This is a genomic window from Algoriphagus sp. AGSA1 (genome assembly GCF_021390545.1).
Classification (GTDB): Bacteria; Bacteroidota; Bacteroidia; order Cytophagales; family Cyclobacteriaceae; genus Algoriphagus.
Window position 1 is genome coordinate 1 of the sequence record NZ_JAJUWR010000017.1, and the last position, 57671, is coordinate 57671.

The window sequence follows — 57671 nt, forward strand, 5'->3', positions numbered from 1 at the left end:
TCTCCCCTGATAAAAACTGCTCTAATACTTTTTTCTTGAATGCTGATTCTTGTTCTTTCATACTGCTCTATCTTATAAACTTTAACTAAAATTCAAAGTTTTAGACAGAGTTTAGATTACAGTCTCAGACTATGACCGTATTTTAATTCCTGATCACCTTGCAGACAATTCGCCAACTAGTCAATCTATTCTGCACACCCTTATCTTATATTCAAAAGCAAATGGTACGTATGTGCCCTACATTTTAAAAGTGATTCCGAAGGATTCAAATGTCCAATTCGATACAGAAGACTTCTATCAAGGGGGTTATCAAAACATCCCAAGCGATTTCACGGGATCCTATGAGTTTTATACATGGAATGAAAAATTGATCGGAGGCTGGGGAATCAAAGATGGAAAAAAAGTAACTAGAATAAAGCCAGAAAAGAAAGTCAATGCAAAAAGCTCAGCCAGGATTTCAGATGTTTATTGCTATCAAATTGTCACCAATTGGTATAGCGTAGCATGCTCTGGAGACTACTGCGGCCAACCCACACTAATCGATCAAACTTCTTATACACATTGTACATACTATGCTGCCCCTCCAAGCATGGAAGGAGACGGACATCCCATTGGTGGAAATCCAGGTGGGGGAGATCCAAATGAAGAAGAACCTTGTGAATTTCCCGAAGGAAATCTATTTGATGTACCGATCAGCTGCGAAGAGGATGAGATGACTGCTGAAGATATCATCGATTTCATTACCTCTAGATTTGGGGTTACTTTAAAAAATTGTGAAAAGAAATTAATTAGGTCAGACCCAAGTTATTGGCCGGATGCCATTAATGTATTTCTAAACAAAGAATCAGCAGAAAATAAGACTAGATCAATATTTGGTATTAACGGTCGCAATGACTGTTCTGACGCATTCAGACATGCCTACTGGAATGCGTTAAATACCAAGCGTATTGGAATAGCCAGTGCAGCGCTGTTTGGGACTGCACACGAATGCCAGAGACCAACCGCAAACTTAGAGACAGCTATGGATTATTATAATAATGATGTCGGGAGAACAATAGCGTTAAATAACCCGAACGCAAGTGACAACTTGCTTGCGGACTACGTACTTCAGTCCCTGCATAATGGAGAACTGAAAATCATTAGTCATTTAGATTCAAATGGACTAGCCACATCAAATTCTGATACCATAAATTCCTCATCATGTCAATAAATAAGCTATCAGTCATAATATTAGTATTTGCACTATCATCCTGTGGCATATTCTTCAAACCTGCATGCCAATCAATAGTTATATCAGATGATGAACTTCTTGATTCTATAGCCAGCAATTTTAAAAATCAAGGGGTATCTGCAGTTTCCTTACATATAAAAGGCACAATAGATAAAGACATTACCTTGGATCAGTTCCAGCTTCCTGCGGGGAAAATTGACACGGTAACAGAGCCTTTTGACTATTACCGCCCGATATATCTCTACAAAATAAGCAATCCCAATGGGGCAGTAGGTAAATTGGAGCTTTGCGTGACTTTCTACCATTGATTACCATAACGACTTATTACCTACTAGGAGACTAGAGGTTCTTTATTCTAGTCACCAAGTACACTGAGGTGTTAGCAAGAAAGTGTAGATGGCAAATACTAAACTTCTTTTTGAGAAGATGAGCTTTAGTGTTTCTTTCTGATTTTCGTTCCATGGGAACGACTGGTTGGTAGTCTTGGAGTGTCAATGGCTGGTGTCGTTCCGTAGGAACGTTTGGTGTAAATTTAAGGGAGCAGGGCACAAATGATTTATTTTTTCTTTCTACCAGTTATCCTTCTCCTCCAAAAGCTAGACTCGCACATCCATAAAACAAAAGCCCATCAGCTTACCGACAGGCTTTTGCACTTATGATTGCTGAAAACTGGGACTGAATACTAGTATTATTTCCCCCATTCCGTATGGAAAATCCCCTCACGGTCAGTTCGCTCATAGGTATGTGAGCCGAAGTGATCACGCTGTGCCTGGATCAGATTGAGCGGAAGCTTGCTTGAAGTATAAGCATCAAAGTAACTCAACGCACTGGAGAGTCCCGGAACCGGAATCCCGCTTTTGGCAGCAAATGCCACTACCTCACGTACTGCCTGCAAGGTGCCCTGAACTTTTGGCACAAAAGAAGGGGAAAGCAACAGATTAGGAATGGAATTGTCCGCAGAATAGGCCTCGGCAATATCTGCCAATAACCCTGCCCGAATGATACAGCCAGCTCTCCAGATTTTGGCGATAGTGGACATATCCAGCTCATAACCGTAATCTTTGGAAGCATACATCAGCTGATGCAAGCCCTGGGCATAGGCGATAATGAAAGAGAAGTATAAAGCCTGCTCTGCCTGGGCGATCAGTTCATCTTTGGCAATAGGAGCTACTTCCGGTCTGGAATACAGTCCATCGGCCAAGACACGCTCATCTTTCAGGGCAGAAATCTCACGCATGCTTACTGCCATGTCGATGGTAGGGACGGGAATTCCTAAATCCATCGCATTTTGGGAAGTCCATTTTCCAGTTCCTTTTTGTTTGGCCTTATCCAGGATCATATCCACCAGATCGGCAGAAGTCAACTCATCTTTTTGGGTGAAAATCTCGGCGGTGATCTCCACCAGAAACGACTGCAAGCGGCCTTTGTTCCAAGTGTCATATACTCCATGAAGTTCTTCATTGCTGAGGTCACAGGACTTTTTCATCAAATCATAAATCTCAGAAGTAAGCTGCATCATGGCGTATTCTATGCCATTGTGGACCATCTTCACGTAGTTACCTGCAGATTTTGGCCCCAAGTAGGCAACACAAGGTTCGCCCTTGTACTTTGCAGATACCGCTTCGAAAATTGGCTTCACATGGGCATAGGCCTCCTTATCCCCCCCAGGCATAATGCTAGGTCCTTTTCTGGCACCTTCTGCACCTCCTGATACACCGGAACCAAAAAAGTGGATCCCCTTTTCTTTCAGATATGCCTCCCGGCGATCTGTATCGGTAAAAAATGAATTTCCCCCATCTATAATGATATCACCTTGATCCAACAAAGGCAATAGACTTTCAATCGCCTGATCGACAATTTTACCAGCAGGCACAAGAAGCATGATTTTTCTCGGAGCAGCCAAGGCCTGAACGAAAGTCTTAATATCCGTGGATGCGCTGACTTTTCCCAAGTCTCCTCCTTCTTCCTTCAGTGCGTCCACCTTCTCAGGATCCAGATCGTAGCCAAAAGCCTTAAAATTATTGTCGGCTACATTCAAAATAAAATTCCGCCCCATTACCCCAAGGCCGACTAATCCAAAATCATAATTTTTGTACTCCATATTTTTTTTATTGTTGTTTTTCAAATTCTCTTCTACGCTTAGGTACTTGCAAGTTTAGAAATAAATATGGGTTATTTTTGTGTCTATTGCCTCCAAAATTAAAGGATTGAAGGTTGGCATTCTAGTAAGATTGATAAATTTGTGATCACCCAAAGTGGTGTTTTAATACAAAAACCATAAAAATACGCCTGTACTGATGAAAAAAACACAAAACCAGATGCTGATCATTTTTGGTGCATCGGGTGATCTGACTGCGAGAAAATTGGTCCCTGCACTGTATAACCTGTATAAAGGGAATCATCTTCCTGAAAACTTTGTGGTTTTGGGTGCCAGCAGAAGTTCGATGAGTGATGAAGAATTCCGGCTGAAAATCATCCAAGAAAGTGAATTCTTAAAGGATAAAATCAGAAAGGAGGAAATTGATTACATAACCACATTTGCTGAAAAGATCTTCTACGAGGACCTGGGCGATAATTACGATAGCAACTACGGCGGATTGGCCAGGCGAATCAGGCAACTGAATGATGAGAAAGGCTGTGATGAAAACTTCATCTTTTACCTGTCCACTCCTCCAAGCCTCTATGAGATCATAGCCAAAAACCTCTTCGAGGCAGGCCTCACCACAGAGGAAAATGGATGGAAACGCATAATTGTCGAAAAACCATTTGGCTATAGTCTGGAGACCGCTAGGGAGTTGAACGAAGGATTGCACAAATACTTCAATGAACCCCAGGTTTATAGAATTGATCACTACTTGGGAAAAGAAACCGTTCAAAACCTGTTGGTGACACGTTTTTCCAATTCGATTTTCGAGCCCACCTGGAACCGCCGATACATACATCATGTGGAGATCACCAATGCTGAGACCGTAGGCGTGGAGAAACGCGGAGGATATTATGACAGATCAGGAGCTCTCCGGGACATGTTCCAAAGCCACCTTCTACAGGTAGTCTCCCTGATAGTAATGGAGCCTCCGATCAATTCCAGTGCGGAAGAAATCAGAGATGAAAAAGTAAAAGCTCTGAAATCATTACGCATTATGAAAACTGATGAGGAGCTCGCTACACATACTATGAAAGGCCAATATGTCGCCTCAACCATAGATGGTAAAAAAGTAAAAGGGTATAGACAAGAAGAGGGTGTAGATCCGGATTCCAAAACAGAAACCTTTGCCGCGGTGAAATTTTTTGTGGATAACTGGAGATGGAAGGATGTGCCTTTTTATGTGCGTACTGCCAAGTACATGCCCACTAAAGTCACAGAGGTAGTAATTCACTTTAAGTCGCCAGCCCATGAGGTATTCAAAAGCCAGGATGTCTATAAAAAGGACAACAAACTGATCATCAGAGTACAACCTGACGAAGGGATATTGATGAAATTTGGAGTGAAAGTACCCGGGCTGGGATTTCAGGTGGAGCAGGCGAATATGGAATTTTACTATTCAGACTTGGATTCTGCTGAAATAATGGATGCATACGAACGCTTACTGTTGGATGCCATGCAGGGGGATGCCACTCTTTATGCAAGGGCAGACGAAGTCGAAGCTGCCTGGAAATTTGTGGATCCGATTTTGAAGTATTGGGAAAATGAAGATGTCCCCACGTATGGCTACGCTGCCGGAACTTGGGGACCTAGAAATTCTGACGATATGATAGAAGGGCACTTTGGCTGGAGAAATCCGGGCAACCGACTGACTGACGAAACTGGTTTCTGTATTCTATAAAAATCAACCACGGAGGTCACAGAGGATAACGCAGAGAGCACAGTTTATATGCATCCTTTCGCTAAAAAGGTCAGAAAAAATTTCAGATAACATAGCCATAGGCGATGGCCAGGAAATCATGATAAACTAGCCTAAGAGCTGAATACCAATTCAACTCAAATCCGGAAGTCTTATCCATAATAATAGTTAGATAATTTGACGAAGTATATGGTACTAAAAATATACAACACAAAAGAACAGGTTGCTAAGGAGTTTTCTGAATACTTCAGAGAACTGGCTTCTGGCGAACAAACTATCCACGTAGCACTTTCGGGTGGCAGCACACCAAAAATTGTCTTTGATTATCTGGCAGGTAATTTTGGGAATGAAATCGACTGGTCTAGAATCAAATTCTATTGGGGAGATGAACGCTGTGTGCCGCCTACAGATGATGAAAGCAACTATAAGATGACTGTTGATCATTTGCTGTCGAAGATTGAGATTCCATCTTTTAATATTTTCAGAGTGCTGGGTGAAAATGATCCCGAAGGAGAGGCGGAACGTTACAGCCAGGTATTGGATACTGAGTTGCCCAAGGAAAATGATACGCCCCAATTCGATTTGGTGATGCTGGGTATGGGGGACGATGGTCATACGGTATCTATTTTTCCTGATTCTATCTCACTCTGGGACGCTGAGGAAAACTGTGTGGTCGCTACTCATCCTGATTCTGGCCAAAAGAGAGTGACCATCACAGGAAAGATCGTCAACAATGCCAAGGCTGTGGCATTTTTAGTCACTGGAGCAAACAAAGCTGAAAAAGTACGTGAAATCCTGAAAAAGGAGCACGATTTTGCCAGCTATCCTGCAAGTCTTGTTCAGCCGAGCCAGGGAGAATTGAGCTGGTTTTTAGACCGGGATGCAGCTCGGGATATTGATCCGGTCAGTTGATCAGAAATACACTCAGGCACAACCTTATAGTTTTATAAAACAACAGGAGTTTGATAAAGGAAATTTTACCTTCATCAAACTCCTCTCTCTTTTTGCCTGTGGTTGGGCTCAGTAGCCCCTGGCTCCACCATCTTCACTGGATGAATCCGCCGCTCCAGTGTAGAGTTTGAGCTGGGCATCGTAGGTAATCCCCATCAGCACTCCAATATTGTTTGTAGGCCGAAGGGTATGGCCCATTTTCTCTAAAGCTTCACGGGTATCGGGAGAAAGCAAATTACGCTCGTACAGAATGTAGTCCGGAAGCCATTGATGATGGATTTTCATCGCCTCTATAGCACGGTCAATACGCATATCATAAGCCAGGACATTCAGAACAGTCTGAAATACGGTATTGATAATAGTCCTGCCTCCAGGACTTCCGATCACTAGATAAGGCTTACCATTCTTTGCTACTATAGTTGGGGTCATGCTGGAAAGCATGCGTTTTTCCGGCGCCACCAGATTGGGATCCGATCCAATCTGTCCAGTAGTTGTGGTCACTCCAGGCACAGGGTTGAAATCCCCCATCTCGTTGTTGAAAATAAACCCGAGTTTATCCGAGCCCATTTTCACGCCATAGGAATTTTCCAGCGTATAAGTCATCGAAACTGCATTGCCCTCTTTGTCCACTACGGAGAAATGCGTGGTATTATCTCCTCCATAAGGATGGCCAAATTGAGCTGGATCAGACACCGATGCCTTGTTCATATCTATGTTTTCAAAGCGCTTTTTTGCAAAATCTTTTGAAAGCAACCGCTCCAAGGGCATATCTTCGTTGAAATCCGGATCTCCTAAAAACTCTGCCCGGTCAGCAAAAGCCCGGCGCATCGCCTCAGCAACCAAATGAACATAAGCTGTAGAATTGAATTCTACTTGAGAGATACCTGCCTCTTCCATGAGGTTCATCATCTCTATCAAAGCCACCCCACCCGAACTAGGAGGAGGCATGGAATAGATATCATAGCCATTGAAGGAGCCTTTAAGAGGCTCTCGCTCCACGGCTTCGTATTTTTCCAGATCTTCCTTGGTGATGATCCCTCCATTTGCCTTCATGTAGTCCTCAATCTCCTGAGCGACCCAACCTTTATAAAATCCATCCCGTCCATGTTTTTGGATCTGCTTCAAGGTTTTAGCGAGAGCGGGTTGCTTCCAAGTCTGTCCAGGTTTTACTATTTCCCCGTCCTTTCCCTTGAAGTAATTCCTCATAATATCCTCCGATGGATCCCGGTCTGTCATTCTCACAGCAGCGTGATACAAGCCCCAGGTCATTGTAAAACCTTTTTTTGCCAATTCCACTGAAGGTTTTACCAAATCAGACCAAGGCAATCTCCCATACTTTTGATGGGCTTGGTAAAGACCTGCCACAGTGCCGGGTACACCCACAGCCAATAATCCTTTATGATTTGAATTGTCCTTTATCTCCCCATTCTCATCCAAAAACATCGTAGGACTGGCCGCCAGAGGAGCTTTTTCCCGGAAATCAAACGTCGTCACTTTTCCTTCTGCATTCATAAACACAATAAATCCCCCTCCACCGATATTCCCTGCCTCAGGATGGGTTACTTCAAGTGCAAATGCCGTAGCTATCGTGGCATCTATGGCATTCCCGCCCTTTTTGAGAATATCCACACCTACCTGAGATGCGATCACATGATCTGACACGACCATCCCATTCTCAGCAAAAGTCTGGCAAAACCCTTGGAATTGTATTAAAATTAAAGCAAGCAAGAATAACGGGTAAGATCTGAATACAGAGTTTTTCATAGTTTGAAGATGAAATTAATCTGGAAGATATTTCTCTTTTCCCAAATACTCACCGAAAGTAAAAGAAATTACATCAAAGGTTTTTTCCGCTGAGCATCTGAAAAATAGGGTTGAAAATAAAAGGACTACGCTATCCAAAGATGGTCAATTCGCCATTCATCATACTACCTTTCAAGCAGCTGATAATTTGCTGTCAGTCTTACTACGTTCCTGTTGTAGTAATTACCGCTTTGGCGCTTATCCACCCATTTTTGATAGGTTAATTCCAACTTTAATTTGGCTGACATTTTAAGATCAACACCTAGCATCAGTCGGTTTTGGTCAAATGAATAATTTGGGGTTTTTCCGGCTTGAAACATAACTTCATCTCCTGCTAGAACCTTCATCTCCTGGTCTGCACTGATTTGCCAGATCAGATAATAAGTCAAAACCCTGTAACGAAATCTAAAACTATTAAAATAATCCACTTCATCTAGAACTGGCTCTTCCTGGATTTCTTTAGGGAAGAGTCTTGTTTCCACTCTAAGTCTTTGATCTAGCGTTAATTTTTCAAAATTCTTTTCATAGCCCCCTTCTACATCTATCCTAAATTCACGTTCGACAGAATTTGATCCTGACCTCGGATTATCAGGGCTTTGAAGCAAATATCCGATTCCTGTAGATGCTGACCATCCATTTCCAATTTTTTTTTGGATACGCGATTTCACAGAAAGCTGATGCTGTGCAAAAGGACTGATAAAATGTCTTTCCTGGATTTGAGAAAATACTGTCCAATCTCTTGCTACTGGCACAGTGAAAAATAATCCATACCATACGAGGTGCTGGTAATCAACCTCTGTCTGGGCGATTGATGGCTTTGGAAAAGAAAGAAAAAATAACAGTAAAATGGATGCTCTAAAATACATGAAATAGATTAATGATGGTTTACCAAGGATTACTGAAATTGATTAGCGGAATCCTAATGAGGTAAAGGGATGTGCCTTACGGTCACCAAAATCATTCCTACGCCAAAGACCTCTTTATGCTTTATTGATTCTCCAAAGATGAAAACAAGGCTTCCAGAGGTACTGATGCAAGTGAAGAATCGGCTATCTGACCTTGAAAAATCAATTGTAAGGATATGAAAAAGTTATGGGAAGCCACTTTAGTTTAAAAATAAGATCCAAGCTAGCCGCCATTTATTAGAAAGGTTTGAAATAAGGCAAGCAATCCAAGAGGGGAGAATTTTACCCAAATCGCATCTTCTGAATCCGAATCGCATTCAAAATTGCCAACAAAGCCACTCCCACATCTGCAAATACCGCTGACCACATCGTGGCCAAACCCAGGGCACCAAGTATCAGTACCAGCACTTTGATACCAAACGCGAATCCAATGTTTTGCCAAACGATCTGCTTAGTCTTTTTCCCTATAAGTATTGCAACAGGAATTTTGTCCGGGTTGTCATCCTGGATCACCACATCGGCAGTCTCAATGGTAGCATCGCTTCCCAAGCCACCCATGGCAATTCCCACATCCGAAATAGCTACCACTGGAGCGTCATTTACTCCATCTCCTATAAAAGCCACCTTTCCCTTTACAGCCTTTATTTGTTTGAATTTTTCTACTTTATCTTCTGGCAATAAGTCTCCAAAAAAGTTGGCTATACCTAACTTTTCAGCAACAGCCTTGACTACACTGCTTTTATCTCCGCTCAGCATGGTGACGCCGACATTCATTGATTTCAATTGCGCTATGGCCTTCTGGGCATCTGCCTTGACCTTATCCGCGATAGTCAAATATCCTACAAACTCTCCGTCATACGCAAATGCTACCGTGGTGTAAACAATGCTGCTGGCATCAATATCGTGGGAAACTGCATACTTATCCATCAGCTTGAAGTTGCCCACAAGTAATTCCTTACCCTCCGCAGTTGCTCTCAAGCCTTGACCGGGTATTTCCTCCACCTGTTCCAAAATCACCTCAGGATCCAGCTCTCCTACGTACGCTTTGATCGCAGTGGCTATTGGATGCGTGCTTTTACTTTCCAGCGCATTGACAAAATGTAGGAGCTTGCCGTCTTCATATTTAGGCTTAACATGCACTTCTTGTACCTTAAACACACCCTCGGTCAAGGTGCCGGTTTTGTCCATGACCACCTCGTCGATCGCCGCCAAACTGTCCAGGAAGTTGCTTCCTTTAAACAAAATCCCGTTTTTGCCGGCAGCTCCAATTCCCCCAAAATACCCCAATGGAATGCTAATCACAAGTCCGCATGGGCAGGAAACTACTAAGAAGATCAATGCTCTATATAGCCAATCACTGAAATCATAATTATCTGCAAAAAGAAAGGGAATAAAACATATCCCTATGGCCAAATAGACTACTATCGGAGTATAGATCTTAGCGAATTTTCGGATAAATAATTCTGTAGGTGCCTTTTGTGCTGTAGCATTTTGCACCAGCTCCAGTATTCTGGATAATTTACTGTCCTGAAAGGCAGCAGTCACTTTGACTAGAGCTACCTTATTCAGATTCACCATTCCTGCCAAGACTTGGCTTCCTTTCTCTTTGGTTGCTGGCTTGCTTTCCCCGGTAAGAGCCGAGGTGTTGAAGGAGGATTTTTCAGATAGTAACTCCCCGTCTAGCCCCAGCTTCTCTCCTGGCTTCAGCTGAAGCACATCCCCGATTTTCGCAGCTGATGCCTGAATATCTTTTGTAAGATTACCTTCAACTACCGTCACCACATCGGGTCGTTGGTCAAGTAGAGTTTTGATATTGGTTTTTGCACGTCGCACGGCCATTCCCTGGAAAATCTCCCCTATGGAGTAAAAAAGCATGACAGCTACTCCTTCCGGATATTCTCCGATCGCAAATGCCCCAATTGTGGCTATTCCCATTAAGAAGAATTCAGAGAATACACCCCCTTTTAAAATACTGCCCCAAGCAGCCTTCAAGACGGGTAATCCTACCGGTAAATAAGCAATGGCATACCAGATAACCCTGATCCAACCCTGAAACCATTCCTGCGGAAACACATGATCAAATCCTAAACCTGCCATCAGCATCACAAATGAAACGATGGCGGGCGCAAAAAAACGCAATTTATTATCCTCTGATTTCACTTAGCTTTTGGTCTAGTTTCTTCCATTAGGTTCATAACCTGTTCTAGTGGCAACTTCTCCACGTAATGTCCATCTTTCCCCTCCATACTTTCTGCTGCAAACAATGAGTTGATTATTGCCTCCTCAGTTGCCTCGATTACAGCCATGAAAAGGGAACTCATATCGTCATTCCGAATAAATTCGGCATTATCCAGTGATCCAGACTTTGCTTCATAGGAAATCCGCAGACCTTCTGCAGTACTGAACGCGATCACATAATCCCCGGATCCATTGGACGCTATCCCCCCTGTCTTTGCCAGCCCCATCATCGCCCGCTTTGCCATCCGCTCCAGATTTCTCTCCATCACCGGCGCATCCGTAGCCACTACGATCATGCAACTTCCATCTGACTTTTCCATCGCATCCCGAAAGGGATACCTGCCCATTTTTTCACCCACGGCCACTCCGTCGATCTGCAGATTCCCTCCGAAATTGGTCTGCACAAGAACTCCAACAGTGTATCCACCCAAACTCTCAGGAAGCTTACGTGATGAAGTTCCTATTCCTCCTTTCCAACCGAAACAAACCGTACCGGTACCTGCACCTACATTTCCCTCTGCTACGGTACCGCCTTCAGCAGCTTCTATAGCCTGAATCACTTCCCGCGGAGAGATATGCATGCCACGGATATCATTGAGGTACCCGTCATTGGTCTCACCTACGACTGCGTTGACCGATTGTACTTTTTCATTTCCAGGCTGAGCCAGTGTATAGCGGACCACCCCTTCTATTCCAGCAGCCACGCTTAATGTATTTGTAAGAACAATAGGTGATTCTATATTCCCCAATTCCATTACTTGGGTCGATCCTGCCAACTTCCCAAAGCCATTTCCGGCATATATTGCAGCAGGTACTTTCTCTTGAAAAACATTACCTCCATGTGGCAAAATCGCCGTTACACCTGTACGTATGTTATCTCCTTCGTTTTTAGTAAAATGTCCCACCTTCACCCCGGCCACATCGGTAATGGAATTGTTTTCTCCTGAAGGAAGCACTCCAAAAATCATCCCTCTTTCCCTGGGCCTATTTTGCGCAAATGAATATATAATCGGGAAAAGAAAGAGGAGTGCGAGTAAACTTAGATTTTTCATATCCGGTGATTTCCCGAATTTAATCTATATGTACTCAAGGAAAAATTACTCTCTCTCACAATCCATCAAAAAGCACCTATTTTTCAGCTATTCCATATAAAATCATACCTATATCAAGGTAAAAATGGGATTGCGAAGCACTTCTCTTAAATTCGCAGAGGCACAATATGAAATTACAACATGCTAAAAAAAGAAAGGTATAAAGCCATCATCGATCATTTCAGGGAGAATATGCCCATAGCTGAAACGGAACTCCACTATGAAAACCCCTTTCAGCTACTGGTGGCAGTGGTACTTTCCGCACAGTGTACCGATAAGCGAATCAACCTGGTGACACCGGCACTTTTCGATAAATTCCCCGGTCCAGAGTTTTTGGCCGCTTCGGATTTCGATGAGCTTTTTCCCTATATCAAGACTGTTTCCTATCCCAACAATAAGACAAAACACCTCCTTGGGCTTGGCAAAATGCTCATTGAAGAATTTAATGGAGAAGTCCCCGCTACCGTTCCAGAACTTATCAAACTTCCCGGCGTGGGTAGGAAAACGGCCAATGTGATCACTTCAGTGGTCTGGAACCAACCCAATATGGCAGTGGACACCCATGTCTTCCGTGTGTCCAAAAGACTTGGCCTGGTATCCCAAACCGCCAAGACTCCTCTGGAAGTAGAAAAGCAACTTATCCGGCACATCCCCAAAGAATATGTACATATCGCACATCATTGGTTGATTTTGCATGGACGCTATGTATGTCTGGCACGTAGGCCAAAGTGCGAGGAATGTACCCTGACGCACTTATGCAGATACTTTGAAAAAAATCAAGGAAAAATCACCAAGGTAGAAACGGAAAATTAATGTGCGGAATTCATCTGATCTGGGGAAAAGGAGCCAATGAACATGCCATAAATGAAATGCTGGAAAAAAGCCAGCACCGCGGCCCAGATCATAGGGCTAGCTGTAGTCCCTGGCCAGGGCTGTGGATAGGAGTAAGCAGATTAAGGATAATAGATACAAAACCAGAATCCGATCAACCTTTTTGGTCATCAGATACCAGTTCCCTGTTGGTCTGGAATGGGGAGCTTTACAACCATCCGGAATTGCGCCAGCTGCTCATCGCCATAGGCATTGCTTTCAGTACCCAATCCGACACTGAAGTCGTGTTACATCTTCTCAGGATATTTGGCCCGCCGGGATTGGAAAAGATGCAAGGCATGTTCACTTTGATCTATGCGGATCTGGCAGATAAAAGCTTGCTAATAGCCAGGGACAAAAATGGAGAAAAGCCGCTCTATTTTGCTCAGGGAAACGAAACACTTCTTATTTCTTCAGAATGCAGGAGCATACAATCATTCAAAAAATCGGACTTTAACCCCAAACAACTTGAGCCCTATTTCTACTTAAGAACTCCAATACCGGGTAAGACTTTCTTTAAGAAAGTACATGAATTGAAACCCGGAGACTTCAGCAAACTCTATAACCCTATTTCCTTACAGTGGAAAACCATCCCACATCAGCGCAATCTACCCGAAAAACCCTCCTACCAAACGTTTAAAAAAACTCTCCAAAACGCTGTCATAAGGCAGTTTTGTGCAGATGTGCCAGTAGGAATGCTGCTTAGTGGCGGTGCAGACAGCTCTTTGCTATACGCATTCTGGTATAAGGAAACTGGAAAAGCCTTGCCTTCCTATACCGTACAAGTAGCGCAAAAGTATAGAAAGAGATATGCAGATGGAGATGCCGCTGAGCGATTCTCCCTTCAATTCCCTACCAGAAATCACAAGATCGAAGTCAACCAGAAAATCTTTTGGGAAAACTGGGATGACTATGTGAAATCAATAGATCAACCTATTGGCGATTCGGCAGGATTTCTGAATTGGCTTATCGGAAAGGAAGCAAAAAAATCTGTCAAAGTGCTGATCAGTGGAGCTGGAGCTGATGAACTATGGGGTGGATATCAGCGGCATAAAGCATTTGCTTTTTATCAAAAAAATAAAGCCATCTTGCTCAGGAGCAAAGGGTTTTTAGATAAGATCCCTTTGGAAAGAAGCTACCATAAATTCATTGCGGGTATTGTCCCAAACCCGCACCGTACCTTCCTGAACTTTTCAGCATTAGAAAACATTCCTGACTCTCTGGCAGATAAATACACTCAGATCTTTAATAGAAATCTAAGCGAATATCGTCAAATACTGGATTTTGACCGACGGGTTTATTTGGTGCAGGATGTACTGAAAGTCCAGGACAATGCACTCATGGCGCATAGTATCGAGGGGCGCTCCCCGTATTTGGATGAGACTATGCAAGTACTTTGGAGAAATATAAATGATGAAGGATTGCTAAGAGGAAAGCCATGGATAAAAAGCTATCTGACTGAACTTGGGCTTGGCTGGATCTCCAAGCGTCCAAAAATGGGTTTTGGTCTTCCGTTACAGGAATGGTTTGCGGAAAACAGTGGATTTGCCGCAAGAATATTCTCTTCCCTTCGGGCATTCGAGAAAACCCATGGAGAGTGGTTCCCTTCAGAAATGAGGAGTATGTGTGCAAGTCCCCAAACTGCTGTCAAGAATCATTTTTTAACGTTGTACAACCTGTTTCTTCTTTCAGAATGGGTAAAATTGCATAAGCTGTGAGATTGGATGTACCGTAGGCAGGCATCGCCCAAGCCGCACATAAGGAAAAATCCTTTCACTCGGGCTATACCTGCCAGATGGGATTGGCATCCAAAATCAAATATAACCCTATGAAAATCATCTACATCCATCAGTATTTTCGAACTCCAAGCGAGGGTGGGGCGGTGAGATCCTATCATTTAGCAAAAGGCCTCGTGGATGCAGGATTTGAAGTGGAAATGATCACTGGGGGTTCTCAAAAGAATTATGATCAGCGGTGGATAGATGGAATCAGAGTACATTATGTTCCGGTAGCCTACGATCAGAATTTTGGTTTTATCAAGCGTTCATTAGCTTTTATATCATTTGTCAAACAGGCTAAGAAGCTGATCAGAAAGCTTCCCAGGCCTAATTTATTGTACATTACTTCTACTCCCTTGACCACAGGATTACTTGGTCTTTGGGCAAAAGAAAGGTTGGCCATTCCTTATATTTTTGAAGTTCGGGATCTTTGGCCTCAAGCGCCTATAGAAGTAGGAGTCATCAAAAATCCCCTATTGAAAAGGCTCTTAATATCTTTGGAGAAGAAGATTTATCAGCAGGCTTTGAAACTGGTGGCTTTGTCTCCCGGGATAGCTGAACATTTGCGTAGTGTATGCCCAGAGCGGCAGATTGCCTTAATTCCTAATTTTTCGGATTTGGAAAGGTTTTTCCCAATGGAAAAAAGCCCGGATTTACTTCTGAAATACGGGTTAAGAAACTCCTTAACAATAGCTTATACCGGTGCCTTGGGAAAAGTGAATGCTGTAGAAGAGTTATTGGAGATTGCTGAAATCGCACAAAAGCGTGCTAAAAACTGGCAATTTCTGATCATGGGAGAAGGAAGCCATAAAGTCTTACTCCAGCGTATATCTTCGCAAAAATCGCTTTCAAATGTTCACTTTGTACCTTTTGGTTCAAAGGAAAAAGTAAATGAGGTACTCAGCTTAGCTGACTTTGCATGGATTTCATTTGCGCATTTACCCGTATTGAAAACCAATAGCCCCAATAAATTTTTCGATGCATTGGCAGCTGGAAAAGCAATTTTAGTGAATCACAAGGGGTGGGTATATGATTTGGTAAAAAACCACCAATTAGGTTTTACCTGTTTGCCTTCCACTCTTAAAGTGTGCATTGATAATCTGGAAAAAATCGAAAATAACCCTGAGAAACTCCTCATGATGGGTAAAAATTCCAGACGATTGGCAGAGCAGTACTTTAATAAAGAGCTGGCAGTTGCCCGGCTAATCAATCTTTTAGACCCTACAAAAGGCAATCAAAACGCCTCTGGGGAAAAGGATATATTGACAGCTTAACTTTAAAAATACGCTATTATTTCAAGTGCAATAGCTAGTAGTTGAAAGGATAGATACGATTCTTCAAGAAATAGAAAAACGTAAAAGCACGCTGCTTTAGCATGCTCGCCAATGTATAAATTACGCTAGCCCTTATCCCCTATTTTTACCCAAAGCAGAAGAAAATAAATTCTGATTCTACTCAATTTTTACCTTTCTAGAAAACCCTCAAAGGTATTTCATGTCTAAAATAAATGCCATTTACAGGAGACAAACGCCTTATTTTCAATTAAATCAAGATTTTTTTAAAACTATTTTGAAGTTAGCGGGTTTCAATTGTCCAACTTAATACTTAACCGAAAACCAACTAACATGAAAAGTTTCAATCAAAATGTATGGCGATTGCTTTCGCTGTCTCTTGCTCTTTTGGTCACCGTGAGTTTCACCTCTTGTGACGATGATGATGATGACATGGTACCGGAGCCTGACGATATTGTTGATGTATTGGAGGATGATTCCAATTTTTCGATTCTCTCTGCTGCAATAGATGTTGCTGATTTAGACGGAGCTCTAAGCGGTACCGGTCCCTTTACAGTATTTGCTCCTACCAACGGTGCTTTTGGGGATTTCATTGCGGACAATAATATTACTTCTGAAGCATTGTTGGGAAATTCAGACTTGGCAGACATACTAAGCTATCATGTCGTTTCAAACCGGGTCATGGCGGCGGATGTAAGTGCTGGCTCTGTGACTTCTTTGACAGGCGATCCATTCTTCGTAAGCATAGACCCTGATGGAGGCGTGTGGATCAATGGAAACACTCAGGTGACAGCCACAGATAAGATGGCGAGTAACGGAGTAATCCATACCTTAGATTATGTGATCACTGCTCCAACGATGAGTATTGCAGAGATTGCTGTAGGAAATACTACGGCATCTACCCCAGAATTCACACAACTGGTTTCGGCACTGTCCAGGGCTGGCTTGGTAGATGCTGTCAGTGGAGGATTTGACGATAATCTCACTGTTTTCGCCCCCACTGATGCAGCTTTCGAGGCACTTTATGATGCACTTGGAGTAAATGGAGTGGAAGACATCGAATTGGAGCTTCTTACGGATGTGCTGTTATACCATGTAGTGCCGACTAGGGCATTTTCACAGGATCTAAGAGATGAAGCTAGTCTCCCTACACTCCTTGAAGATGAAAACCTCACTGTAGATCTTCCTGGCCTGATGATCAATGAAAGTAATCTTGTACCGTCTATGCTGAACATCCATGCGACCAATGGAGTGATTCACGTGATAGACCAAGTATTATTGCCGGAATAATAGAAGAGGTGGTTTAGTGAAGTGGAAAAGCGAGTCTGGGTAGGACTCGCTTTTTTTCGTATAATGGATTTACCAGGGACTTTGACTTTAGCCCCCCCATAGCTTTCCTCAAATTCATCGGGAAGGGTTTTATTTCCCGTAGCTTGCAGAGCTGACCCGAGACTCGACTACAAATTGTATTGTAAAGACCAGCCGTTTATTCATTTGGCTTCCTAGGCCTATAGCCAGACTTCCGAAAAATCTTTTCTGCGTCGGGTTCTGCCATCAGTACATCGAGCGGCACATCTTGGTTAAACTGATAATCATCCACAATATTCCATCCTAGCCACCGCCCTAGACGTCCGGGGGCTTTAGTGCTGATCGCGTCTGTAAATGGTGCTTCCCCTGTGTATTTTCGGATCTCAAAAGGATTGGTCTCATACAGCAGCTCATTCTCTACAAAATGAGCCCAAATCAACTCCTCGTTGGCAAAGCTTTCTGAAATAGCTTCAGGTGTATACCCGATAATATACTCATCGGAAGTACAGGGCATGATAGCTTTCATAAAATGATAGGCCTTGCCATAGTAAATCATCTCTGCCAAAAGCGTGTTGTCAGCAGGATTAGTCAGATTATAGCGGGAAGAAATCGCCATTACGATCATCGGCACTATATATGGCTTATCGTACCGCTCTGCCATATACCTTGGAAGTTCTGGCTGAAAAACATGGCTAGGAGGAAGAAAATAATCCAACCCTATCACTATCAGTTCATCAGTTACGACCAAATCGGAATTAAACCCTGATACAAACGTATAAACCTTTGGTACCTGAAAATCCGGAAAGTAATGTTTGATAGCTTTAAAAGCAGTTTCCAGCTCTTTTTCCACTTCAGAAAAATCCGCAAATGCCACTTCCACGGAGTCATACAATGTCCTCATGATAGAATCCTGGTGGATAGCAAGTAGCTCCTTTGCTAAAGAATCGGGATTAGGATACAAGTCCATCTGCAGGTATTCCCCGGCAAATTCCGGATGCTTTTCAAAGAGATAACTGAAATCCTGTTCAGATTTGGCCTTGAAGAAATCCTGCTCCAAGCGCGTAATTTCTATTGTAAGATCCTGCTCCAAGATTTCAGAAGAAAGTCCACAACTTTCATCCTTTTTTCCACAGGAAAAAGCTAAAAGTAAAACTAGAAAAGGAATAAAATAACGTGCCACGTGAATACGCATCAATCAATTTTTGTCAAAAATAAGAATTGGAATGCTAACTGACCCAACGAAATGCTTTTATTGAATATTTGAAAGCAGATTCAAAATTTCTGGGACTGAGCGATTTTTGTAAAATATCAATTTCCCCTCACCGCCTTCAAAATCAAATCATACACCTCCGTTGACTGTAGTTTATCTGAATTCAACAGATCTTTATCCTGAGAAACCAAGAGTGGTTTATCCAGATCATCCTCACTCAGCCGTCCATGCGCACCCTTTACCAAGGTAGCGTCCAAAGGTATGACATCCATCAAATACCTGAAACCAAGCTTCTTCTTTAGAACCTTGGAACCTACGGTAAGCATCGGGACTTTGATTTGAGGGTTCAAAATGAGCTCTACCGGATCATAACCGGGCTTTTTATGAATGTCAACGCAGCGGGCATAATCGGGTGCCTTCGCATCATCCAGCCAGAAATAATAGGTGAACCATGATTCCTTATCTGCCATGACCACTAGGTCTCCTGAGCGTTCGTGATCTATTTGATGCTGTTTTTTGCCCTCCTCATCAAGTACTAGTTCCACTCCTTCGGTCTGTTCAAGCAATTTTTTAACCTGAGGCAAAATACTTGGATCATTGACATGAACATGCGCCACCTGATGGTCAGCTACTGCAAAAGCCTTGGAAGTTCCAGCATCCAAAGTCTCCAGACCACGCTCATCCTTAACTTGAATCCAACCCTGTTTTCTGAAAATTCTATTCAAATGAACCGGTTTGCTCACCGTAGTAATTGCATATTCAGAAAGCAGGATCACTTGAGTTCCCTGCTTTTCAAAGTAGGTGATCAGATCCTCCGCCAGTTCATCCACTTCCCTCAGGTATTTTCCTATTTTATCAAAGTCAATCCCGTATTTCTGTAAAGAATAATCCAAATGTGGAATATAGATCAAGTTCAGCGTAGGATTGTGCCATTCATCTACTTTCTTGGATGCTTCAGCGATCCATTTGCTGGAAGCAATATTCGCATTTGGCCCCCAGAATGAAAATAAAGGAAACTGACCCAATTCCTTCTGAAGCCTGTCTCTCAATTCCATTGGCTGACTATGGCAGTCGGGTTCCTTCCTGCCATCCGCCAAATACAGCGGCCTGGGAGTCACAGCAAAATCCACCGATGAGTACATATTGTACCACCAGAACATATTGGCGACGGTAAAGTCCGGATTTTCGTTCTTCAGTGTCTCCCAGATCTTTGGAGACTGTACCAATTTATTCGATTGCCGCCAGAATTTTATCTCACACTCCTCCTGAAAATACCAGCCGTTCCCCACTATTCCGTTTTCATTTGGCATCTTTCCAGTCAGATAAACTGATTGGGCTGAGCAAGTCACAGCAGGCAAAACAGGAGCTACGACTGCCTTTTTCCCTTTTGATATCCATTTTTTTAGGAAAGGCGTATGCTCTCCGATTACCCGGGGAGAAAGCGCAACTATATCTAAAACTACTGTTTTCTTCATTTTGATTCAAATTTTCGGATGACCCAGTCTAGCTCTCTGGCTATGGATTCACCCAAGGGTAAGCGGGCTTCTTTAGGCAAAACATCCCATGTATAAGTCTCTACTTCCAGGTGATTGGTCAAAGAAGGATTTTTTAAAATTTCATTTAGAACAATTGAAATTTGGTCTTGGGTGGAGGCTAGAAATCCATAATTATCGAGAAATACCGGCACATGGAAATGGATTCTCCATTCCTTCTCATCCGTGGAATCAAGCACTTTCAAAGCATCTGGCAAATCTGGATAGGAGTTTAACCTACCGTCACTGCCTTTGCCCACAACTTGGTGTAGATAAGTGGATTCTTCAAAAGGCAACAGATTCACCTTCAGCAAATCACGGGCTTCCGGCAACTCAGGTATCATTACTTTCAGCGCGGCAGAAATCTGGATTTTCCCGATTCTCAAGCCAGCTTCTTCAAACTTGGCAAAAGTATCAGCGGGCTTTTCATACACCAGCGCAAAGTGGCAGACATCATAGCATACCTGCACATGTTCCCTTATCAGCTCTTCGGCTTCCTCCAATGAAATCCTTAGATGTTCGGAAAGCCAGGGCTTACCCATAGGAAGCAACCAATCGCTGAATAACCAGAGCATTTCATCAGAATTTTCCAAAATTCCATCCGGTTCTGGTTCTATATCCAGATGCAAGGATTTTCCGGTCTTCTTTTTAATTTCTGCCAGTTCTGCCACCACTTCCAGCAAATGCTTTGTGGCAACTTCCATACCGGCCTTTAAGTCACTTTCATTTTCAAACCAACGCCTATAGGAAATGGGGGAGGTGGATATCCCGCCATCCATACCCTCTGGCAAAAGCTCTGACAAGATTCTAAAAGAGCGGATGGTATAATCCCGACGATCTGTGGTAGTCCAATCAGGATAATGTACCTGGTCTTTGACAGTGGTCCGGTGAAAATCCCCATAAGGGAAGCAATTCAGCGTGAAAACATAGGCGTTTTCCTCTTCAAGCCAAGTTTGGAACTCCTGTAGCTTTTCTGGTTGCTCCAAAACTAAACTGGCTTCATGAGAAAGACGGAGGCCTATTCCGAAAGGATCGGTGTGCCTTAGTCTTTCTTTGACTTCAGGGATGTAGTTCTTTAAGTTCTCAAAAGTTGCCTCCCAAGTTTCCCCGGGATGGATGTTGCTACAGTAACTGAGTTGAAAACCTTTGATTTCCATCAAGAAAGGGAATTAGATTAAGAATCGACTAAAATTGAGTTTTTCTGAAAGTCTTTCAGCATATCAACTGCCTTGAAAATAAGGTCATGATCCATCTCGTGCACTTCTTCTCCTTTACCTAGGTCAGTCAACAGCATAATGGTCAATTGCCCGCCAAGATGCTCCTGAAATTCCTGCAGTCCTTTGATTAGATTTTCACCGCCTAATTCCGGTGCAAAAAGCTCAAATCCCAACTGCTTAAAAAGCAACACTATCCTATTCAGGTCCGCTGAAGAAATCCAGCCTTTCAGAAAAGAATAGGTGGAATCCAAAACAATCCCTATGGCAACAGCTTCACCATGACGGATTCGGAACTTGCTCAAATGCTCCAGTTTATGCGCCGCCCAGTGCCCAAAATCCAATGGTCTGGATGAGCCGAACTCGAAAGGATCTTTGCCCGCTATATGATCCAGATGCATCTGTGCACAGCGAATGATCAATTCCTTCATGGGCTCCATCTGTCTTCGGGCCAAAGCGGAAGCATGCTCTTCCATCCAGGTAAAAAAGCTCAAATCCTTGATCAAGGCGACTTTGATCGCTTCAGAAATACCTGATCTCCAATCCCGGTCATCCAGGGTCTTGAGAAAATTAAAATCATTCAAAACCGCGTAAGGAGGGGTAAACGTACCTAGATAATTCTTTTTCCCAAAAGCGTTTACGGAGTTTTTCACTCCTACCGCAGAATCGTTTTGGGAAAGTACCGTAGTAGGGATACGGATCAGGCGGATACCCCGATGGGAAATGGCGGCTGCGAAGCCCACCATATCGATCACGGCTCCTCCTCCTATCACGGCGATATACGAGTGCCTGTCTATACCATACAGGTGTGTTGCCTCCACGATCTGTTTATAACTCGCTTCATCATTTTTGCTATCCTCTCCACCTGGTGCTACTATGGGTTCTGTCGCCAAATGATACTTGTCCTTATGAGCTTCTGAATATGCCCTTATCTGATTTAATAATTCAGGATGCGCTGCGGAAACTCCCTCATCCACTATAAACAAAACCCTGGAAAGCCTGTCTTTTGCCAACAACTTTACAAACAGCTCATTGGCTGAATTGAAAATATCTTCTGAGAAGCAGACAGGATACTGATAAGGTACTGCAAATTTTTGTTGGATAACGGTATTCATAGGAAATAGGTGACTAGAGCTTTGTCGTTTGGAACAATACAATTCCGAGGGCCATTTAGTTTATTCTGCTTTAGGTTACAGCAAATTTTTTGGCAAGCCAAAGGGAAATTGGCAACAACAATAATACAATTATTCCAATCTTCCATCCTGCAAAAGCAGCGGCAATTGAAGAGTTGACAATAATTAGGGAAATCACGGCAGCTTTGACGGACTTCCCTATCAATTTTGGTTCCTGTTTGCGTATTGCTTTGACCAATGGCGGAAATAACATGTAGCTAAGCAAGGCCAAAAACGGTAAAACCTCCCATATGTTGGTATGATGAACAATCGGCATATAAGCGATAGCGATTATCACCAACACATACATAAACAATCCCGCATAAAGAGCAGCCTTGTTTTTCCCATGGACTTCACCTCTGCTGATCATGGTAATAGCTGCCACATAGACCAAAGGCAAGAAGCCAAGTGGCCAAAATGTCGTCAGTACCTCTGGAACCACACTGACTCCCAACAATAAATTTCCAGTACGGCAAAGTCCCATATTGAGAGGACCGAAAAAGTACTGGTGCTTACCCCAATAATCATATCCTACAGCTAAAATAGCTACAATCAACGCCAGAACCGCAGAGACCATACTCACCTGGGCAGCAGCTGTCACTCCTAACACCAGCAGCATAAAAGACATCCAGGCAGCAGATTTTTTGCTGACTCTCCCGCTTGGGATGGGTCTTTCCGGCCTTTCTACTGCGTCCAATTCTGAATCAAACACATCATTAAATGCCACACCGCCAGCATACAATCCAATTGTACTCAATGAAAGCCAGGCTAGCTTTGCTATAAATTCACTCGCTTCAATACATCCATCCAGCGAAATGTAAGTCCAGGCACCTGCTACAGCAAAGCCCGCCCAAATATCTGCTACCGCAGTGACTACATTAGCTGGTCGGGTTAGTTGTAAGTATGCAACTATTCGGGATGAACCCATAATCAATTTTCCACTATATCAGAGGAGCCTTCCACTCTTGGAGTCTGCCCACCTCGAAGTACTGAATTCCCGCTCATTTTTTTTGTTTGATCCAACGGTGCGGCATTCAGCCAATCCTGCTCGTCCATCTGTCCACTTTTCCCAAATACCGTCAGGGCATTTTGATAAGTGACTAGTTTGATATGCTCTTCCGGAATACCTGATTTTCTCATTAGATCAGCTGTTTTTGGCACGGCTAGCGGATCGGAAATCCCCCAATCCGCAGCGGAATTAACGATTATTCGCTCCGGGCCATATTGCTTCACGATCTCCACCATACGGGCAGAGCCCATTTTGGTATGGGGATAAATGGTAAAACCAGCATAATAACCACGCTCCAAAACCTCCTTCACTGTCTCTTCATTGTTATGATCTACTATCACCATACTTGGGTCAAGGCCATGCTCCTCGGACACGTCCATGCTTCGGATGGTACCCTTTCGCTTATCCCGGTGTGGCGTATGGATCAGTACTGGGAGATCCACGTCTTTTGCCAATTCCAGTTGAAGTCTATAAAATTTATCCTCTGCTTCGGTCTGATCGTCGTAGCCGATTTCTCCTATCGCTACCACACCTTCTTTTCCTACATATAGCGGCAGAAGCTCCATGACCTGTTCTGCCAAAGGCTCATTGTTTGCTTCCTTAGAATTCAGTCCCATGGTACAGTAATGCACGATCCCAAACTGACTGGCACGAAAACGCTCCCAGCCCACTAGAGTACTGAAGTAATCTTTGAAGCTACCCACTTCAGTTCGTGGCTGACCCAGCCAAAAAGCCGGTTCGATCACCGCTACTATTCCCGCTTTACGCATGGCTTCGTAGTCATCTGTGGTACGGGAAACAACGTGAATGTGAGGATCTATATACATACTTACTGTTTTTTTAATGAAATGTAAAATTAAGAATTATACCCGGGTACGCTGAAATTCCTCTCCTATGTTTCTCCAGGCGATGGCATCCATATCCAAGGAAGCCAGCAACTCAGCATGAGCCTGAAGTAAATGCTCAGCGGGTTTGAATGCAGATTCCCGCATTGCCAAAAGAGCGGCCTTCATCTGAAGTTCATCCTTGCTTTCCAAGGTTTTCTTTAGATCAGCGAGATACATCTCATTCACAAATGGAGAAACTAACCTCCAAATCTCCGGCATAACATCCCTGCCGGCAGCCCATCGCTCATGCGCAAAATCCCTTGCTATAGCAGCCAAGGCAGGATTTCTTCTCTCTTCCAGACCTTGGATCTTGTAAAGTGGCCGCTGCATGAAGATTGCCTTCAGCACCATCTGGTTCCAATTGGCTTCAGGAAAATATTTTTCCGGAAAAGGATTATTAAGCGCAATTGCATCAAAAACAAGCGAGATGTTTGTTCTAAGGCCATCAATTGCCCTAGGTATCAAATCCTCCTGAAAAGGCAGGACAGGTAAGGCTCCAAAAAGCGCTTGATGCTCATGCATATCAGCAGTCTCGAACAGTTGGTTTATGGTGTTGAACCAAATATCTTTTTCTGCATGGTAACTCAGCAAGAGAACCGTTCTGGCGGCTTGCAGTTCATCCCAAAATTGAGGTTGAAAACCTACTATCAACTTTCCTGCTTCCTCTACTTGTGCTTCAGAAAGACTCAACTGATTTTTCTTGAAGAATCGGGAAGCCTGGCTAAAAGCCAAGAACAAATGAGAGGGTACAGCCTCGGATGTGATTTTTCGGGTTTGCTTCTCCAGCCAGTCCAAACCTTTGGGGTTATCCCGGCTCTGGAGCAATTTGTTCAGAAAAGCACTTACTTGATCTTGCATAATGAAAGTTGCCTGTTTGCAGTGGGGTCTGCATGATTTGATTGGCTAAAATTGGCGGAAATCTATCAGAATATCCAATCACATAATGCTCAACGGTTGTAAAAAGTGCGATTTCTGACAAAAATCATCTTCTCACAAATTCAGTGGAGGGTTTTCCTGTTTTTAGCTGATTTTTTTTGGACTTTTATACTGAGATCAAATCGAAAAGAATAACATTGTTTCGAAAGGAGCAGGCACCGCTTTAAATGATCAAGTCGCCTTGCCTTCTTTAATGGAAATTAATTATGACAGTTAGTTCAATTTTTATTTCACTCTGTGGACTAGGCTGGATCATCGCCTATGTTGAGGCGTTACGGGTAGGTTTCAGGGACAAATCTTATGGGATCCCATTTCTCACGCTCGCATTGAACTTCTCCTGGGAAGTGTACTATACTTACCAAGGCTACCTAGTGTTTGGTTCTCATGTCTCCACCTACGTCAATTGCTTTTGGGTTCTGCTGGATGTCGGGATACTGTACACCTACTTTAAATATGGTATTAATGAGGTGAAGGCGGGAAAAGTCGCCTTCTATTTACAGGGAATTGCTTTTCTTATAGTCTGCTTTGTGATACAGCATGTGGCCTTTCAACAACTTGGAATCGTCAATGGAGCCCTTTATGTGGGTTATCTGATCAATTTTTTGATGTCCTTCCTGTTTGTACGAATGTACTTTCGCCGGCCGGACTTGAAAGGGCAAAGCCTGCTTATCGCCATACCCAAATGCATAGGCACTTTCTCTACCACTATTTTATTTGGAATAATAGGAAGCAAGACCGCCGGGGGAGTTCACGAACCTATTCTCTACATAGGACTGATCATCGTTGTGACTGACCTATTTTATATTTACTTGGTGACCAAAAAATGGAGAGAACTTAGGTCTATGTCGAAGAAGAAATTTTAAATTACCCGGGACACAAGTTGATATTCCAATTGACTTTTTAAGGACAATAATTTAGGACAATGGAATTAACACAGCAACATATCGAAGAAATCGCCGAATTTCTGGAATGTGGTATGGTCTGCTACTTTCACAAACCTACCGGTGAAATAGAACCCACAAAAAAGCAGAATAGCAATTACTCACCCCCCAATCGCAATCATACTTCTGTTATCCGAGTGAAGCGCAGGATCTGATAATTTTTCCATGCTGTCCATCCCGGCACGGACGGCTTTTTTATTGAGAATAGATTCCAAGATAAGTCTTTCCACATCCTCACCGGCTCGCATAGCCCCGAGCAAATCGGTTTCATGATTGGAAAAAAGGCAATTTTTTATTTTCCCATTGGCAGTCAGGCGAATCCTGTTGCAGGTGCCGCAGAAAGGATTGGTCACCGAAGAAATTATCCCAAACTCTCCCGTATAACCTGCGATTTTGAACTTGCGTGCGGTGAAATTATCCTCATCCGGCAAAGAGGCTAGTTGAGCGGTGCCGTAATGCCCCCCCAACTGATCCAATATTTCCTTTTCAGATACCATCTTGGATTTGTCCCAGCGATTGCCGTCAAAAGGCATAAATTCTATAAATCGGACAGAAACCCTAAAATCCTTGGTCAGTTCTACCAGATCGACCAACTCATCGTCATTGATTCCTCTGATCAGGACGGAGTTGATCTTCATATCAAAACCCCGGTCATGAAGTAGCCGGAAATTATCCAGCGTTTTCTGAAAGCCCGGTCGCCTGGTAAGCTCCTGAAAACGGGCCTCCTTCAGGGTATCCAGACTGAAATTGATCTTTTTGATCCCTAGTGTCTGAAGGGCATCCACATGTCTATCTACAAGCAAGCCATTGGTGGTAATTGATATTTCCACCGGCAGTTTTGCCAATCCTTCCAGAATAATTCCAATATCCTTGCGAAGCAGAGGCTCTCCACCTGTAAGGCGGATTTTGGTAACACCAAGTCCCACGAAGATCCGGGCAAATTCCAGAACCTCTTCAGCGTTCATGATTGAGGCTTTGGGACTAAGTGCGATTCCCTCGGCGGGCATACAGTAACTACAGCGCAGATTGCACTTTTCGATCAGGGAAATCCTCAAATAATTGTGGACTCTCCCAAACCGGTCTTTTAGCTCCTTTATCTTACCCGACTGAGTCATGATTTGCTCCTTTTAAAATAGAAAATACATGCAATAAATGCGGGAATACCGCATCCATAGACTCTTTGGCTCCATTAGTAGATCCCGGCAAAGCAAGGATCACACTATCGCCGATGGTGCCCGCCACCGACCTGGAAAGCATAGCATAAGGCATCATTTTTTGGCCATAACTTCTGATAGCTTCTTCTATTCCCGGAATTCTTCGCTCCAAAATAGGCTCCAAAGCTTCAGGTGTCACGTCCCGTGCCGACAATCCTGTCCCTCCTGTAAAGATCACCAATTGGTTTTTCTCCGATAGCTCCAGGGCTCTGCTCCTGATCAGCTCAAGTTCATCCGGAATCACCTCATAAGAGCTTACCTCTACGTTGTGTGATCTCAACTTATCCACAATCACTTTCCCTGCCCGGTCTTCTTTGATTCCTTTGGAAATGGAATCAGAACATACAATTATAGCAGCCTGAATAGTTTTTGGGGTTTTGTCTTTGAAACTGGATTTACCTCCTTTTTTCTCTACCAACCCGATCTCGCGGATAACAATTCCCTTATCGATAGGTTTCAGCATGTCGTACATGGTCAGCGCTATCACAGATGCACCGTGCATGGCTTCCACTTCCACGCCGGTTTTGTACACAGTTTTCACTGTGATGAAAATCCGGATCTCCAGCCCATCAATCTCGTATTCTACAGCAGTGTATTCCACAGGCAGCGGATGGCAATCGGGAATGGTAATATGGGTGTTTTTCACCGCGAACAGACCCGCCACCTTCGCCATTTCAAAGACATTTCCCTTAGGGACACGATTCTCCACTACCGCAGCTATGGTTTCTTCTGAACTCACCTGCACTATCGCCTGCGCTTTTGCTGTGCGGAGCGTGGTTACTTTATGTGTGATATCTACCATTAACTTATAATATTGTCCACAAATATGCCAGAAGCCAAAAACCCTTTAGCCAGTCGGTCAAAAGACCGAAGCCCGGTGACCGAAGCGGTCGCAATGATACTGCTCACTCGAATCTTATACTGAGTTATTCGCTTGCTGACAAAGAAATTTATATTCATAATAAAATTTCAACTATTAACTTTCCATTGGTGGTCTGCATTATCGAGAATCTCCTTACCGAAGATAGGAACCTTTTCTTTCACCTGATTCACGAGCCATTCAGTCGCCTGATAGACCTGCTTCCTACGCTTGGAAGATACAAAGACGAAAATGCAGATCTCCCCGACCTTTACTATTCCCAAGCTATGGTAGATGTGCAAACAAGTCAGATCGAACTTTTCAAAAGCCGCTTCCCTGATCTCATGAAGCTTTTCATTGGCCATTTCTTCATAGCTGGTATATTCTATAGCTACTACCTGCTGGTCTCCGACTTCATCGGCCCTAACCTGGCCTAGAAAAATATTGTGCGCCCCAATGCTGTGCTTGCCTTGATGCTTCGCTATGGAATCCGCTATAAATTCAGGGGAAATCGCCCCCTCAAGAAATACTTTTTTCATCTTTAGTTCAATTTTGCTATTTACCTAAATTTAAGACCGAGGTGGTTTTGAGCTTATAATGATGCCTCTCCTGCCTTCGCCCTCCTGATTTCGGTCAACAAATCCTTCGCTCCTCCTCGTATCAACTTCAACTTTCTGAATCCCATTCGATAAAGCAAATCAGCTGCTTTTCTGCTTCGAATACCTGATTGGCAATATATCCGAATCTCTACATTTCGATCCAAGCTATCCGCTTCTTGTGGTAATGAAGAAAGAGGGATATGCAGTCCATTTTCCAAATTTACCTGAGGTGATTCCCCTGATTCCCGTACATCCAGTAGCAATGCTTCACCCAGAAGCGATTCAGCAGGCGACAACATTTCAAATGAAACAGAAATATGAGATTTTTTAGATGCAGGCACATTACCGAATTCAAACACTTGCTGGGAATTGTTCAGTAGATTATAAATCAGCAATTTCCCTGAAAGCACCTCGCCAATCCCCAATATAATTTTCATCGCTTCGTTTGCCTGCAGCATCCCGATCAAACCTACCGTGACACCCAGCACACCCGCCTCAGCACAATTAGGGGCAGCTCCATTCTCTTCCGGGAAAATATCCCGGTAAGTCGGCCCGCCTTCGAAATTGAAGACCGAAACCTGACCTTGAAACTGATGGATGGATCCATAAACAAAGGGCTTACCGCAAGTGAGGCAGGTATCATCGATCACATACCGGATAAATAAATTATCCGTGGCATCTATGACCAGATCAAAGCCCGAGAAGGTTTCTGCAGCATTTTTGGCAGTCAAAAACTCTTCAAATACCGATATTTCTATTCCCGGGTTGGTTTTGATAATAGAATTGGCAGCTTCTTTTGCCTTGGAAAGCCCCAGCTGCTCGGAAGAGTAAAGGATTTGCCTGTGGAGATTGGATTCTTCGATTGTATCCCCATCTATGATACCGATTTTCCCGATGCCGGCAGCCGCAAGATAGGGCAAAACAGCGCATCCCAAGCCACCTGCTCCTACAACCAGCACCCTACTTGCCTTTAACTTTTGCTGGCCGGAAGTCCCTATGCCAGGCAGGATGATTTGTCGCTGGTACCGCTCCATCTTATCCTCCCGCAAATGGTGGAAGCAAAGCTATTTCGTCAGCTTCAGAAATAGTCAACACCCGCTGTCTGGAGACAATTTTACGATTAACGGCTACCTGAAACTGAAATTTCCTCAGACCATATTTTGCATCCAGCAAGCTGAGCAGCTCCTCCAGCTTCATAGATTTCACGTCCAGGATTTCTGAGTCGCTTTGAGCAGCTTCCGCAATATTTCCAAAATAGTTCACAGTAATCATAGCATCAAGTTAATATAGATCTCCCAGATTAATTAGTAAAAGGCAAGGTATTCAAGTTTTGGAAGATGAATTCATCGTCTAAAACCCAGTCTTCCCGTACTTGCTTTCTCACTCTCGCAAGATGGACCACCTCTCCTATAACGATCACCGCCGGAGCTTTTATTGCTTCATTTTCACTGAGCTCGACGATGTTTTGAATGGTACCCACGACTTCTTTCTGCTCAGCTTTTGTCCCATCCTGAATGATTGCTACCGGTATATCTGCTTTCCCAAAGGAGGTATAGATATCAGCAATCTCAGCTAGCTTACCCATTCCCATCAGTACCACCACCGTGGCGGAGGACTGAGCAGCCAGGGAAAGATCTTTTGAAAGTGTCCTATCGCTGGTAGTGCCTGTGATCACCCAGAAACTTTCAGCTACTCCCCGGCTGGTAACCGGAATTCCTATAGAGGCCGGCACTGCTATACTGGAAGATATTCCAGGGATCACTTCCACCTCGATTCCTTTTTCTACAGCATAGATCTCTTCTTCTTTTCCCCTGCCAAAAACAAAAGGATCACCGCCCTTAACCCGCACAACATGACCAAATTCTGTGGCATAATCCACAATAAGTTCGTTGATCTCATCCTGGGTATGACTATGGTTTCCCTGCCTTTTTCCCACAAAAACAAGTAGAGCCCTATTGGCGTGTTCAAGGATTTCCTCATTCACAAGAGAATCGTACAGCACTACATCAGCCCCATTCAGTGCTTTGACCGCCTTGAGAGTCAGTAGTTCAGGATCACCAGGCCCAGCGCCTAGCAGGGTGATTTTCGGGGATTTTCCGGTTATAGTCTTCATTTGTCTAATAGGTTTAGTGAAAGCAATTCGGATTTACTGTTGATGTTCTGCACAAGGGGTTTCTGATCCGCGTTGATTTGGATTTTTTGGTGCGAAATCATATTGACCAGAGCGCAAAGTTTCAGTTTGTTGGCTGAAATCGCATTTTCGAAGGTTTTTGAGGCTGTTTTATTGTAAACACCAATCAACGGATAATCATTTCTTCCATCGCTGATAAAAGTGACCGGAGAGTCATTCTTTGCAGATTCCGCCACTATCGTGGATAATAATCCTGTGGAAATCTTAGGTATATCGCAACTGAGGATCAGATTCCGCCTCGTCTTACTGTGATTCAATGCGGTATATATTCCACCTACGGGCCCTTTGTCAGCATAAATATCCTCGATCATTGGCAAGCCCACAAGACTGTAATCCCCATTGCTGGTCACCAGGATAATATCTGCTGTGATGGGCATAACGGCTTCTATTATCCAGCGTATAAAAGGCTTGCCTTTGTAAAGCACCAATCCCTTTTCCGACTGCATACGGGTGCTTTTACCGCCGCAGAGTACGTAAGCTGTGATATCTGCAGAAAATTTCATCCTTGGATTATTAGCCTTAATTCTATTATTAATTTCTGTTTATAGGTAGAAATAGCACTTTCTCTCCTGCTTCCAGAATTTGCTTATCGGCCGGGACCAGTACCAGCGCATTGCCCAAAGCGTAGGAAATCAACATGCTGGATGCTTGTTTGGGATATATTTCCAATTCTCCATTCACCTCGGAACCGAGTATAAACAAGGTTTTCCCAAACTTGTTGAAGGTACGGTGCTTGAGAACCCCTGTCTGAAAATCCAAGTCGAAATCCGGATTTCCTGTCATGATTTTCAAGGCGGATAGGACATAAATCAGAAAACAGGTCAGTGAAGAAGCGGGATTGCCGGGTAAAGCAAAAACAAGCTTCTCCTCCTTCTTTCCAAACCAAATAGGCTTTCCCGGTTTTTGATTTACCTTATAGAAAATCTCCCGGACATGGTTTGCTTGCAAGGCTTCATTTACAAAGTCGTAATCTCCCACTGAGATCCCACCCGAAATCAACAACATATCAGATTCCAGTCCCTGGGCTACTACTCTGATGGTGGACTCTAGGTCATCCTGCACTTTTAAAATCCGCACTGAACCATATCCTCTTGATTTCAGTGCGGACTCCAGCATGATCGCATTACTCTCGTAAATGGCCCCAGGCTTCAGAGGTGTTCCAGGCTCCTGAAGTTCATTTCCGGTTACGATGAGGGTAATTTTGGGTTTGTTAAAGACTAAAACCTCCGTGATTCCAAAGCTGGCCAAAAAACCAATAATTGAATCGTTGATTTTGGTGCCTGCAGACAGCACATGCTCCCCTGCTTGAATCTGCTCTCCGATCTCCCTCACATTGGCTCCCTTTTCAGGAATAGTTTGGATTGTGATCCTCCCGTTCCCAGCCTGCACATGCTCTTGCATGATTACTGTATCGGCGGAATCAGGGACAGGAGCTCCGGTAAATATCCTTACCGCCTGGTTGGCCGCCAGTTCAAAAACCTTGTTATCGCCGGCCTTGCATTCTCCGATTACCTCCAGGTCTAGCTCCCCACCACTTCGAAACGCATAGCCATCCATGGCAGATTGCCGAAATGGCGGCAAACTAATAGGAGCGACTAGATCCTCTGCCAGAAAACACCCATAAGAATCCCTTAGAGCCATCCCGACTGCAGGTAATTTTGCCGTATGGGCTTTGATTAGATCTAGTGCTTCGGATACTGATATCATCTTGTTTTGAAATCTTGGCTAAACTTAATAATAATTACGTAAAAATACTTATTTTTCTACGTATTTTTTTAATGAAAGCAGAGATTATTCTGTAGAAATCTGCTTTTGGATTCAAGCTGCGGGAATTTTTGCTCAAAAAAAAACGCTAATCAAAGCGTTTTTATAAAGAGTTAGGAATATGGCTTACCAGCTTCCTCCGGCTCCACCACCTCCGAAGCTACCACCACCGAAACCTCCAAAACCGCCACCGCTGCCGCCGCCAAATCCTCCTCCACCAAAGCCGCCTCCGGATCTTCTGCCTCCACCACCCAGCATCCCAGCCAGCATGATCGTAGTCCACAGATCCACTCCTCCACCTCTTCCTCCCATGTGGTTGTCGTTATCGTTGCGGTTTTTGAGCAGGGGAAGTATCACGAAAAGGAAGATAAAAAACAAGATCATAAATATGGCACCACCACTGTTGCCTTTGGACTCCACCTCCTCAGCGGTATATTCTCCCGAAGCCAATTTGAAGATCATATCAGTCGCTTCATTCAAACCTTCGTAGTAGGCTTCTCGACGGAAATTGGGCAAAATCAGGTTCTCCACGATACGTTTGGCCAAGGCATCAGGTACTGCCCCTTCCATACCATATCCCGTGGCGATAAATACTTTGCGGTCATCCATAGCTGCCAGGATCAGGATTCCGTTGTCATTTGCACCTCCTCCTATACCCCAGGATTCACCCAGCCGGAATGCGTAATCAGCAATATCGTATTGCCCCACAGATCGCATCATCACAATGGCGATCTGGGTAGAGGTGCTGTCATTATAAGCGACCAATTTTCTTTCCAGCTGGTTAGTTTCAGCAGAGGAAAGCGTATTCGTGAAATCATTCACCAGCTTGGGTGGATTGGGCACAGGAGGAAAATCCTGGGCTTGTAGTCCAAGGGTGAAAAACAGAAAAAGAAATACTATGGGGCGGATTTTAGGATCCAAAAGAAATCTCATCAGGAAGTTCGTTTATGTCTGAATCACCCTGATACGGGAAATGCTGTCCAAGTTGCTCGCCGGCCATGTGAATGCCGTCGATCAGACCTTGTGTAAATTGGCCTTTTTTAAAACAACTGGCCATGTGTTCTTTAATATTCTCCCAGAAATCATCTGGGACTACTTCGTTGATTCCTTTGTCGCCTAAAATCGCAAAGCGATGATCAACTACCGCAAGGTAAAAAAGCACACCATTTCGGTCTTTGGTCTGATACATCTTAAGTGTATCAAAAACCTTCACCGCACGATCTAGCACATCGCCTTTGCAGCGGCTTTCTATATGAACCTGTATCTCTCCGGAAGTGGAAACTTCGGCAGACCGTATGGCATTGACAATAGCCTCACGGTCTGCTTTTGAGAATAATTTCTCAGCCATAATTGAATAGTGATTAAAACTGGACAGTAGGAGCATTCTCAGCTCCTGCGGATGCTTCGAAGTAACCCTTCTGTTCAAATCCATACCAACCTGCAAAGATATTGTTCGGGAAAGTCCTCAGATTGGAATTGAAATCCTGCACAGACTGGTTGAAATTTCGTCTGGCCACGGCTATTCTGTTCTCTGTGCCTTCGAGCTGCGCCTGCAGTTCAAGGAAATTCTGATTTGCTTTGAGCTCTGGATAGCGCTCCACACTCACCAATAATCGCCCCAAAGCCCCGGAAAGCTGATCTTGTGCCCCCTGGAATTCAGCTAATTTCTCAGGAGTAAGATTAGACGCATCCACGTTCACTGCGGTGGCTTTTGCCCGAGCCTCGATCACCCCGGTCAATGTCTCCTGCTCAAAATCCGCATAGCCTTTTACGGTATTCACCAGATTTGGAATCAGATCTGATCTACGTTGATATTGTGTTTCTACCTCAGCCCACTGCCCATTGATCACCTCTTCTTTTTGGACAAAAGTATTATAGGTCCCCACGGCCTTAGTGTAGATAAAAACACCTACGACCACCAAAATCAGAATAGGAATAAGGAATTTTTTCATATGTTTATAATTGTTTTTTTAGGTCATATGGAATCTTTGACGATTAAAATAATCATTGCCATATGTATTTTAATGATGATTTCAATCGTGTCGATTTCATGTGTTTATAATTGTTTTTTAGACTAGGTTACTCACGGATTTGCGAAAAAGAGGTTTCCTTCATTTCTCCATGTTTTATTCAAAATTACCCTTATTTAAATTAACTTCTGTCCTAAAAGCATTTAAATCTGCCTCTTCAGCTCGAAGCTAAACTTGTGGTCTTCGTACTTAGTCAAATCATCCCCCTCATAGCGACGTACTTCCACTTCTACTTTTTTACCCTGTTCAGATCGCAATAATTTATTGATATCAGACAGCTCCCAGAAGAAGGTAGGGACATTATTTATCATAAGCACTTCATCATAAGCCTTTATCCCCACACGCTGGGCAGGAGATCCTGGCCTTATCTCTGAAATATAGATCCTGTTATCATCATTCGGGATCTTCCTCAACGTCATACCACTCATGTCAAATTGGAAAGGGGCGAAGAAATTATCCGCCCGTTGTACCAGCAGGCGATTTCTGGGATAATCAAAAATCAGTTTGGTGCGGCCCAAGACCTCGGCGCCCAGGCTCCCAAAGCGGCCGGAATCTTTGATCACATAGCTGAAAGGTGTTTCATCTGGGTAGGAGGTCAGTACTTCAGTCAGTTTCAAATTTGCAAAACTAAGCGATTCAACCCTGCCCATATAACCAACCAACATTCCTCCCAGACTCTGACCCAAAGCAGACTCTATGAACAGGGGTGGCATGGTGATCGCTTCGGTAGTTTCCCTGTTCAGCAAAAGCCCATGGTTAGCTCCTGTATCGATGAGCAATTTGGGAAAAAGAACAGAGCCGTCCTTCTGCTTCACCTTTGCCCGAATATAAGGCTTGTTTTCTTCTATAGAGAGATGTGTTCTTCGATAGAACAAAGGCTTCCACCTCAATGCGTCATGTCTATAAAAGGTCATCAATCCATTGTCATAATCTATTTTGACCGGATTGAATTTGAAAAACTCATAACCTATTATTCCATAAATGGGAACTCCGATGACAGATTCCAGCTCCAAAAACTCCTGCTCCAGCACCAATAAACTCTGAAAAATCCCTTCTACGGATCCTAAATCAAAATGGTTGATAGGGGAAACAGAAGCCATCAGATCATCTTTGCCATCTGCCCCCACTAGTTTCAGTCTCCTCGTATATTCCAAACCTAACGCGTCACCTAAATTCTTGCTGAACAGAATATTGGAGCGGACACCGGTATCCACAAGGAAGTTGAGTGGGGTATGGCCATTGATTGATACAGGAATAATGATGAGACTGTTTGAAGGATAAAACGGGACAACGACCTTGCGCTGTTCTTCTTTCATAAAAAAACCCGGCACTTGTGCCAAGCATCTTATCTGTATAGCTACAAGGATGAACAGAAAAGCGAGAATGCTTTTATACATAAATTTTAAAGCCGGGATGTTTCGAATAAGTTAATCTGTTTTATGAAAAAGATAAGTATTCTACGGCAAATCACCCATTTACTGTGCTTCAATTTTATAAAAAGTCGCTTTAGTTTTAATTAGATTGAAACCAAATTACTGAGATTAGTAAGTTTGGTTTGACAAAAAATGGATAATGACTCATCTTTATTTTTAATTCTCTTGAACCCATGGCAGACAAGGCCCTCATCGAAAAGGCTAAAAAAATCTTTGAAAACTTCCTAACCAAGCAAGGAAGCCGGAAAACCCCTGAAAGATTTTCAGTAATTGACGAACTTTACTCCCTTCCGGAAGATGAGCATATGGACGTGGAGGGGCTTTTTCTCAGCATGAGAAATAAAGGTTATACAATTAGTCGAGCAACTATCTATAACACACTTGATCTGCTGGTAGAAAGTGGACTGGCTGTAAAACACCAATTCAAGGATAAAGTCGCCCTCTATGAGCAGGCGCTCACCTACAAGCATCACGACCATCATGTGTGCAACCAATGCCGGAAAATCAGGGAATTCTCCGATCCTAAGATCAACGAAATCAAGGAGCAGATAGGGCACGGTTTTCAGTCTGCCATTACAAGCCATTCCCTTGTACTTTACGGCAACTGTGAAATAGAGAATTGTGAAAACCTACAGGAATTTTAAGCAAAAACCCGTTTATAAATAGGCTTTCTATAGGCAAACTGAAGATAAAGTGCGGGATATAAAAGCAAGCTCAGTAGTCCAGACCCTCCGTCAAACTCCACTTCATCCCTGATTTTGGTATGATTCCCTTCTTTGATTATCCGGTGCTTGTGTTTCCACTTCTTTAAGAAAAACGGTAATTCTACTCCTTCATCTACAAAGAAATATTCTGACTTGTCGGTGTGGCTGTCAGTGATCTCACTTGTCCAGCGCTGCCTGAACAGGAGAAAATTGAGTTCTAACGAAACCAAATCCCCAACCTCTGATCCGTCAAATCTCAGCAGCTTAACTGGGGGAAATGGTGGGCTAAGCTTTTGAAATAGTGTCTTATCAAAGCCCTTTTTTACAGAGAGGTAGTCCTGGCTGACCTTGGTGGAAAAGTTGATTTTCATTTTTGCTTAGAAGCTAAGGGCAAACAAAAGAAAGAGAATCAGCCAGATACCGTCCATGAAATGCCAATAGAAGGTAAAAAGACGAACTCTCATTTTCTCAAAAGGATTGGTGATTATGAGGAGCTTTTGGATTTCATCCTTTCTGCTTTTGCGTAACTGAAAATAAAGAATCAGACCAAAAACCATAGCTCCCAAAAGGTGAAAAATATGTATCCCACTCAGCACATAAAGAAAACTCCCGCTGGGAATGCCGGCGAACACTATCCCTTTTACCTTTAGTTCGTACCATCCCACGATTTGTAAACTAGTGAACATAAATCCTAAAATGACGGTAGTTCTGAGTGAACCTAGCAGCTTATCCGTATTCTCTTCCGTAAAGGCAATTCGCATGGATGTAGCCGTTAATCCGCTGATGATGAGCAGAAAAGTAGAAACAAGAAAGGAAACAGGCAGTGTCTGATTCATGCCTACGAGTAAGTTGCGGGAAGAAAACAAGAAGGCCAAAGCAAGAAAAAGAAAGACAATGCCGCTGCTGAGCATCCCCAGATAGAGTAGCATTTCATACGGATGCAGGCGTTCTGCACGCTGAAGGAGGGTTGGTTTTTCCTTATAATGGGCCATTACTCAGAAAACATCCAATAGAGTTGAAGGTTCAAAAAAACATTCAGGAATTAGGACTTCACAAAGGGAATTGAAAGAACAACTTTTTGTGAAAGCTGCACTGATCTGCGTCCTTATCTGCCATATCCCGCCTGGACAGCAGTCAAGTCTGCGGGAACCAATTGACCCAAGAAAAACACAAATAAGAACTTACTCATTTTCAAAACTTGGTTTCAACCGGACAAAAGCCAGCTGGTTTTCCTTTTTCAGGTAAGAATAAATAGCCCCTTTATGCACAAATGTCCTGTTTTCAAAATATTTCCCGATGATCGGGACACTGTGCTCTAGCTTTTGCTCGTGGATCTGATCGAGTTTGTCATCAAACACCGTAAGCGCAAAGACATACCGGGGCTTTTGGGGATCACTTCTATCCAGTTCCCTGCTGTAGCGGTAGTAACGCTGGGCTTCCCGGTCCTTTACCAATGGCCCGAAAGTCACCTCGTCGTTTTTGCGTTTGACCCAATACATGTACAATTGCTGATTGCTGATGTCCGACCGATATTTCCCGGATTTTCTATCTGATGTTATCCCGCTGCGGTATTTCTTATGGATCAAGGTGTCGCTTGCGGCTATATAATACCACAACTCATTGCTGGCAGAAGTAGATAGAATCACATCTGGGCCATTCAAAAGCAGGTACTTCAGCTCTGGAGAACTGTTTCTTTTACCGATATCGTAATCTACTGTCACAGTATATCGCTTGAGCTCTTCCCAGAAATCCACTGGTATTAATTTCAGGGATTTATCCTTCAGGTTTACCTTGGCAATGCCCAGTACATGTCCCCCCACTTTGAGATTTCCGTAGAAACTTGCCATGTAAGAACCGTCATTGGAAATCTCCCCCAGACCGTCTATTTCAGTATTAAAGGGCAGTCGGTCTCCGGTCAGCTTCCTATTGATCAGTTCGTAGGAATCTACCTTTTTGCCCTCAGGATTTAGCTTGTGGATCACCCGGTATTCTTTGAAAAACGTATCTCCCAACAGGGTTTTCTTAATTCCAAAGGGGAAATATTGCTTCACACTGTTTGGCCCGCGCAGGTCATAATGGATCAGCCTTTCCAGCCTAAGGCTGTCCATGTTGATCACTTCCACCCTTCCTGTTTCAGGTCTGAGATTGTATAGAATTCCTTCATTGCTCGAATAATCCGACATGCTGAGATCCATTTGCAGATAGATTTCTTCCTCGCCGGAATCGATGAAAACAGTGTCAATCACATAATTGAACCTAGGGCTTACATTTACTTCCGCAAGCTGTACTTCTACGGATTTTTCTCCACAGGAGGCAATTAGCAGAAAAACGCCTAGCAAACAGTATAGCTTCATGCTCTAAAAATTAAGGGCAAAAGTCCACAAAGCCAACAAATTACTGATTTTCATAAAAATCAGCGGCTAAATGATGAATGCTCAACAAGGATTGGTTTCAGCCGTACAAAAGCCAATTCATCCTCAATATTGAGAAAACTGTACAGCATGCCTCTGTGTACAAATGACCTTCCTCCCGGCATATATTCACCGGGGATTGTCACCTCTTCGCCCAGTTTCTCCTCATGGAGCTGGTTTAGGTTTTCATCAAAAATGGTGAGGACATAGGCATAATCGTTTCTACTGTCATCCTGCTCACGGCTATAGCTGTAAAACAGACCTGAATTTTCGTCTTTAACCAAAAACCCAAAAATGACCTCATCTGATTTTTGCTTCATTACCTGTTCAAATTCCTCCTGGCTGTTTGCGGTTTTCGGATAATTTCCAGGCTTTACATTGTTAGTAAATTCACTGGTGTATTCCTTATGTATAATGCTATCCAGTTCCGAATTATAGTGCCAAAGCTCGTTTCTAGCTGATGTGGAAACGACAAAGTCATTCCCATCCACCAAGAGAAATTTAAACTCAGGGGCACCTATAGCTCTTCCGTCCCCCTGATCCATATTTACTTCATACTTGTCCAGATCCCCCCAGAAATCCAGCGGAAACAGGCGCAGGGAACTATCGGCCAAATTGATTTGGGCTACTCCACGGATCCCTCCCTTTTCCTGATAATTACCATAAAAGCTTGCAAAGTAAGCACCATCTGAGCCTATCTGTCCCATACCATCTATTTCTTCATTCAGAGCTAGTTCTTCCCCCTTGAGAAAATCATTGGTGAATCTGTAGGTGGCTATTTTTGTACCAGAAGAGTCAAGCCTGCTCATAGTAAAATAATCCTGGAAAAAAAGATCGCCTGTGTTCGATTTCTTAATTCCTGTGATCGCCAGTTCCTTCACCCTATTTGGGCCATCCAGATCATATTGGACGAGTCTGTCCAAGGAATGACTCTCCAGATCGATGATTTCCATTCTGGCGGATTCGGGATTTAGGTTATATAAAAACCCCTCACCGGCAGAATAAGAAGAAAAATACAAATCCATATTCAGATACAGAAACTCATCACCCGCATCTATCATCACGGTATCGATCGAGTAGGAGAAATTAATATTCCCGTCATTTGAATTCTTGGTGTTCTTCTCTGTATTGCAGCTAAAAAGCAGGAGAACAAGTGCTAACTGGTAATATTTATTCATTTGTAAAAGTTGGTTTTAGTCTCACAAAAGCTAGTTCATCATCGATATTCAGAAAGGTATAGATCATCCCATGGCGAGCGAAATACTTGTATGGAAGATTAAAATTCAGAGGGAGCAATTCCTCATGTAGTTGGTTAAATGTAGGATCAAAGGCGGTAAGTACAGTTTTGTACATAATCTTGTCACCCTTCATGTGATCCATTTCCTTGGTGAATCGCCAATAGACGTCGTTATACTTATCAAAGAACAGGTGGCCATAGTTGACTTCTTTGTCTTTCTCTTTTATAATCTCCCTAAATTCTTCTTCTGAACCTGTGCGTTTTTGGTAATTTCCGGCAGCCTCGTTACTGGTATATCTGCTAGTATAGTCTTTAGAAGAAAGAGAATCAGTTTTGAGGTTGTAAAAGAAAACCTTGTTTTGAGCAGTATTGGAATATAAAAGGCTGTCATTCCTCAATTGTAGATGTACGTTAGCTAGGACCATTGACATAGGTTGTTCTCCATTGTAGTAAAGAACAGATTGATACTTGTCTAAATTTTTAGATACTTCCAATGGTTTGTAGCTTACATTCTTATTTTCCATATCAAATAGTGCCAGTCCTTCTGCAGGATCTCCCATTTTTTCGCCACCATAAAGTGCTACGAGCAATTTCCCGTTTGCAGAAAGTGTTTCATTTAGCTGGATTCGTTTTCTTTCAGGGAGTTTTTCTCCTTCAAATTCCTGCTTAGCATAGTTTAGGGTGGAAAGTTTGTCTCCTTGCTGATCGAAATGACAAACTTCATAATTGTCAGAAAGATAAAATGTCTCATCAGGAAGAATGTACACGCGGGACACATAAGGTGATCGAATACCATTCGGCCCATCCAAGCTCATGGGGATAACCCGTTCCAGTCTGAGGTTTTCCATATCAATAATTTCCAGACCAGGTTCATTAGCTCCGGTCTTGAAATTGTAGAAGTATTTCCCATCTTCAGACAAATCGGACGTGGTCAGGTTCCAGTTCACATGGATAAACTCTTCCCCGGCATCCACCATCACGGTATCCATCTCATAGGTGAACTCAACGGAACTAGATGTGAGATTTTCAGCACTTTCTTTAGTGGCGCAACTGGCTAAAACCACCAGGATAATCGGGGTAAGCAATCTGGTTTTATTCATAGGTAGGTTTGATGCGGACGAAGCCAAGTTCATCCTCGAGGTTGATGTATGAGTATAGTGTTCCGTCCTTGAAGAAGGTAAGCGATCCCCTTTCTGAATAGTCCACTTTTTCCTCGTGAAGCTGGTTGAGTTCTTTATCAAAAATGGTCAAAACTGTGGTGTAGGCTACCGAGTCTCCGATCATACGATCTAATTGGGTGCTGAATCTCCAGAATTTCCGGCTTTGATCGTCGTAGTGAAACTTGAGGAAATTAACCTCCTTATACTTCTCTTTAGCAAGGTCAAAAAGCTCATTCTCATCATTGGCTTTTTTCTCAAAGTTGCCTTGCTTGGCATCATCGGTTATCGTCGAGAGATAGGTCTTTTGCAACACCGAGTAATCCAAGAGGTTTACGATGTAGAGTTCGTTAAAAGCAGTCGATGAAACAAGGATCTCATCCTCAAATGGATCGATAAAAACTGATTCTGTATAGGATATTTTACTATTGCCATCGGGGCTGAAGACAATTGCAAATTTCTCGATTTTCTCGAAGATATCCAGTGGGACTTTTTTCAGTTCCATGGTAGCTAGATTGACTATTGCCAGACCGCTTTTCGGAGTTTTATTATCCTGTATTCCATAGCTGCTGTAGAAAAAATCCCCATCGTCAGAGATAAAACCCTCAGGATATATTTTCTCCAACTCTGAAATCGGATCTCCTGCAAGTGAATCCGGAGTGAACCAAAACCTGCTCATTTGGTCGCGATCGGCATTGAGTTTGATCAGGTAGTTCCAGGTGTTCAGGAAGAGCTCCCCATTGTCCGAGATATCCATCATCGGCATATAGGCATTTGCAGCAGCGATTCCGGTAGGGCCTTCATTTTCGAGTTTAATGACTTCTTTAAGGGTCAAGTCGTCCAAATCAATTACTTCCAGCTCTGGAACCCTTGCATTGAAGTTATACAGTGTTTTTTTGTCCGGGCTGAGCGACGAGGTACTTAGGCCTCTCGATAAGAAGATAAAGTGTTCCTCTCCGGGATCTACCTGAACGGTGTCTATTTCTACAGTGAGATTAATTTTAGGCGAATGATCCAAATTGGATTCATAATTTGTTCTATCAGATCCACAGGAGGCCACAATTCCCGCTGCAATAATTAAAATTAACCGTTCGATTTTATTCATAGCTAGGTTTGATGCGGACAAAGCCAAGTTCGTCTTCCAGGTTGATAAAAGAATAGAGTGTGCCTTCTTTGAAGAAGGCCAGGCTTTGGGATATGTTAAATTCGATCTTCTCCTCATGAAGCTGGTTGAGGTCCTGGTCAAAAATGGTCAGGACTTCTTTAGTGACCACGGAGTCGGCTATCATGCGATCCATCTCGGTACTTACACGCCAGAATTTTTTGTTAGTATGATCATACACCAGATTGTTGAAATTTACCTCTTTGTTTTTTTCAGTCCAGGCGTCATTCATTTCCTTGTCGCTATTGGTGTGCTTGGTATAAAGCCCTTTTTTCGAGTCCGAGGTCAGCGTGGAGTGAAAGGATTTCTTTTCTAAAGAATCGGATTTCAGATCAAAAATAAAAGCCTCATTTCTGGCGGTATTGGTGAGGTAGATTTTGCCATTCTCTTCCAAAATCCAAACTCTCTCTATCGTACTCATGCGGGGGTTTCCATCTGCAAACTGATTGATGTTAAAATCAACTAAAGACTCTAGCTCGGCAATGGGGATTTTCCGCAATTCCATGGTCTTTAAATCCACTATGGCAAGCCCCTTGGTAGCGCCCCCAAACTCCTGTGCAGAATAGGTGGCAAAGAGGTAATTTCCATCACGGGATGAAATGGAACCGAAATCCACTCCTTCCTTTTCCGCTAAACTGTCTCCTTTCAGATTCTCAGCTTGAAATTTGAATAGTTCATAATGATCCAAGTCTGAATTTGCCTTCACAAAGGATTGATAACCTTGAAATATAAAGTCTCCTTTCTCCGATACAGCCAAATCTGAAACATAAGTGCCTATTCCTGCTGGCCCCTCTTTTTCTAGTGGAATGGATTCCTGATAAGTCATGGTCTCCAGGTCAATGATTTCCAGTTCGGGAGCTTTGGTGTTCAGGTTATACAAGATTTTCTTATCCGGACCAACCGCGGCCGAGCTCATATAATTGCTGATGAAAACCAAGTGATCACCGGGATCCACCTGTATGGTGTCCATGGTGAAGGAAAAAGTAAAATCAGATTTTCCCTCCGTATCCGAAGAACCAGAACCGCAGGAAAATAGCATTGGAAGGGAAAGTAGCGTGAGTAATATCAGTGGGATTAGTTTTTTCATAGTCCTTAGAAATCAAAAGTGAACACCGCAAAACCCAACTCGTCTTCGACGTTGACGTAGGAATAGAGCTTGCCGTCTTTGAAGAATGCGTCATAGGGTTGGGAATTTAAACTTGAAAGGGATTTTTCACCAATTAAATTAAGGTCTTGGTCAAAGGCGAATAAATAAACATCATTCTTTGTTTCTTCCTCCTCCGAGGATTTTGGTTTGACAATTGAGCCAAACCTGTAGTATTGGTTGGATTTTCCATCTTTAAAAATCTTTCCGTAAGATATATCCTCGCTGGTTTCTTTGGCAACTCTTCTAAAGTCGTCCAAAGATGTGAAATCATTTGTGACTGGTATTTTTTTGGAGTTGGGTGCTAGTTCAACCTGGTATGATCTGTAAATTAATGAATCAGTCTCCGGCAGGTAGATATATAAACTGTTGGTAGCATAGGAGTGAATGATTGTTCGTCCGTCCTCTACATAGAGGACTATACTTCCAGCATTTGCACCAGAATAGGAATTTCCTTCTTTATAAGTAAGAGAGAACTTTGATAGAGGCTCAAATTCCGGTAAAGAGATAACCTTACCCTTCAAATCCACTAAAGAACTGACAGCAAAGCTGGTAACTTTTGAGGAGTCATTGATCGGCAAAGAATAAAGCTTTTGGTTTTCAAATGAAGGTGTGAGAGCGTATGAAATGGAGTACTTACTTATCCTGTCCGTATTTTGATACCCATCCATAGAAATTCTTAGGTCTTTCAATTTTTCTCCCTCAAGACTATAAACCCCCGTGGTTTCAAAGCCATGGAGAAACATTTCTTGTTCATTTAAAACTTTCAGTGTTTGCGGCATATTGGGCACAGCATTTGGACCTTCTTTAGCTAGTGTTTGTTGGGATACCAACTTCAATTGGTCCAGATCTATTACAGTAAAAACTGCAGAGGAAGGTTGGAGACGATAAAGAAATTTTTGATCGCTCGAAATATCCGATTTGAGGATACCATATCTCAAATCAATCAGTCCTGAGCCTGCGTCCACCACAACGGTATCCACGGAATAAGTCAGATTTTGGAGGATATTTTTCTTTTCTGATGACACGGGTTCTTTTCCCCCACAGGCTGATAGAAAGGCTAGAAAGGAAATTGCAAATAGTTTTCTCATGAATTTTATAGGTTAAAAGTGAACACCGCAAACCCCAGTTCGTCTTCAACGTTGACATAAGACCAGAGCTTACCGTCTTTGAAGAAAGGATACTCCGGAATGTGTTTTAGGTCATTAATCACTGTCTCTCCGACCAGCTTCATATCGCTGTCAAAAGCGTATAGAAATACGGATATTTTTGCGGGCATATCTGGCGAATCACTTGATGTAACAATACTGCCAATTCTAAAAAACAGCTTTCTGCTTTCATCCCACATAAGATTTTTGAAGGAAATTTGGGATTGAACCTTTCTGGATTCTTCCTGCTGTTCTTTTTTGGAAGAAACTTCTGTTTTTGGAAATTCTGTCTTCTTTTTAGGACTTATAGTGATAGGGAAGCTGAAAAAATCTAAAGAGTCTTTCTGAAAATCATACCGGTATAAGTCACTGGTTACCGAAGAGGAGAGATAAAGCTTTTCGTGATATTCCTCCATGAAATATTTCTCCAGATGAACTTCACCCATTCCATTACTAAAAAGTATAATGGTAAACTTCCCAGTATCATCCAGTTCAGGGATATCAATCATTTTAGCTGTCTTGGTGGACTGGTTTAAAAGAGCTAGATCTCTTTCTGTGGCACTGAAATTTCCCGGAAGGGCGTAGAGAAATTGTTCATTTGAACTTATTCCCAATTGAAAATTCAGATCGTAGTCCTCTCCGTCAAACTCGGGGAAGTCATCTGGCTTCAATTTGATCTCCTCCAGTTTTACCGCTTGTGCATCGAAGATTCCTGCAGATTCAAATGTCGAAAACATGAATTTTTCCTCTGGTAGAGCCATAAAATCCGACACAGAAGCGCCTATTCCATTTGGCCCTTCTTTTTCGAATACGATCTTCTTTGCAATTTTCAGTTGGTCTAAGTCCAGTACGGCCAGAGCATGATCATTTCTTGAAAATTGGTACAGCTTCTTGGAATCCGGGCTAACGTCTGAATAGTAGAGCCCCATCGAAAGATTGATCAACTCATTGCCGGCGTCCACCACCACCGTGTCCACAGAATAAGTAAGATTCTCTAGGATATTATCTGATTCAGCTTTTTCAGAGCTGTTCTTTTCTCCGCAAGAGGCGAGGATGGTTAGGCTTAGATATGGGATCAGGTTTTTCATAGCATCTAAAAATCAAATGTGAATACCGCGAAGCCGAGTTCGTCTTCTACATTTACATAGGAGTAGAGCTTGCCGTCTTTGAAGAAATATATTCGTGGGCTTTCATCTAGGCCTTCAAGCTTGGTTTCTCCCAAAACCTCCATTTTGCTATTATAAGCATACAGAAAGATATCTGCCGAGATAGGATCTTTGGGGGTTTCTCCAAGTGCTACTTTTTTGCCTAATCGGAGAAAGATGTCCCTGCTTTCATCCCAAAATAAGTGTTGATAAGTAATCTGACCAACGATTTTCCTGTACTCGCTCCACCACTGGTCTCCTGAATTAGGGGTTGAAAGGATTTCTCCGCTTTTTGAATTGGGAGTGATAGTATGATGGACAGGAAGATACTTCAGGCTATCCGATGCAGGATCATATTCATAGATACTACTGATCGTACCGCAAGTGATATAGAGCTTGCCTTCGTGCTCAGTGACCTGGTATGGCTCTACGTACATTCCGCCTCCAGCTTCCAAATAAACAGACCGATATTTAGATGAAATATCCATTTCTGGAAGTGATATCAACTTTGCTTCTTCCTTTGCAATGTCCATGATCATCAGCTGTTTCTTCTCATTCATCATTTCTCCAGGGAAAGACGTAAGAAATCGCTGATTCTGGGTGATTTTGGTGTTTTGATAGAGAGCGTAAAAATTCTCTGATATCGCCTGATCAATTCCTATTGGAGTTATTTTTAGGTTCTTGATCTGACTTCCGGCATAATCGTAGATTCCGATTTTCTCATTGCCATGCAAAAAGAAGGTACTGTCACTCAGGGATTGGATGATTTGTGCATAGGTTCCTACACCGTTTGGGCCTTCTTTTTCAAATGGTATTTTTCTGAGGAGTTTGTTTTCCTCCAGGTCAAAAAGATCCAAGGTGCCTGTACTGCCCTCAAATACAAGTAGCTGTGATTTATCTAAGGTTGGGGCAAATGGGGTGAAAAACCCAGCGGCAATAGCCAATATTTCCTCACCCGAGTCCATCACGATCGTATCCACAGAATAAGTCAGATTCTCAAGGATATTATCTGATTCGGCTTTTTCAGAGCTGCTCTTTTCTCCGCAAGAGGCGAGGATGATTAGGCTTAGATATGGGATCAGGTTTTTCATAGCATCTAAAAATCAAAAGTGAACACCGCAAAGCCTAGCTCGTCTTCTACATTTACATAGGAGTATAGCTTGCCGTCTTTGAAGAATTTGAAGCCAAAAAACGGGATAGGTGATACTTCCTCATGGAGTTGGTTGAGGTTCTCATCAAAAATTGTAACCACATCTTTGTAAACAGAGGAATCTCCTATTGTTCTTTCCAGATCCCGTGAAAACCTGTAAAACTTATTGGAGAAATCGTCGTGATAGAATCTGCTAAAATTGACCTGTCCATTCTTTTCCTTAAACATCCTGCTCATTTCTTCTGGAGAATCAGTAGAGGTCTTAGCAGGTATTTTCTTGGTGTTTTCGGTAAGGGTTGAGTGATAGACTTTGGAGGAGATAGAGTCTGTAGCTAGATCCAGCACATACACCTCATTGAAGTTTGCCGAAGAAAGTAGCAACTGATTATTTGCCTGAACGATATCGACATTTTCGTTTGTCCACATTCTTCTTTCTCCATTCTCAAAACGGGTTAATCGATAAGCATCAGCCCGCTCCCAAAGGTCTGTGGGTACTTTTTTCAGTTGCAGGTCCTCAAGTGAAAGGATAGCCAAGCCTTCACTGAATTTGGCAAAATCGTCTGGACCGTATGGGCACAGAAGATACTTTCCGTCCGGAGAAACCTGAAAAGGCTGACTCAATGTCTCGTCTGTCGCTAAGGTTTCAAATTTTCCGCTTCGGATTTTATAGGTTTTCATGGAATCCAGTTGAGAAGTAAACTCTCTGACATCCGTATAACTTATAAAAAAGAATTTGCCGTCTTCACTGATCACTATACTGCTAGGATTGCCGGCGCCCTGAGGGCCTTCTTTTTCCATTTTTATCCGATTTGTCAGTCTTAGGTTTTCCAGATCAATCACCTCCATCTCAGCTGCTTCAGGATTGTAATTGTAAAGCTGCTTTTTATCAGGAGATAAGGCTGCTGCGTTTAGCCAACCATTCAGGTAAATAAATCCTTCTCCTGGATCTACCAGGACTGTGTCGGTGGTATAAGAAAAGTCGAATTCTTTCTTTTCTTCTTCATCAGTTTGCTTTCCGCAGGCAAGACAGATTATCGATAAGGAAATGAACACTAGTTTTTTCATGGGTTCAGAAGTTAAATGTGAATATTTCGAAGCCAAGCTCGTCATCGACATTGACATAGGAGTAGAGTTTGCCGTCTTTGAAGAAATAGGTGGATGGAACTTCCTTCATCTCCTCGACTTTGGTTTCTCCCAGTACATTGAAGTCCTTATCGTAAGCGAAGAGGTAAATCTCATAAGTAGAAGCATCTTCTTGGGTTTCCCCTCTAAAAGTTTTTACGCCTAACCGAAAATACATTTGACGGGAATCGTCCCAGAGCATTTCCATAAAATTGATCTGCTCGAATATTTTATTTTGTATTTCCATTACCTCTTCCGGATCTGAAGGTTCTTTTGGGATGTTTACCTGCATTTCATTGGGGACGGATTGATGCTGGATATCAATAAATTCCAGTTTTTCAGTTTGGAGATCCAGTCTGTAAAATCCACTCATGGCTGCAGTGGATATTATTAATTCTCCCGGCAATAAAGTGATGAAGCTCCCTACGAAATAAAATGACATCAATTCTACTCCATTATTGCTTTTAAATACAAAAGAGCCGGAGTAATCATCTACTATCTTCATTTTGGGTATTGGCAGGGAGCTAGCTACTTTGGTTTCTGGGTTTAGTACAAACAGTCCATACTCCTTCGCATCAGCGAAACTTGGCCATGAATAGATTTTTTGGATCCCAAAATCATAAACTGAGTTTGAAAAAATCGCATGGTAATTTTCGGCCAAAGCTGACTCTATACCAGTGGGAACAAATTTCAGATCCCGTATTTTTTTACCGTTCTGGTTGAAAATCCCAACCGCATTATTATTATTCAAAAAAAGATCTCCATCATGGCCTATTTCTAATCCAGATAGGTAGCTGCCGATACCATTAGGTCCCTCAGCTTCAAATGGTGTTTTGTTTAGCACCTCTAAATTATCCAAATCCACTTCTACAAGCTTATAGGGATCTTTCTCAAAAAAGTAAAGTCTTGATTTATCCTTGGATAAATTATATGGAAATAAACCGGAGTTAATAATCAGAAAATCATCTCTCGGATCTACCATCAAGGTATCCACCGAATAGGTCAGATTTTCGAGGAGATTGCCAGACTCAGTAGATCCAGATTCTTTCGCTCCACAGGATGCGAGAAGTGCCAGCATGGAAATTGAAAGTAGTTTTTTCATGGGTTTAAAAATCAAAAGTGAAGACCGCAAAGCCCAGTTCGTCTTCGATGTTGACATAGGAGTAGAGCTTGCCGTCTTTGAAGAAGGCACCGAAAGGAGTCCTGGATAACCCCTTCAATCGAGTTTCCCCGATTAACTCCAAGTCTTTTGAATAAGCCATTAGGAATAGTTCAAATTCTTTTGCCCATCCGCCTTCATCGAACCTTATAGCTCTACTTGCAAACCGGAAATAACGTTTAGACTTTTGATCCCACAAGAAGCTCCAATAATCGATCTGGTGTTTGAGCTTTTTTAATTCGTCCTCAAACTCTGCTCTGCTCCCCACCTTATTTTTTACCTCTCCTGTTTTTTCCAAAGGGACGATCTCATGTGAAAATTCTCTATAGAAAAGGCTGTCTAGACTAGGATTGTAGATGTAGGTGCCATTCCCCACAGTACAGGAAATAAGGACTAACTCATTAAACTGCTGTAAGTGTAGAAATTCACCTTTTTGTTCAGCATCGCTTCTTATTAGGTATTTGTTAGCCCACTTAAACTCAGTTAGCTCCACCATTTTTTTTCTGTTTTCGAGTGAATCTATTACAGCAAAATAATAGTCTCTTGTTTCAATGTTCATCGGCAAAGAATACAAGTTGAGACGCTTTGGATCTAGGATTACTCTATTTCCAAGGGAGAAAGGCTCAACGGGAAAGCCTTCTGCCAATTCTTCTCGGTCAAGGTTCCAAGCCTTGATTTTCAAGCCTTGATCAGTGATAATAGATGGTCTATGAAGCGTTGGAAAAAAAAAGTTGCCGCCTGATAGTGCATAAAAGCCAAAAGTATGACCTGGGCTGTTTGGACCATCTTTCTCCAAAGAAAAGGAATTTATTAAGGTAAGATGGTCCAAATCAATTTTCTGCATTTTTAGGTTTTTGAAAAAGTAGAAAAAGCGGCCGTCTGGTGATGGAGAGGTACTATAACCTAAAGAGAAATCTAAAATTTCATTTCCAGTATCTACCATAAGTGTATCCACGGTATAGGTCAGATTCTCAAGAATATTCTTAGGCTCCTCGATGGTAGAAACTACCTCAGATCCAGGTTTTTCCTTACAAGCTGAAAGAAGCGCAAGAACTGAGATCGTAAGTAGTTTTCTCATGGGTTCAGAAGTTAAAAGTGAATACTGCGAATCCGAGTTCGTCTTCGACATTGACATAGGACCATAGCTTACCGTCTTTGAAAAAGGCATTTTCGGGTACAGTAAAGAGCTCTTCCAATTTTTTCTCACCTATCAAGTTGAGATAGGAGTCAAAAGCGGAAAGAAATACTTCACTTTTGTTGCTTGGTTCTTCAGAATTGCTGGGGATTAGGATAGAGCTGAAGCGGAAAAACTGATTGGAATTATCGTCCCAAAGCAATTCGTTGAAACGAACTTCAGAATCTATCAATGAAGTCTGCTCCTTTCGCTCTTCTGCTGAGAATACCTCATTTTTGATCTTCCTGGTTTTTTCGGTGGCCGTAAGAGTAAGCGGGAAAGTGATGTACTCCAGACTATCCAGTACGGGATCATAACGGTATAGGCCACTGCTCACCTCGGTGGTGATATATACTTTGGATTTTATAGCTTGTACTGTAACTGATTGTTTCCAGCTAGATTTGTTTCCATTATTTTCCAGTACGACTCTAAAATCATGCGTTACATCCATTTCCGGCAAGTCAATCACTTTTGAATTTTCTTCTTTAAAATTGATAGTAACTAGGTTGAAAACGGGATCACTATAATTAGTTTCCAGGAAAAACCCCATTTGTTTTTCGTCCACAAAAGCAAATTGGGAAAGATTATTGCCTATGGACTTTTTACCTCCAAGGAGCTTATCAATGGAATAATCAAAGTCTTGGGACAACTCGCCGGTCTTCGAAAATTTGCCGATTTTATGAGGCCCACTAAAGAGGAATCTTTCATCCCCCAGTGATGTGAGATGACTTCCAAACGACCCTACTCCATTTGGCCCTTCATTTTCAAACGGATAGCTGGCTGTAAGTGCCAATTTATCCAAATTGATTTCTTGCAACTGTATTGTTCTTCCATCTAACTTATAGAGTTTTTGATGATCAGGACTCAATGAAGAAATGATAAGCCCATATTTGAGATTAATGATTTCCTCCCCGGGGTTCACCACCACCGTATCCACAGAATAAGTCAGATTTTTAAGAATATTCTTAGGCTCCTCGATGATTGAAACTTCCTCAGATCCAGACTTTTCCGTACAATCGGCAAATAGAGCAAAGGCTAAAAGTGGAAGTAATTTTCTCATAGGCTTTAAAAATCAAAAGTGAATACCGCAAAACCCAGTTCGTCCTCTACATTGACATAGGAGTAGAGCTTGCCGTCTTTGAAAAAACCCGCTGCTGGGATTTTTTCAAGACCTTCAAGCTTTGCTTCGCCTTTTAGGGTTAGCTCTTTGTCATAGGCAAATAGGTAGTGGTTATATTTTTTTGGGGAATCAGTGCTGGCACGAGAAAGTCCTATGCTGGCAAATCGATAGTATCGCTGTGTATGCTCATCCCAGTAAAAACCCCAATAGTCTATTTGGGTATGGAACTTTTCTCTTTCGGCTTCCAGCTCCAAGGGACTGTGCACTACATTTTTGACTTTTACGTCTTTCTCCAAGGGAGTTAATTCATGGGGGAATTCCTGATACCATAAACTGTCCAGCTCTGGGTTATAGATATAGATGCCATTTCCTACAGTAGAGGATATTAAAACCAGATCGTTTGGTTGCTCAAGTCTTACTAGTTCCCCTCTTCCATCGCCTCCATCTCTGCCGCTATTATACTCGACTTTAAATTTTTCTATTTTATCAAACTCCGGGAGTTCAACTATTTTTTCTGTCTGACCCGAGGAATTCATCACAGCAAAATGTTTCTTCTCCACTTTAAACATAAGTGGCAATGAATAAAACTTTCTTCGGCCCAAATCCACTTGAAGCTCATAAGTTAGATTTAGGCCAAGAGGAAAGTCTTGTAGAAGTTCTTCTTTATTAAACTCAATAGCCCGAATTTTCTTTCCGGTCTTGGAAAATACCGAAGTAGATCCTAATAAATCCTGAACCCAAAAATTTCCATCTGATAGCCTTTTGAATAGGTAAACAAACCTACCTATTCCATCAGGCCCCTCTTCCTCAAAGGGATAATTATTGGTTAATTTTAAGGTGTTAAGGTCTATCTCATGGAGGGTAGGCCTCGAGCGATCAAAGAAACAAAATTGGTCTTTACTTGGTGAAAGGGAAACATAATTAGCACCTAAATGCTTCAGGTTAATAATCTCCTCACCAGGATCAACCACTAGGGTGTCAATGGAAAAAGTTAGGTTTTCAAGGATGTTCTTGGGCTCTTCTACGACAGCTATTTCTTCGGTTGTTTGTTTCCCTCCGCAGGCAAAAAGTAAGGTTAGAAGTAAGAATGTCAGTAGGTTTTTCATGGATTCAAAAGTTAAAAGTGAATACCGCAAAACCCAGTTCGTCCTCGACATTGACATAGGAGTAGAGCTTGCCGTCTTTGAAAAAATAGAATCTGGGACGCTGGGTTATCTTTTCGAATATGGTTTCTCCTAAAAGATTTAGTTCGGAGTCGTAAACGAATAAATAGATAATCGATTTATAGCTTTCTTTATTTTCTATATCGGAGATATCTTCAATAGTTGAGGAAATGATCTTGTGCCCTAATCTGAAAAACTGCCTTCTGCTTTCATCCCACATAAATTTATGAAAACTAATTTGGGAGGATGATTTTGCTGTTTCGGCAAAAAATTCATCCTGACTGGACACCTCATTTTTTAATGATCCGGTTTTGGCATTTTGCACAAGTTGATGTTGAAAAGTGGTGAGTTGCAGCGAATCTTTTTGATAATCATATCTATATACTGAGGAGGTGACCTCATTGGAGATAAAGAGCGTTCCATTAATTTCCCGGAGGCTGGACTGGGGTACTGCCATTATACTTCGATCACTCATCATAACACTAAAATCGCTTGCTACATCCAAAGCAGGTAAATCGATAATTTCTCCTGTTCTTTCCTTTGGATTTAATTTTACCAAATCTTTCGCACCGTCATTGAAATAACCTGTTAGAGAAAACAGCCGATTTTGATCCGAAGTCATTAGCATTTGGTAGTTGAAGGGAGAATCCAGCTCTAGCCCATCAAATTCGGCTTTATGTAATTTGAAGGATTCCAGGTTCTTTCCATTTCGGTCAAAGATCCCAGTTGCCTGGAAATTTGTAAATAGAAACTGATCATTTGAAAGTACCTGAATACTTTGGACATATTCCCCAACCCCGTTGGGGCCTTCCTTCTCAAAGGGGAGAAACTCCCTTAATTTCAATTGATCTAGGTCCACGACCGATAACTTATGATCATTGTTATTAAATAAATATAGTGTTTTATTGTCCTTAGATAGACTTGACGAAAGTTCCAATTGGAATTCGTTGGCAATCGTTATGAATTCATCTCCAGAATCCACAACCACCGTGTCCACAGAATAGCTCAAGTTTTCCAGTATATTCCCAGTTCCAGATTTTTCCGCATCACTCTTTCCTCCACAGGATAGGAGAAGTGCCAGAACGGAAATAGTAAGTAGTTTTCTCATAGGCTTTAAAAATCAAAAGTGAATACCGCGAAGCCCAGCTCGTCCTCGACATTGACATAAGACCAGAGCTTGCCGTCTTTGAAGAAACAGCTTTCTAGAAGTGCATTGAGGCCTTTGAGAAGTGTCTCTCCTAATAGGTTGAAATTCTGATCATAGGCAAATAAGTAAACTTCGTAATCAGCTGGTTCTTCTTCTGTTTCACCCAATATGGTCTTACTTGCGAGTCGGTAGTGTTTGGCAGTTGAACTATCCCACATAATTTCTCTATAGGAAATCTGACCAGCCACTTTTCGATATTCAGTCCAAAAATCTTTTTCAGTACTTACTTCATTTAAAACTTCCCCTGTTTTTTCACTAGGAGCAATTTTATGGGGAAAATCAAAATACTCTAAATTTTCGGTCTTGGTATCATAGCGGTATATCCCACTTCCTACAGTACAGGTGATTATTAAAATGTCATCAATTAGATTCAGTGAATAGTCTTCAGTTTCAAGTGCTTTTCCATTTTCTGTGTTCCAGAATAGACTAAAATTTCCTGCTTTCTCCATTTCGGATAGCTTGATTATTTCCCCTTTTATGTTGCTAGGATCTAGTATTGCCAGATCTCTAACTCCTGTGAGGCAATCTCCTGGTAAAGAATAGAGAAGTCCCGATTTTGGATCCATAAGGATTTCATACATGAGGGTAAAAGGATTAAGAGTATCGAGCCCATCAATATCACTTGCTCCTATACTTACTCTTGAAAGTAAGTCGCCATGTAGATTGTATATTCCGGCTTTTGATAAAGAAGGAACCATAAGCGTTCCATCCGGTAAAACTTGAAAGTATGAGCTCTTGCCTATTCCATTTGAACCTTCCAATTCAAATGGATAAGTGGCTTTGATTACCATTTGATCCAGATCTATCTCTCGAAAAACAGTCTGTTGCCTATCAAAAAGTATAAGTGAAGTTCTGTCAGCTGAAAGATCAAAATAGTGCAAACCATGATTGAGATTGATGATTTCACCTTTGACATCTACTACCACCGTATCCACCGAATAGCTCAGGTTTTCCAGGATATTGCCCGCCTCAGCGGATCCTTTCTTTTCACCTGATCTCCCACAGGAAAAAAATAACGCAAAACAAGCAAACAGTAAGGGTTTCCGCATTCTAAAGAGTTTAGAATGGAAAATAGTTAATTCATTGCAGAATAGTTAGTTAATAAATCTAAAAAATTGTCGGACAGCAATAATTGGGATCTGCTAATTAAAGTATCGCCCCATTCAGGGCTCCAATAAAAACAACATCTCCCTGCCCTGCACTGCGTACAGGGTCATGAATAGTCAGGCTCCTTCGGAGCTGAACCAGGAATAAAGTTGAAGCTGTGCAATTTCCTTCATGTAATCTGCGCTGATCTGCGTCTTTATCCGCGGAAATCTGCGGAACCTAATCTAAAATCCCCTAAAAATATTCCTTTCCCTAATCCACCGACTCCATCAGCGTGCGGAAGGGCATGGCTTTTTCGCCGTATCTTGCCTGGGTTTCGTAGCGAAGTTCCTTCGCAAAGCGGCTTTCGTATTCGATCAGTTTTTTGGTGTTTTCCGCAAAAAATTGCACCGAATAGTTGGTCACACTATCATCTGGGCTATTGAGCAGCCGAAAGAACCTGTGTTCAATAAACAATCCCGTAGCGAAAATTTCAGGAATATGGGTCACTTTCATCCACTGGACAAAATCCTCCTCAATCTCATTGGAAACAGTAAACGTGATGTTGTAAAGAATCATAGCAGGGGATTTTGGATGGAATTTCGTTTTTTTGCAAACAGATTTGAGATTTCAAAGTTAGGAATCCATACACAAAAATTGAATTTCCATTACCCAAAGCTTCGTAAAATATGCATAAAATAGCCCACGCACCCCCAGAGGCACAGAATAAGCGACTGATCATCGCTAAAATCGTGGTGGTTGCCTTATATGCAGTGGGGGTAGTTGGCTTGAGTTTGCCGGAATATAGGGAGATGTTTCTGAAGCTTACTCCTGCCCAGTTGTTGGTCTCCCTGGTGATTTTATTGGGATTTCACAAGGGCTGGAATGAGGCTTTCCCCATCTTTGCCACTGCGGCGTTTTGGATAGGATTCGGCGCTGAGGCCATCGGCATCCACACGGGGCATCTATTTGGGGATTACGTATATGGACCTACCTTAGGCCCCAAGCTCTGGCAAGTCCCCATCGTGATCGGGGTCAACTGGTTTTTGTTGGTGTATCTGACCGGAACTGTCTTTCACCGAGTGACTGACAATGACTACTATGCCGCGCTACTTGGGGCTACGGCGATGGTAGTGATTGATTACATCCTGGAACCGGTGGCTGTAGCCTTGGATATGTGGCATTGGAAGTTTGAGATTATCCCTGCAGGAAATTATTTCTCGTGGTTTGCAGTGGCATTTCTAATCCATCTGATCTACAGAAAGGCCAATTTCGAAAGGGGGAATCCTTTGGCAGCCTGGATGTTGGTAGCAATGATTCTTTTCTTTACTATGCTTAACTTCACCTTGGAGCTGTGAAAGCACAAAATAATTTGAGGCCAGATGGGTATAAAGCATAGGGATTTGGAGTAAATAAAGTCGCAATCTATAGAGATATAGGATGATTACGTTATGCTATTTGCAGCCTCTCCGTACTACCTGACTAATTAAAACAGAACTTGAAGTATTGCCCAAACAAAACTTAACTACTCTGGTTGTTACTCTAATGATAGAAGCGATAGGTTTAACCATATTGGGATTTGGATTGATGGAGCTATCCGGCTGGGCTATCCACAAATATCTTATGCATGGCCCGCTCTGGATGATCCATAAGACACATCACAAGCATTCCGGCTCCTTTTTCGAGTTAAATGACCTATTTTCGCTTCTGTTTGGAAGTATTGCCGTGTTGCTGATATTCTTGGGAGTGGAAGAACTGGACTACAGATTTTGGTTGGGAATAGGGATTAGCTTATATGGCATGCTGTATTTCCTTCTTCATGACATATTGATCCACAGACGTATTAAGTGGATGAACCGACCGAAAAGCCATTTTCTGCAGGGGATTTTGAAGGCTCATCAAGCCCATCATTACAGTGACAAAAGGGACGGAGCAGTATCTTTTGGGCTTTTTTTGGTTCCAAAAAAATACTTTAAGAAAAAAGACAGGTGAGCAACTACTCGATAAAAGATCTGGAACAACTCTCCGGAATCAAGGCGCATACGCTGAGAATCTGGGAACAGCGCTACAATCTGCTGAATC

Annotated in this window: 55 protein-coding genes (1 of these 55 running past the window's edge); 13 read left to right on the forward strand and 42 right to left on the reverse strand. The window is 42.6% G+C overall.

All coding sequences use genetic code 11. From position 1 onward, the window contains the following. Positions 1–232: 232 nt before the first annotated feature. Positions 233–1210, forward strand: coding sequence for a hypothetical protein (locus LZF95_RS14535; RefSeq protein WP_233755821.1), 978 nt, complete (start codon positions 233–235; stop codon positions 1208–1210). Further along, on the forward strand, positions 1201–1539 hold the full coding sequence (locus LZF95_RS14540) for a hypothetical protein (protein WP_233755822.1): 339 nt from the start codon (positions 1201–1203) through the stop codon (positions 1537–1539). The genes LZF95_RS14535 and LZF95_RS14540 overlap by 10 nt, the downstream gene beginning before the upstream one ends. Positions 1540–1919: 380 nt before the next feature. On the opposite strand, the gene gndA is transcribed toward LZF95_RS14540, so the two are convergent. Next, positions 1920–3332, reverse strand: coding sequence for an NADP-dependent phosphogluconate dehydrogenase (gene gndA, locus LZF95_RS14545; RefSeq protein WP_233755823.1), 1413 nt, complete (start codon positions 3330–3332; stop codon positions 1920–1922). A gap of 196 nt (positions 3333–3528) precedes the next feature. On the opposite strand from gndA, the gene zwf reads away from it, so the two are divergent. Then, the gene (gene zwf, locus LZF95_RS14550) at positions 3529–5055 is read left to right on the forward strand and encodes a glucose-6-phosphate dehydrogenase (protein ID WP_233755824.1); all 1527 of its coding nucleotides are present in this window, start codon (positions 3529–3531) and stop codon (positions 5053–5055) included. A gap of 207 nt (positions 5056–5262) precedes the next feature. Continuing rightward, entirely contained in the window at positions 5263–5985 is a 723-nt protein-coding gene (gene pgl / locus LZF95_RS14555) for a 6-phosphogluconolactonase (protein WP_233755825.1), read from the forward strand. 108 nt (positions 5986–6093) lie between these two features. Here the strand turns inward: pgl and ggt are convergent, their stop codons facing one another. The 4 genes from ggt to LZF95_RS14575 all read right to left on the reverse strand — a co-directional run bounded on the left by ggt (position 6094) and on the right by LZF95_RS14575 (position 12022). Then, positions 6094–7788 carry a gamma-glutamyltransferase gene (ggt, locus tag LZF95_RS14560; protein ID WP_233755826.1) on the reverse strand — a complete coding sequence of 565 codons (1695 nt, stop codon included), beginning with the start codon at positions 7786–7788 and terminating at the stop codon, positions 6094–6096. A gap of 164 nt (positions 7789–7952) precedes the next feature. Continuing rightward, the gene (locus LZF95_RS14565) at positions 7953–8693 is read right to left on the reverse strand and encodes a DUF2490 domain-containing protein (RefSeq protein WP_233755827.1); all 741 of its coding nucleotides are present in this window, start codon (positions 8691–8693) and stop codon (positions 7953–7955) included. Between the two features lie 321 nt (positions 8694–9014). Next, complete coding sequence (locus LZF95_RS14570; RefSeq protein WP_368670782.1) at positions 9015–10892, reverse strand: heavy metal translocating P-type ATPase; 1878 nt, start codon at positions 10890–10892, stop codon at positions 9015–9017. Further along, positions 10889–12022, reverse strand: coding sequence for a P1 family peptidase (locus LZF95_RS14575; protein WP_233755828.1), 1134 nt, complete (start codon positions 12020–12022; stop codon positions 10889–10891). Before LZF95_RS14575 ends, LZF95_RS14570 begins: the two co-directional genes overlap by 4 nt. A 180-nt stretch (positions 12023–12202) precedes the next feature. Between LZF95_RS14575 and nth the strand changes: the two genes are divergently transcribed. The 4 genes from nth to LZF95_RS14595 all read left to right on the forward strand — a co-directional run bounded on the left by nth (position 12203) and on the right by LZF95_RS14595 (position 17291). Next, positions 12203–12874, forward strand: coding sequence for an endonuclease III (nth, locus tag LZF95_RS14580; RefSeq protein WP_233755829.1), 672 nt, complete (start codon positions 12203–12205; stop codon positions 12872–12874). Next, positions 12874–14649 carry an asparagine synthase (glutamine-hydrolyzing) gene (gene asnB / locus LZF95_RS14585; RefSeq protein ID WP_233755830.1) on the forward strand — a complete coding sequence of 592 codons (1776 nt, stop codon included), beginning with the start codon at positions 12874–12876 and terminating at the stop codon, positions 14647–14649. Before nth ends, asnB begins: the two co-directional genes overlap by 1 nt. A 110-nt stretch (positions 14650–14759) precedes the next feature. Beyond that, positions 14760–15983, forward strand: coding sequence for a glycosyltransferase family 4 protein (locus LZF95_RS14590; protein WP_233755831.1), 1224 nt, complete (start codon positions 14760–14762; stop codon positions 15981–15983). 351 nt (positions 15984–16334) lie between these two features. Continuing rightward, a complete protein-coding gene (locus LZF95_RS14595; protein ID WP_233755832.1) occupies positions 16335–17291 on the forward strand; it encodes a fasciclin domain-containing protein in 957 nt (318 codons plus the stop codon). Between the two features lie 196 nt (positions 17292–17487). On the opposite strand, the gene gldB is transcribed toward LZF95_RS14595, so the two are convergent. The 7 genes from gldB to LZF95_RS14630 all read right to left on the reverse strand — a co-directional run bounded on the left by gldB (position 17488) and on the right by LZF95_RS14630 (position 25191). After that, entirely contained in the window at positions 17488–18501 is a 1014-nt protein-coding gene (gene gldB, locus LZF95_RS14600; protein ID WP_233755833.1) for a gliding motility lipoprotein GldB, read from the reverse strand. A 116-nt stretch (positions 18502–18617) separates the two neighbouring features. Beyond that, positions 18618–19994: an alkaline phosphatase family protein gene (locus tag LZF95_RS14605; protein WP_233755834.1), complete on the reverse strand. Its 1377-nt coding sequence runs from the start codon at positions 19992–19994 to the stop codon at positions 18618–18620. Further along, a complete protein-coding gene (eboE, locus tag LZF95_RS14610) occupies positions 19991–21208 on the reverse strand; it encodes a metabolite traffic protein EboE (protein WP_233755835.1) in 1218 nt (405 codons plus the stop codon). Before eboE ends, LZF95_RS14605 begins: the two co-directional genes overlap by 4 nt. Before the next feature lie 17 nt (positions 21209–21225). After that, a complete protein-coding gene (locus LZF95_RS14615; protein WP_233755836.1) occupies positions 21226–22380 on the reverse strand; it encodes a 3-dehydroquinate synthase in 1155 nt (384 codons plus the stop codon). Between the two features lie 70 nt (positions 22381–22450). Beyond that, complete coding sequence (gene eboC / locus LZF95_RS14620) at positions 22451–23365, reverse strand: UbiA-like protein EboC (RefSeq protein ID WP_233755837.1); 915 nt, start codon at positions 23363–23365, stop codon at positions 22451–22453. A gap of 2 nt (positions 23366–23367) precedes the next feature. After that, the gene (locus tag LZF95_RS14625) at positions 23368–24273 is read right to left on the reverse strand and encodes a TatD family hydrolase (RefSeq protein WP_233755838.1); all 906 of its coding nucleotides are present in this window, start codon (positions 24271–24273) and stop codon (positions 23368–23370) included. Between the two features lie 36 nt (positions 24274–24309). Then, positions 24310–25191 carry an EboA domain-containing protein gene (locus LZF95_RS14630; protein WP_233755839.1) on the reverse strand — a complete coding sequence of 294 codons (882 nt, stop codon included), beginning with the start codon at positions 25189–25191 and terminating at the stop codon, positions 24310–24312. Between the two features lie 284 nt (positions 25192–25475). Between LZF95_RS14630 and LZF95_RS14635 the strand changes: the two genes are divergently transcribed. Next, the gene (locus tag LZF95_RS14635; protein WP_233755840.1) at positions 25476–26132 is read left to right on the forward strand and encodes a hypothetical protein; all 657 of its coding nucleotides are present in this window, start codon (positions 25476–25478) and stop codon (positions 26130–26132) included. Positions 26133–26311: 179 nt separating this feature from the next. Here the strand turns inward: LZF95_RS14635 and moaA are convergent, their stop codons facing one another. The 12 genes from moaA to LZF95_RS14695 all read right to left on the reverse strand — a co-directional run bounded on the left by moaA (position 26312) and on the right by LZF95_RS14695 (position 36264). Then, on the reverse strand, positions 26312–27325 hold the full coding sequence (moaA, locus tag LZF95_RS14640) for a GTP 3',8-cyclase MoaA (RefSeq protein ID WP_233755841.1): 1014 nt from the start codon (positions 27323–27325) through the stop codon (positions 26312–26314). Then, positions 27309–28226, reverse strand: coding sequence for a bifunctional molybdenum cofactor biosynthesis protein MoaC/MoaB (gene moaCB, locus LZF95_RS14645; RefSeq protein WP_233755842.1), 918 nt, complete (start codon positions 28224–28226; stop codon positions 27309–27311). Before moaCB ends, moaA begins: the two co-directional genes overlap by 17 nt. Positions 28227–28393: 167 nt before the next feature. Further along, positions 28394–28822, reverse strand: coding sequence for a molybdenum cofactor biosynthesis protein MoaE (locus LZF95_RS14650; RefSeq protein ID WP_233755843.1), 429 nt, complete (start codon positions 28820–28822; stop codon positions 28394–28396). A 53-nt stretch (positions 28823–28875) separates the two neighbouring features. Next, positions 28876–29931 (reverse strand): HesA/MoeB/ThiF family protein, encoded by a 1056-nt coding sequence (locus LZF95_RS14655; protein WP_233755844.1) that lies wholly within the window; start codon positions 29929–29931, stop codon positions 28876–28878. Beyond that, positions 29918–30154, reverse strand: a complete 237-nt coding sequence (locus LZF95_RS14660; protein WP_233755845.1) for a MoaD/ThiS family protein — start codon at positions 30152–30154, stop codon at positions 29918–29920. The genes LZF95_RS14655 and LZF95_RS14660 overlap by 14 nt, the downstream gene beginning before the upstream one ends. 28 nt (positions 30155–30182) lie before the next feature. Next, complete coding sequence (gene cobA / locus LZF95_RS14665; protein WP_233755846.1) at positions 30183–30995, reverse strand: uroporphyrinogen-III C-methyltransferase; 813 nt, start codon at positions 30993–30995, stop codon at positions 30183–30185. Continuing rightward, on the reverse strand, positions 30992–31576 hold the full coding sequence (locus LZF95_RS14670; RefSeq protein ID WP_233755847.1) for a molybdenum cofactor guanylyltransferase: 585 nt from the start codon (positions 31574–31576) through the stop codon (positions 30992–30994). Before LZF95_RS14670 ends, cobA begins: the two co-directional genes overlap by 4 nt. Positions 31577–31604: 28 nt before the next feature. Further along, the gene (glp, locus tag LZF95_RS14675; protein ID WP_233755848.1) at positions 31605–32780 is read right to left on the reverse strand and encodes a gephyrin-like molybdotransferase Glp; all 1176 of its coding nucleotides are present in this window, start codon (positions 32778–32780) and stop codon (positions 31605–31607) included. 183 nt (positions 32781–32963) lie between these two features. After that, positions 32964–33770 (reverse strand): YgcG family protein, encoded by an 807-nt coding sequence (locus LZF95_RS14680; RefSeq protein ID WP_233755849.1) that lies wholly within the window; start codon positions 33768–33770, stop codon positions 32964–32966. Beyond that, positions 33748–34185, reverse strand: coding sequence for a TPM domain-containing protein (locus tag LZF95_RS14685; RefSeq protein WP_233755850.1), 438 nt, complete (start codon positions 34183–34185; stop codon positions 33748–33750). The genes LZF95_RS14680 and LZF95_RS14685 overlap by 23 nt, the downstream gene beginning before the upstream one ends. A 13-nt stretch (positions 34186–34198) precedes the next feature. Next, on the reverse strand, positions 34199–34789 hold the full coding sequence (locus LZF95_RS14690; RefSeq protein WP_233755851.1) for a LemA family protein: 591 nt from the start codon (positions 34787–34789) through the stop codon (positions 34199–34201). Positions 34790–35010: 221 nt separating this feature from the next. Continuing rightward, positions 35011–36264 (reverse strand): aspartyl protease family protein, encoded by a 1254-nt coding sequence (locus LZF95_RS14695; RefSeq protein ID WP_233755852.1) that lies wholly within the window; start codon positions 36262–36264, stop codon positions 35011–35013. Positions 36265–36473: 209 nt separating this feature from the next. Between LZF95_RS14695 and LZF95_RS14700 the strand changes: the two genes are divergently transcribed. Further along, positions 36474–36944, forward strand: a complete 471-nt coding sequence (locus LZF95_RS14700; RefSeq protein ID WP_233755853.1) for a Fur family transcriptional regulator — start codon at positions 36474–36476, stop codon at positions 36942–36944. On the opposite strand, the gene LZF95_RS14705 is transcribed toward LZF95_RS14700, so the two are convergent. From LZF95_RS14705 to LZF95_RS14790, 18 genes are all read right to left on the reverse strand, one after another. Continuing rightward, positions 36941–37375: a hypothetical protein gene (locus tag LZF95_RS14705; RefSeq protein ID WP_233755854.1), complete on the reverse strand. Its 435-nt coding sequence runs from the start codon at positions 37373–37375 to the stop codon at positions 36941–36943. The genes LZF95_RS14700 and LZF95_RS14705 overlap by 4 nt on opposite strands. A 6-nt stretch (positions 37376–37381) precedes the next feature. Next, positions 37382–37996: a cytochrome c oxidase subunit 3 gene (locus LZF95_RS14710; RefSeq protein ID WP_233755855.1), complete on the reverse strand. Its 615-nt coding sequence runs from the start codon at positions 37994–37996 to the stop codon at positions 37382–37384. A gap of 189 nt (positions 37997–38185) precedes the next feature. Continuing rightward, positions 38186–39358, reverse strand: coding sequence for a DUF4221 family protein (locus tag LZF95_RS14715; RefSeq protein ID WP_233755856.1), 1173 nt, complete (start codon positions 39356–39358; stop codon positions 38186–38188). A gap of 59 nt (positions 39359–39417) precedes the next feature. Further along, positions 39418–40593, reverse strand: a complete 1176-nt coding sequence (locus tag LZF95_RS14720) for a DUF4221 family protein (RefSeq protein ID WP_233755857.1) — start codon at positions 40591–40593, stop codon at positions 39418–39420. Beyond that, the gene (locus tag LZF95_RS14725) at positions 40586–41752 is read right to left on the reverse strand and encodes a DUF4221 family protein (RefSeq protein ID WP_233755858.1); all 1167 of its coding nucleotides are present in this window, start codon (positions 41750–41752) and stop codon (positions 40586–40588) included. Before LZF95_RS14725 ends, LZF95_RS14720 begins: the two co-directional genes overlap by 8 nt. Further along, positions 41745–42914, reverse strand: coding sequence for a DUF4221 family protein (locus LZF95_RS14730; RefSeq protein ID WP_233755859.1), 1170 nt, complete (start codon positions 42912–42914; stop codon positions 41745–41747). Before LZF95_RS14730 ends, LZF95_RS14725 begins: the two co-directional genes overlap by 8 nt. Further along, positions 42907–44058 (reverse strand): DUF4221 family protein, encoded by a 1152-nt coding sequence (locus LZF95_RS14735; protein WP_233755860.1) that lies wholly within the window; start codon positions 44056–44058, stop codon positions 42907–42909. The genes LZF95_RS14730 and LZF95_RS14735 overlap by 8 nt, the downstream gene beginning before the upstream one ends. 5 nt (positions 44059–44063) lie before the next feature. Then, entirely contained in the window at positions 44064–45206 is a 1143-nt protein-coding gene (locus LZF95_RS14740; RefSeq protein WP_233755861.1) for a DUF4221 family protein, read from the reverse strand. A 5-nt stretch (positions 45207–45211) separates the two neighbouring features. Then, complete coding sequence (locus tag LZF95_RS14745) at positions 45212–46351, reverse strand: DUF4221 family protein (protein WP_233755862.1); 1140 nt, start codon at positions 46349–46351, stop codon at positions 45212–45214. A 5-nt stretch (positions 46352–46356) separates the two neighbouring features. Continuing rightward, entirely contained in the window at positions 46357–47499 is a 1143-nt protein-coding gene (locus LZF95_RS14750; protein ID WP_233755863.1) for a DUF4221 family protein, read from the reverse strand. Positions 47500–47504: 5 nt separating this feature from the next. Then, the gene (locus tag LZF95_RS14755; protein ID WP_233755864.1) at positions 47505–48623 is read right to left on the reverse strand and encodes a DUF4221 family protein; all 1119 of its coding nucleotides are present in this window, start codon (positions 48621–48623) and stop codon (positions 47505–47507) included. Positions 48624–48627: 4 nt separating this feature from the next. Further along, entirely contained in the window at positions 48628–49782 is a 1155-nt protein-coding gene (locus LZF95_RS14760; RefSeq protein ID WP_233755865.1) for a DUF4221 family protein, read from the reverse strand. Between the two features lie 4 nt (positions 49783–49786). After that, entirely contained in the window at positions 49787–50917 is a 1131-nt protein-coding gene (locus LZF95_RS14765; protein WP_233755866.1) for a DUF4221 family protein, read from the reverse strand. Positions 50918–50921: 4 nt separating this feature from the next. Then, positions 50922–52073, reverse strand: coding sequence for a DUF4221 family protein (locus tag LZF95_RS14770; RefSeq protein WP_233755867.1), 1152 nt, complete (start codon positions 52071–52073; stop codon positions 50922–50924). A 5-nt stretch (positions 52074–52078) separates the two neighbouring features. Next, positions 52079–53239, reverse strand: coding sequence for a DUF4221 family protein (locus LZF95_RS14775; protein WP_233755868.1), 1161 nt, complete (start codon positions 53237–53239; stop codon positions 52079–52081). 4 nt (positions 53240–53243) lie between these two features. Continuing rightward, a complete protein-coding gene (locus tag LZF95_RS14780) occupies positions 53244–54404 on the reverse strand; it encodes a DUF4221 family protein (RefSeq protein WP_233755869.1) in 1161 nt (386 codons plus the stop codon). A 5-nt stretch (positions 54405–54409) separates the two neighbouring features. Beyond that, positions 54410–55552, reverse strand: coding sequence for a DUF4221 family protein (locus tag LZF95_RS14785; RefSeq protein WP_233755870.1), 1143 nt, complete (start codon positions 55550–55552; stop codon positions 54410–54412). 310 nt (positions 55553–55862) lie between these two features. Then, complete coding sequence (locus LZF95_RS14790) at positions 55863–56168, reverse strand: DUF4286 family protein (RefSeq protein WP_233755871.1); 306 nt, start codon at positions 56166–56168, stop codon at positions 55863–55865. Positions 56169–56278: 110 nt separating this feature from the next. Here LZF95_RS14790 and LZF95_RS14795 point away from each other — a divergent pair, with 110 nt between their 5' ends. The 3 genes from LZF95_RS14795 to LZF95_RS14805 form a co-directional block, all read left to right on the forward strand. After that, a complete protein-coding gene (locus LZF95_RS14795) occupies positions 56279–56947 on the forward strand; it encodes a carotenoid biosynthesis protein (RefSeq protein WP_233755872.1) in 669 nt (222 codons plus the stop codon). A 187-nt stretch (positions 56948–57134) separates the two neighbouring features. Continuing rightward, the gene (locus tag LZF95_RS14800; RefSeq protein ID WP_233755873.1) at positions 57135–57581 is read left to right on the forward strand and encodes a sterol desaturase family protein; all 447 of its coding nucleotides are present in this window, start codon (positions 57135–57137) and stop codon (positions 57579–57581) included. After that, on the forward strand, positions 57578–57671 hold the start of the coding sequence (locus LZF95_RS14805; RefSeq protein WP_233755874.1) for a MerR family transcriptional regulator. The gene runs 797 nt beyond the window's last position; only the first 94 of its 891 coding nucleotides appear in the window; the start codon lies at positions 57578–57580; its stop codon lies beyond the right edge, outside the window. Before LZF95_RS14800 ends, LZF95_RS14805 begins: the two co-directional genes overlap by 4 nt.

Coding starts and splice junctions, on each gene's coding strand:
- LZF95_RS14540 (WP_233755822.1), top strand. CDS start 1,201: ATGTCAATAAATAAGCTATCAGTCATAATATTAGTATTTGCACTATCA.
- gndA (WP_233755823.1), bottom strand. CDS start 3,332: ATGGAGTACAAAAATTATGATTTTGGATTAGTCGGCCTTGGGGTAATG.
- zwf (WP_233755824.1), top strand. CDS start 3,529: ATGAAAAAAACACAAAACCAGATGCTGATCATTTTTGGTGCATCGGGT.
- pgl (WP_233755825.1), top strand. CDS start 5,263: ATGGTACTAAAAATATACAACACAAAAGAACAGGTTGCTAAGGAGTTT.
- ggt (WP_233755826.1), bottom strand. CDS start 7,788: ATGAAAAACTCTGTATTCAGATCTTACCCGTTATTCTTGCTTGCTTTA.
- LZF95_RS14565 (WP_233755827.1), bottom strand. CDS start 8,693: ATGTATTTTAGAGCATCCATTTTACTGTTATTTTTTCTTTCTTTTCCA.
- LZF95_RS14575 (WP_233755828.1), bottom strand. CDS start 12,022: ATGAAAAATCTAAGTTTACTCGCACTCCTCTTTCTTTTCCCGATTATA.
- nth (WP_233755829.1), top strand. CDS start 12,203: ATGCTAAAAAAAGAAAGGTATAAAGCCATCATCGATCATTTCAGGGAG.
- asnB (WP_233755830.1), top strand. CDS start 12,874: ATGTGCGGAATTCATCTGATCTGGGGAAAAGGAGCCAATGAACATGCC.
- LZF95_RS14590 (WP_233755831.1), top strand. CDS start 14,760: ATGAAAATCATCTACATCCATCAGTATTTTCGAACTCCAAGCGAGGGT.
- LZF95_RS14595 (WP_233755832.1), top strand. CDS start 16,335: ATGAAAAGTTTCAATCAAAATGTATGGCGATTGCTTTCGCTGTCTCTT.
- gldB (WP_233755833.1), bottom strand. CDS start 18,501: ATGCGTATTCACGTGGCACGTTATTTTATTCCTTTTCTAGTTTTACTT.
- LZF95_RS14605 (WP_233755834.1), bottom strand. CDS start 19,994: ATGAAGAAAACAGTAGTTTTAGATATAGTTGCGCTTTCTCCCCGGGTA.
- eboE (WP_233755835.1), bottom strand. CDS start 21,208: ATGGAAATCAAAGGTTTTCAACTCAGTTACTGTAGCAACATCCATCCC.
- LZF95_RS14615 (WP_233755836.1), bottom strand. CDS start 22,380: ATGAATACCGTTATCCAACAAAAATTTGCAGTACCTTATCAGTATCCT.
- eboC (WP_233755837.1), bottom strand. CDS start 23,365: ATGGGTTCATCCCGAATAGTTGCATACTTACAACTAACCCGACCAGCT.
- LZF95_RS14625 (WP_233755838.1), bottom strand. CDS start 24,273: ATGTATATAGATCCTCACATTCACGTTGTTTCCCGTACCACAGATGAC.
- LZF95_RS14630 (WP_233755839.1), bottom strand. CDS start 25,191: ATGCAAGATCAAGTAAGTGCTTTTCTGAACAAATTGCTCCAGAGCCGG.
- LZF95_RS14635 (WP_233755840.1), top strand. CDS start 25,476: ATGACAGTTAGTTCAATTTTTATTTCACTCTGTGGACTAGGCTGGATC.
- moaA (WP_233755841.1), bottom strand. CDS start 27,325: ATGACTCAGTCGGGTAAGATAAAGGAGCTAAAAGACCGGTTTGGGAGA.
- moaCB (WP_233755842.1), bottom strand. CDS start 28,226: ATGGTAGATATCACACATAAAGTAACCACGCTCCGCACAGCAAAAGCG.
- LZF95_RS14650 (WP_233755843.1), bottom strand. CDS start 28,822: ATGAAAAAAGTATTTCTTGAGGGGGCGATTTCCCCTGAATTTATAGCG.
- LZF95_RS14660 (WP_233755845.1), bottom strand. CDS start 30,154: ATGATTACTGTGAACTATTTTGGAAATATTGCGGAAGCTGCTCAAAGC.
- cobA (WP_233755846.1), bottom strand. CDS start 30,995: ATGAAGACTATAACCGGAAAATCCCCGAAAATCACCCTGCTAGGCGCT.
- LZF95_RS14670 (WP_233755847.1), bottom strand. CDS start 31,576: ATGAAATTTTCTGCAGATATCACAGCTTACGTACTCTGCGGCGGTAAA.
- glp (WP_233755848.1), bottom strand. CDS start 32,780: ATGATATCAGTATCCGAAGCACTAGATCTAATCAAAGCCCATACGGCA.
- LZF95_RS14680 (WP_233755849.1), bottom strand. CDS start 33,770: ATGAGATTTCTTTTGGATCCTAAAATCCGCCCCATAGTATTTCTTTTT.
- LZF95_RS14685 (WP_233755850.1), bottom strand. CDS start 34,185: ATGGCTGAGAAATTATTCTCAAAAGCAGACCGTGAGGCTATTGTCAAT.
- LZF95_RS14690 (WP_233755851.1), bottom strand. CDS start 34,789: ATGAAAAAATTCCTTATTCCTATTCTGATTTTGGTGGTCGTAGGTGTT.
- LZF95_RS14695 (WP_233755852.1), bottom strand. CDS start 36,264: ATGTATAAAAGCATTCTCGCTTTTCTGTTCATCCTTGTAGCTATACAG.
- LZF95_RS14700 (WP_233755853.1), top strand. CDS start 36,474: ATGGCAGACAAGGCCCTCATCGAAAAGGCTAAAAAAATCTTTGAAAAC.
- LZF95_RS14705 (WP_233755854.1), bottom strand. CDS start 37,375: ATGAAAATCAACTTTTCCACCAAGGTCAGCCAGGACTACCTCTCTGTA.
- LZF95_RS14710 (WP_233755855.1), bottom strand. CDS start 37,996: ATGGCCCATTATAAGGAAAAACCAACCCTCCTTCAGCGTGCAGAACGC.
- LZF95_RS14715 (WP_233755856.1), bottom strand. CDS start 39,358: ATGAAGCTATACTGTTTGCTAGGCGTTTTTCTGCTAATTGCCTCCTGT.
- LZF95_RS14720 (WP_233755857.1), bottom strand. CDS start 40,593: ATGAATAAATATTACCAGTTAGCACTTGTTCTCCTGCTTTTTAGCTGC.
- LZF95_RS14725 (WP_233755858.1), bottom strand. CDS start 41,752: ATGAATAAAACCAGATTGCTTACCCCGATTATCCTGGTGGTTTTAGCC.
- LZF95_RS14730 (WP_233755859.1), bottom strand. CDS start 42,914: ATGAATAAAATCGAACGGTTAATTTTAATTATTGCAGCGGGAATTGTG.
- LZF95_RS14735 (WP_233755860.1), bottom strand. CDS start 44,058: ATGAAAAAACTAATCCCACTGATATTACTCACGCTACTTTCCCTTCCA.
- LZF95_RS14740 (WP_233755861.1), bottom strand. CDS start 45,206: ATGAGAAAACTATTTGCAATTTCCTTTCTAGCCTTTCTATCAGCCTGT.
- LZF95_RS14745 (WP_233755862.1), bottom strand. CDS start 46,351: ATGAAAAACCTGATCCCATATCTAAGCCTAACCATCCTCGCCTCTTGC.
- LZF95_RS14750 (WP_233755863.1), bottom strand. CDS start 47,499: ATGAAAAACCTGATCCCATATCTAAGCCTAATCATCCTCGCCTCTTGC.
- LZF95_RS14755 (WP_233755864.1), bottom strand. CDS start 48,623: ATGAAAAAACTAGTGTTCATTTCCTTATCGATAATCTGTCTTGCCTGC.
- LZF95_RS14760 (WP_233755865.1), bottom strand. CDS start 49,782: ATGAAAAAACTACTTTCAATTTCCATGCTGGCACTTCTCGCATCCTGT.
- LZF95_RS14765 (WP_233755866.1), bottom strand. CDS start 50,917: ATGAGAAAACTACTTACGATCTCAGTTCTTGCGCTTCTTTCAGCTTGT.
- LZF95_RS14770 (WP_233755867.1), bottom strand. CDS start 52,073: ATGAGAAAATTACTTCCACTTTTAGCCTTTGCTCTATTTGCCGATTGT.
- LZF95_RS14775 (WP_233755868.1), bottom strand. CDS start 53,239: ATGAAAAACCTACTGACATTCTTACTTCTAACCTTACTTTTTGCCTGC.
- LZF95_RS14780 (WP_233755869.1), bottom strand. CDS start 54,404: ATGAGAAAACTACTTACTATTTCCGTTCTGGCACTTCTCCTATCCTGT.
- LZF95_RS14785 (WP_233755870.1), bottom strand. CDS start 55,552: ATGCGGAAACCCTTACTGTTTGCTTGTTTTGCGTTATTTTTTTCCTGT.
- LZF95_RS14790 (WP_233755871.1), bottom strand. CDS start 56,168: ATGATTCTTTACAACATCACGTTTACTGTTTCCAATGAGATTGAGGAG.
- LZF95_RS14795 (WP_233755872.1), top strand. CDS start 56,279: ATGCATAAAATAGCCCACGCACCCCCAGAGGCACAGAATAAGCGACTG.
- LZF95_RS14800 (WP_233755873.1), top strand. CDS start 57,135: ATGATAGAAGCGATAGGTTTAACCATATTGGGATTTGGATTGATGGAG.